55 protein-coding genes and 9 pseudogenes (2 of these 64 running past the window's edge) are annotated in these 56,831 nt (G+C 53.3%); 42 read left to right on the forward strand and 22 right to left on the reverse strand.

Annotated features, from left to right (window positions below; translation table 11 throughout):
• The 3 genes and pseudogenes from LDH74_RS21315 to LDH74_RS21330 form a co-directional block, all read left to right on the forward strand.
• Nucleotides 1-234 carry the end of a hypothetical protein gene (locus LDH74_RS21315; RefSeq protein ID WP_226042775.1) on the forward strand. It extends 399 nt beyond the left edge of the window, so only the last 234 of its 633 coding nucleotides appear in the window; its start codon lies off the left edge, out of view; the stop codon is at nt 232-234.
• A gap of 790 nt (nt 235-1,024) precedes the next feature.
• Nucleotides 1,025-1,279: a hypothetical protein gene (locus LDH74_RS21325; protein WP_226042777.1), complete on the forward strand. Its 255-nt coding sequence runs from the start codon at nt 1,025-1,027 to the stop codon at nt 1,277-1,279.
• 141 nt (nt 1,280-1,420) lie between these two features.
• Nucleotides 1,421-2,251: pseudogene (locus tag LDH74_RS21330) on the forward strand (IS5 family transposase).
• Between the two features lie 1,674 nt (nt 2,252-3,925).
• Here LDH74_RS21330 and LDH74_RS21335 read toward each other — a convergent pair.
• Both LDH74_RS21335 and LDH74_RS21340 read right to left on the reverse strand, forming a co-directional pair.
• Nucleotides 3,926-4,435: a VTT domain-containing protein gene (locus LDH74_RS21335; RefSeq protein WP_226042865.1), complete on the reverse strand. Its 510-nt coding sequence runs from the start codon at nt 4,433-4,435 to the stop codon at nt 3,926-3,928.
• A gap of 91 nt (nt 4,436-4,526) precedes the next feature.
• Entirely contained in the window at nt 4,527-5,900 is a 1,374-nt protein-coding gene (locus LDH74_RS21340; RefSeq protein ID WP_226042778.1) for a hemolysin family protein, read from the reverse strand.
• A gap of 215 nt (nt 5,901-6,115) precedes the next feature.
• Here LDH74_RS21340 and LDH74_RS21345 point away from each other — a divergent pair, with 215 nt between their 5' ends.
• The 3 genes and pseudogenes from LDH74_RS21345 (at nt 6,116) to LDH74_RS21355 (ending at nt 9,538) form a co-directional block, all read left to right on the forward strand.
• Nucleotides 6,116-6,982 carry a universal stress protein gene (locus LDH74_RS21345; protein WP_226042779.1) on the forward strand — a complete coding sequence of 289 codons (867 nt, stop codon included), beginning with the start codon at nt 6,116-6,118 and terminating at the stop codon, nt 6,980-6,982.
• Between the two features lie 254 nt (nt 6,983-7,236).
• A pseudogene (locus LDH74_RS21350) lies at nt 7,237-7,713 on the forward strand (transposase).
• 559 nt (nt 7,714-8,272) lie between these two features.
• On the forward strand, nt 8,273-9,538 hold the full coding sequence (locus tag LDH74_RS21355; RefSeq protein WP_226042780.1) for a hypothetical protein: 1,266 nt from the start codon (nt 8,273-8,275) through the stop codon (nt 9,536-9,538).
• A gap of 127 nt (nt 9,539-9,665) precedes the next feature.
• Here the strand turns inward: LDH74_RS21355 and LDH74_RS21360 are convergent.
• Nucleotides 9,666-10,251 (reverse strand): annotated as a pseudogene (locus tag LDH74_RS21360) (zinc ribbon domain-containing protein); the annotation flags it as partial.
• Nucleotides 10,252-10,543: 292 nt separating this feature from the next.
• Here LDH74_RS21360 and LDH74_RS21365 point away from each other — a divergent pair.
• The 3 genes from LDH74_RS21365 to LDH74_RS26530 all read left to right on the forward strand — a co-directional run bounded on the left by LDH74_RS21365 (nt 10,544) and on the right by LDH74_RS26530 (nt 12,374).
• Nucleotides 10,544-11,221, forward strand: coding sequence for a DUF502 domain-containing protein (locus LDH74_RS21365; protein ID WP_226042781.1), 678 nt, complete (start codon nt 10,544-10,546; stop codon nt 11,219-11,221).
• Between the two features lie 518 nt (nt 11,222-11,739).
• The gene (locus LDH74_RS21370) at nt 11,740-12,072 is read left to right on the forward strand and encodes a creatininase family protein (RefSeq protein WP_226042782.1); all 333 of its coding nucleotides are present in this window, start codon (nt 11,740-11,742) and stop codon (nt 12,070-12,072) included.
• 170 nt (nt 12,073-12,242) lie between these two features.
• Entirely contained in the window at nt 12,243-12,374 is a 132-nt protein-coding gene (locus LDH74_RS26530; protein ID WP_255681011.1) for a hypothetical protein, read from the forward strand.
• A 393-nt stretch (nt 12,375-12,767) separates the two neighbouring features.
• On the opposite strand, the pseudogene LDH74_RS21375 reads toward LDH74_RS26530, so the two are convergent.
• A pseudogene (locus LDH74_RS21375) lies at nt 12,768-13,052 on the reverse strand (sulfite exporter TauE/SafE family protein); the annotation flags it as partial.
• A 657-nt stretch (nt 13,053-13,709) separates the two neighbouring features.
• On the opposite strand from LDH74_RS21375, the gene LDH74_RS21380 reads away from it, so the two are divergent.
• Both LDH74_RS21380 and LDH74_RS21385 read left to right on the forward strand, forming a co-directional pair.
• Nucleotides 13,710-14,327 carry a phosphatase PAP2 family protein gene (locus tag LDH74_RS21380; RefSeq protein WP_226042783.1) on the forward strand — a complete coding sequence of 206 codons (618 nt, stop codon included), beginning with the start codon at nt 13,710-13,712 and terminating at the stop codon, nt 14,325-14,327.
• A gap of 48 nt (nt 14,328-14,375) precedes the next feature.
• Complete coding sequence (locus LDH74_RS21385) at nt 14,376-14,513, forward strand: hypothetical protein (protein WP_226042784.1); 138 nt, start codon at nt 14,376-14,378, stop codon at nt 14,511-14,513.
• 171 nt (nt 14,514-14,684) lie between these two features.
• On the opposite strand, the gene LDH74_RS21390 is transcribed toward LDH74_RS21385, so the two are convergent.
• Entirely contained in the window at nt 14,685-14,903 is a 219-nt protein-coding gene (locus LDH74_RS21390) for a hypothetical protein (RefSeq protein WP_226042785.1), read from the reverse strand.
• Between the two features lie 787 nt (nt 14,904-15,690).
• Between LDH74_RS21390 and LDH74_RS21395 the strand changes: the two genes are divergently transcribed.
• Entirely contained in the window at nt 15,691-16,692 is a 1,002-nt protein-coding gene (locus LDH74_RS21395) for an LLM class flavin-dependent oxidoreductase (RefSeq protein WP_226042786.1), read from the forward strand.
• A gap of 147 nt (nt 16,693-16,839) precedes the next feature.
• On the opposite strand, the gene LDH74_RS21400 is transcribed toward LDH74_RS21395, so the two are convergent.
• Both LDH74_RS21400 and LDH74_RS21405 read right to left on the reverse strand, forming a co-directional pair.
• Nucleotides 16,840-18,162, reverse strand: coding sequence for an MFS transporter (locus LDH74_RS21400; RefSeq protein ID WP_226042787.1), 1,323 nt, complete (start codon nt 18,160-18,162; stop codon nt 16,840-16,842).
• Complete coding sequence (locus LDH74_RS21405; RefSeq protein ID WP_226042788.1) at nt 18,159-18,620, reverse strand: PaaI family thioesterase; 462 nt, start codon at nt 18,618-18,620, stop codon at nt 18,159-18,161. Before LDH74_RS21405 ends, LDH74_RS21400 begins: the two co-directional genes overlap by 4 nt.
• Nucleotides 18,621-18,857: 237 nt before the next feature.
• Between LDH74_RS21405 and LDH74_RS21410 the strand changes: the two genes are divergently transcribed.
• Nucleotides 18,858-19,598, forward strand: coding sequence for a helix-turn-helix domain-containing protein (locus LDH74_RS21410; RefSeq protein ID WP_226042789.1), 741 nt, complete (start codon nt 18,858-18,860; stop codon nt 19,596-19,598).
• A gap of 161 nt (nt 19,599-19,759) precedes the next feature.
• On the opposite strand, the gene LDH74_RS21415 is transcribed toward LDH74_RS21410, so the two are convergent.
• Nucleotides 19,760-20,119, reverse strand: coding sequence for a helix-turn-helix domain-containing protein (locus LDH74_RS21415; protein ID WP_226042790.1), 360 nt, complete (start codon nt 20,117-20,119; stop codon nt 19,760-19,762).
• A 218-nt stretch (nt 20,120-20,337) separates the two neighbouring features.
• Here LDH74_RS21415 and LDH74_RS21420 point away from each other — a divergent pair, with 218 nt between their 5' ends.
• The 4 genes from LDH74_RS21420 (at nt 20,338) to LDH74_RS21435 (ending at nt 23,243) form a co-directional block, all read left to right on the forward strand.
• The gene (locus tag LDH74_RS21420; protein ID WP_226042791.1) at nt 20,338-21,126 is read left to right on the forward strand and encodes an NAD(P)-binding domain-containing protein; all 789 of its coding nucleotides are present in this window, start codon (nt 20,338-20,340) and stop codon (nt 21,124-21,126) included.
• A gap of 389 nt (nt 21,127-21,515) precedes the next feature.
• Nucleotides 21,516-22,454 (forward strand): ImmA/IrrE family metallo-endopeptidase, encoded by a 939-nt coding sequence (locus tag LDH74_RS21425; protein WP_226042792.1) that lies wholly within the window; start codon nt 21,516-21,518, stop codon nt 22,452-22,454.
• Complete coding sequence (locus LDH74_RS21430) at nt 22,447-22,659, forward strand: HalOD1 output domain-containing protein (RefSeq protein ID WP_226042793.1); 213 nt, start codon at nt 22,447-22,449, stop codon at nt 22,657-22,659. Before LDH74_RS21425 ends, LDH74_RS21430 begins: the two co-directional genes overlap by 8 nt.
• A 143-nt stretch (nt 22,660-22,802) precedes the next feature.
• Complete coding sequence (locus LDH74_RS21435; RefSeq protein WP_226042794.1) at nt 22,803-23,243, forward strand: hypothetical protein; 441 nt, start codon at nt 22,803-22,805, stop codon at nt 23,241-23,243.
• Nucleotides 23,244-23,492: 249 nt separating this feature from the next.
• Here the strand turns inward: LDH74_RS21435 and LDH74_RS26535 are convergent, their stop codons facing one another.
• On the reverse strand, nt 23,493-23,624 hold the full coding sequence (locus LDH74_RS26535) for a hypothetical protein (RefSeq protein ID WP_255681012.1): 132 nt from the start codon (nt 23,622-23,624) through the stop codon (nt 23,493-23,495).
• Nucleotides 23,625-23,883: 259 nt separating this feature from the next.
• Nucleotides 23,884-24,234 carry a hypothetical protein gene (locus LDH74_RS21440; RefSeq protein WP_226042795.1) on the reverse strand — a complete coding sequence of 117 codons (351 nt, stop codon included), beginning with the start codon at nt 24,232-24,234 and terminating at the stop codon, nt 23,884-23,886.
• A 45-nt stretch (nt 24,235-24,279) separates the two neighbouring features.
• On the opposite strand from LDH74_RS21440, the gene LDH74_RS21445 reads away from it, so the two are divergent.
• From LDH74_RS21445 to LDH74_RS21455, 3 genes are all read left to right on the forward strand, one after another.
• Entirely contained in the window at nt 24,280-24,495 is a 216-nt protein-coding gene (locus tag LDH74_RS21445) for a hypothetical protein (protein ID WP_226042796.1), read from the forward strand.
• A gap of 512 nt (nt 24,496-25,007) precedes the next feature.
• Nucleotides 25,008-25,397 (forward strand): hypothetical protein, encoded by a 390-nt coding sequence (locus LDH74_RS21450; protein WP_226042873.1) that lies wholly within the window; start codon nt 25,008-25,010, stop codon nt 25,395-25,397.
• 347 nt (nt 25,398-25,744) lie between these two features.
• A complete protein-coding gene (locus LDH74_RS21455; protein ID WP_226042797.1) occupies nt 25,745-26,308 on the forward strand; it encodes a hypothetical protein in 564 nt (187 codons plus the stop codon).
• 140 nt (nt 26,309-26,448) lie between these two features.
• Here LDH74_RS21455 and LDH74_RS21460 read toward each other — a convergent pair whose 3' ends face one another.
• Nucleotides 26,449-26,814, reverse strand: a complete 366-nt coding sequence (locus LDH74_RS21460) for a hypothetical protein (RefSeq protein WP_226042798.1) — start codon at nt 26,812-26,814, stop codon at nt 26,449-26,451.
• Nucleotides 26,815-27,052: 238 nt separating this feature from the next.
• Nucleotides 27,053-28,336, reverse strand: coding sequence for a transposase (locus LDH74_RS21465; protein WP_226042799.1), 1,284 nt, complete (start codon nt 28,334-28,336; stop codon nt 27,053-27,055).
• 56 nt (nt 28,337-28,392) lie between these two features.
• On the opposite strand from LDH74_RS21465, the gene LDH74_RS21470 reads away from it, so the two are divergent.
• Entirely contained in the window at nt 28,393-28,533 is a 141-nt protein-coding gene (locus LDH74_RS21470) for a hypothetical protein (RefSeq protein WP_226042800.1), read from the forward strand.
• A 421-nt stretch (nt 28,534-28,954) separates the two neighbouring features.
• Nucleotides 28,955-29,164 (forward strand): hypothetical protein, encoded by a 210-nt coding sequence (locus LDH74_RS21475; protein WP_226042801.1) that lies wholly within the window; start codon nt 28,955-28,957, stop codon nt 29,162-29,164.
• Here LDH74_RS21475 and LDH74_RS21480 read toward each other — a convergent pair.
• On the reverse strand, nt 29,161-29,433 hold the full coding sequence (locus tag LDH74_RS21480; RefSeq protein ID WP_226042866.1) for a helix-turn-helix transcriptional regulator: 273 nt from the start codon (nt 29,431-29,433) through the stop codon (nt 29,161-29,163). The genes LDH74_RS21475 and LDH74_RS21480 overlap by 4 nt on opposite strands.
• A gap of 453 nt (nt 29,434-29,886) precedes the next feature.
• On the opposite strand from LDH74_RS21480, the pseudogene LDH74_RS21485 reads away from it, so the two are divergent.
• The 5 genes and pseudogenes from LDH74_RS21485 to LDH74_RS21505 form a co-directional block, all read left to right on the forward strand.
• Nucleotides 29,887-30,089: pseudogene (locus LDH74_RS21485) on the forward strand (hypothetical protein).
• Nucleotides 30,090-30,651: 562 nt separating this feature from the next.
• The gene (locus LDH74_RS21490) at nt 30,652-31,272 is read left to right on the forward strand and encodes a helix-turn-helix domain-containing protein (RefSeq protein ID WP_226042802.1); all 621 of its coding nucleotides are present in this window, start codon (nt 30,652-30,654) and stop codon (nt 31,270-31,272) included.
• A gap of 84 nt (nt 31,273-31,356) precedes the next feature.
• Nucleotides 31,357-31,755, forward strand: coding sequence for a type II toxin-antitoxin system death-on-curing family toxin (locus LDH74_RS21495; RefSeq protein ID WP_226042803.1), 399 nt, complete (start codon nt 31,357-31,359; stop codon nt 31,753-31,755).
• Nucleotides 31,756-31,788: 33 nt separating this feature from the next.
• The gene (locus LDH74_RS21500; RefSeq protein ID WP_226042804.1) at nt 31,789-31,959 is read left to right on the forward strand and encodes a hypothetical protein; all 171 of its coding nucleotides are present in this window, start codon (nt 31,789-31,791) and stop codon (nt 31,957-31,959) included.
• A gap of 150 nt (nt 31,960-32,109) precedes the next feature.
• A pseudogene (locus LDH74_RS21505) lies at nt 32,110-32,324 on the forward strand (hypothetical protein); the annotation flags it as partial.
• A gap of 241 nt (nt 32,325-32,565) precedes the next feature.
• Here the strand turns inward: LDH74_RS21505 and prf1 are convergent.
• The gene (prf1, locus tag LDH74_RS21510) at nt 32,566-33,642 is read right to left on the reverse strand and encodes a peptide chain release factor aRF-1 (RefSeq protein ID WP_226042805.1); all 1,077 of its coding nucleotides are present in this window, start codon (nt 33,640-33,642) and stop codon (nt 32,566-32,568) included.
• 856 nt (nt 33,643-34,498) lie between these two features.
• Between prf1 and LDH74_RS21515 the strand changes: the two genes are divergently transcribed.
• Together LDH74_RS21515 and LDH74_RS21520 are read left to right on the forward strand one after the other, a co-directional pair.
• Entirely contained in the window at nt 34,499-35,395 is an 897-nt protein-coding gene (locus LDH74_RS21515; protein ID WP_226042806.1) for a DNA-binding protein, read from the forward strand.
• Between the two features lie 215 nt (nt 35,396-35,610).
• Nucleotides 35,611-36,591: an HNH endonuclease gene (locus tag LDH74_RS21520; RefSeq protein WP_226042807.1), complete on the forward strand. Its 981-nt coding sequence runs from the start codon at nt 35,611-35,613 to the stop codon at nt 36,589-36,591.
• 431 nt (nt 36,592-37,022) lie between these two features.
• Here the strand turns inward: LDH74_RS21520 and LDH74_RS21525 are convergent, their stop codons facing one another.
• The gene (locus LDH74_RS21525) at nt 37,023-38,513 is read right to left on the reverse strand and encodes a HEPN domain-containing protein (protein ID WP_226042808.1); all 1,491 of its coding nucleotides are present in this window, start codon (nt 38,511-38,513) and stop codon (nt 37,023-37,025) included.
• 156 nt (nt 38,514-38,669) lie between these two features.
• Between LDH74_RS21525 and LDH74_RS21530 the strand changes: the two genes are divergently transcribed.
• From LDH74_RS21530 to LDH74_RS21550, 5 genes are all read left to right on the forward strand, one after another.
• Entirely contained in the window at nt 38,670-39,962 is a 1,293-nt protein-coding gene (locus LDH74_RS21530; RefSeq protein WP_226042809.1) for an ATP-binding protein, read from the forward strand.
• Nucleotides 39,963-40,306: 344 nt separating this feature from the next.
• The gene (locus LDH74_RS21535; RefSeq protein ID WP_226042810.1) at nt 40,307-41,272 is read left to right on the forward strand and encodes a hypothetical protein; all 966 of its coding nucleotides are present in this window, start codon (nt 40,307-40,309) and stop codon (nt 41,270-41,272) included.
• Nucleotides 41,273-41,994: 722 nt separating this feature from the next.
• Nucleotides 41,995-42,474, forward strand: a complete 480-nt coding sequence (locus tag LDH74_RS21540; protein WP_226042811.1) for a hypothetical protein — start codon at nt 41,995-41,997, stop codon at nt 42,472-42,474.
• Nucleotides 42,467-42,892 carry a hypothetical protein gene (locus LDH74_RS21545; RefSeq protein ID WP_226042812.1) on the forward strand — a complete coding sequence of 142 codons (426 nt, stop codon included), beginning with the start codon at nt 42,467-42,469 and terminating at the stop codon, nt 42,890-42,892. Before LDH74_RS21540 ends, LDH74_RS21545 begins: the two co-directional genes overlap by 8 nt.
• Entirely contained in the window at nt 42,889-44,328 is a 1,440-nt protein-coding gene (locus LDH74_RS21550; protein ID WP_226042813.1) for a 7-cyano-7-deazaguanine synthase, read from the forward strand. The genes LDH74_RS21545 and LDH74_RS21550 overlap by 4 nt, the downstream gene beginning before the upstream one ends.
• Nucleotides 44,329-44,339: 11 nt before the next feature.
• On the opposite strand, the gene LDH74_RS21555 is transcribed toward LDH74_RS21550, so the two are convergent.
• Nucleotides 44,340-44,747 carry a hypothetical protein gene (locus LDH74_RS21555; RefSeq protein WP_226042814.1) on the reverse strand — a complete coding sequence of 136 codons (408 nt, stop codon included), beginning with the start codon at nt 44,745-44,747 and terminating at the stop codon, nt 44,340-44,342.
• 152 nt (nt 44,748-44,899) lie between these two features.
• Between LDH74_RS21555 and LDH74_RS21560 the strand changes: the two are divergent.
• From LDH74_RS21560 to LDH74_RS21580, 5 genes and pseudogenes are all read left to right on the forward strand, one after another.
• A pseudogene (locus tag LDH74_RS21560) lies at nt 44,900-45,562 on the forward strand (transcription initiation factor IIB family protein); the annotation flags it as partial.
• A 19-nt stretch (nt 45,563-45,581) separates the two neighbouring features.
• Nucleotides 45,582-46,214: pseudogene (locus LDH74_RS21565) on the forward strand (hypothetical protein); the annotation flags it as partial.
• A gap of 334 nt (nt 46,215-46,548) precedes the next feature.
• The gene (locus LDH74_RS21570) at nt 46,549-47,214 is read left to right on the forward strand and encodes an RNA polymerase subunit sigma-70 (RefSeq protein WP_226042815.1); all 666 of its coding nucleotides are present in this window, start codon (nt 46,549-46,551) and stop codon (nt 47,212-47,214) included.
• A 2-nt stretch (nt 47,215-47,216) separates the two neighbouring features.
• Nucleotides 47,217-47,912 carry a nucleotidyltransferase family protein gene (locus LDH74_RS21575; RefSeq protein ID WP_226042816.1) on the forward strand — a complete coding sequence of 232 codons (696 nt, stop codon included), beginning with the start codon at nt 47,217-47,219 and terminating at the stop codon, nt 47,910-47,912.
• Nucleotides 47,913-48,035: 123 nt separating this feature from the next.
• A pseudogene (locus LDH74_RS21580) lies at nt 48,036-48,257 on the forward strand (hypothetical protein).
• 485 nt (nt 48,258-48,742) lie between these two features.
• Here the strand turns inward: LDH74_RS21580 and LDH74_RS21585 are convergent.
• From LDH74_RS21585 to LDH74_RS21595, 3 genes are all read right to left on the reverse strand, one after another.
• The gene (locus tag LDH74_RS21585; RefSeq protein ID WP_226042817.1) at nt 48,743-49,069 is read right to left on the reverse strand and encodes a hypothetical protein; all 327 of its coding nucleotides are present in this window, start codon (nt 49,067-49,069) and stop codon (nt 48,743-48,745) included.
• A gap of 172 nt (nt 49,070-49,241) precedes the next feature.
• Nucleotides 49,242-49,628: a hypothetical protein gene (locus tag LDH74_RS21590; protein WP_226042818.1), complete on the reverse strand. Its 387-nt coding sequence runs from the start codon at nt 49,626-49,628 to the stop codon at nt 49,242-49,244.
• A gap of 197 nt (nt 49,629-49,825) precedes the next feature.
• The gene (locus LDH74_RS21595; RefSeq protein ID WP_226042819.1) at nt 49,826-50,896 is read right to left on the reverse strand and encodes a hypothetical protein; all 1,071 of its coding nucleotides are present in this window, start codon (nt 50,894-50,896) and stop codon (nt 49,826-49,828) included.
• A 265-nt stretch (nt 50,897-51,161) separates the two neighbouring features.
• On the opposite strand from LDH74_RS21595, the gene LDH74_RS21600 reads away from it, so the two are divergent.
• Together LDH74_RS21600 and LDH74_RS21605 are read left to right on the forward strand one after the other, a co-directional pair.
• Nucleotides 51,162-51,647 carry a hypothetical protein gene (locus tag LDH74_RS21600; protein WP_226042820.1) on the forward strand — a complete coding sequence of 162 codons (486 nt, stop codon included), beginning with the start codon at nt 51,162-51,164 and terminating at the stop codon, nt 51,645-51,647.
• A 181-nt stretch (nt 51,648-51,828) separates the two neighbouring features.
• Nucleotides 51,829-52,629, forward strand: coding sequence for an HNH endonuclease (locus tag LDH74_RS21605; protein ID WP_226042821.1), 801 nt, complete (start codon nt 51,829-51,831; stop codon nt 52,627-52,629).
• Nucleotides 52,630-53,164: 535 nt separating this feature from the next.
• Here the strand turns inward: LDH74_RS21605 and LDH74_RS21610 are convergent.
• On the reverse strand, nt 53,165-53,761 hold the full coding sequence (locus LDH74_RS21610) for a transcriptional regulator (protein WP_226042822.1): 597 nt from the start codon (nt 53,759-53,761) through the stop codon (nt 53,165-53,167).
• On the reverse strand, nt 53,761-55,128 hold the full coding sequence (locus tag LDH74_RS21615) for a GIY-YIG nuclease family protein (protein WP_226042823.1): 1,368 nt from the start codon (nt 55,126-55,128) through the stop codon (nt 53,761-53,763). Before LDH74_RS21615 ends, LDH74_RS21610 begins: the two co-directional genes overlap by 1 nt.
• 480 nt (nt 55,129-55,608) lie before the next feature.
• Between LDH74_RS21615 and LDH74_RS21620 the strand changes: the two genes are divergently transcribed.
• Nucleotides 55,609-55,728, forward strand: coding sequence for an HNH endonuclease signature motif containing protein (locus LDH74_RS21620; protein ID WP_226042824.1), 120 nt, complete (start codon nt 55,609-55,611; stop codon nt 55,726-55,728).
• Nucleotides 55,729-56,057: 329 nt separating this feature from the next.
• On the opposite strand, the gene LDH74_RS21625 is transcribed toward LDH74_RS21620, so the two are convergent.
• Nucleotides 56,058-56,831, reverse strand: the 3' portion of a protein-coding gene (locus tag LDH74_RS21625; RefSeq protein WP_226042825.1) for an orc1/cdc6 family replication initiation protein. It continues 444 nt past the right edge of the window; 774 of the gene's 1,218 nt are visible here — the last part of the coding sequence; its start codon lies off the right edge, out of view — the gene reads right to left on this strand; it ends in the stop codon at nt 56,058-56,060.

Here is a 56,831-nt window from a genome sequence, read left to right on the forward strand (position 1 = left end):
GTCATGGGAATCTCTGGTGGCATTTTCACAGTCATCATCGGCGTCGTCTACTCTCTCCTGCACAACACGAGATGGATGCTGACACCGATGGTATTGGCTGGCATCGTGATCCTCCTCGCAAGCATCGTGATTCACCAGGCAGATGTCTCTGTCACCGGAGAAGGCTTTTCCCTCGGATTTATTCAGGGAGCCGCGTATTTTGTCACCGGCTGGATCATCACGTATCGAGGATAACAATGGATCTCCCATCGGATCTCAAACTCATCCATCAACCAACTCGACTCCGAATCATGGGGGTTCTATACAAACACAGAGACGTCTCGTACACTCGCGTCCGAGATCATCTGGATCTCACGGATGGGAATCTCGCCTCACATGCAGAGAAACTTGAGCAGGCAGGATATGTCGAGGATCGACGCGCGTGGGCTCAAAATGGCTTCGAAACGCGCTACCATATCACGAAAGCCGGAGTGACTGCATTCAAAACATACCTCCAAGAACTAAGCGGATTCGTAGATGAACACGAAACAGCGTATCGACCAAACGATGACACGAAGTAACCCTTACTGATTCTCCACGGGGATTCAACATTATCCCATTGGACGGTTCGCTTATTGTTGGTGGATAGAGAGGATGAATGCAGCAGACAGCCATAGTAACCCGCGACTGGAAAGTGATTGATTCGCACTGTGTATTCAGCACGGCTTTACTGACATCCTCGCTGGCTGATAGAAGTGCCAGCGTGAGATTTGCACACGTAGTTATCGCGACGTTCAGTCAACCTCCGAGTGAATAGAAGATGGAAACCACTATTCCGATTCAATTGCCTGGGGTCGCACGTCGACAAATCCCATTCCCCGAACATGCACACGTGACGCGAACCCTCGTGTGCATATCTCGAGTCGTTCGGTCGTTTGAGACCGCGTTTGTCTCTGGATGACCGACACGTTCCACCTGTTTTGGGCCGAAATGGGCCGTCCAGTGAGCCGAAAAAACGAGGATTTCGGGGGTCGTGTGTGCGAGTATGCGAATTAGAACCGACAGCGACTATGCGTACCGACGTGACGCGATCGAACGCGCAGCCGACTTCTACGACTGTAACAAGACGAAAGCCGTGGTGAGCGCTTGCGATGACGTACCGAAGTTCGTCCAGGCGTCACGCCAGGTCCTCGAGCGCGACGACCTTTCGCTCGAGCAGCGCCGGGAGATCGCCGAAACGCTCTCGACTCGAGCAGTGGCTTTCGAGATCACTACTGAGATTGTTACTGAAACGGAATAGTAAGGATCGACTCTGGTGAAACCCTCAATCAGTGATAGATTTCAACATGAGTGCTGAATAGAGGGCGCAGGCCGTGTTTAGACGACGGTCAATTGGTATCTCGACCGGGATTATGTGGAATTGAGTGAGGAAGCGACGAGTATGACGTCACAACTCGCCCGTTTTACCGACCGATGCGTCGATTTGTCCCAGAACGCGGTCATAGGCGAGCCAGCACCGGCGATCGAGAAGGGTGACGGCGGTTACGCTGACTGGGTGATCGTCTCGATTCACTGTCTCAGAGAGTATTTGAACCAGCCCTACCGCCGGTTGCTCGATATTCTGTACGAAATGCCCGGAATCGTCGCTAAACTCGGTCTTGCGGTGGATCAGCTGCCGGATTTCACGACCGTCTGTACGCGGAAACAAGATCTCAAAATGCGGATCTGGCGGGTGTTGCTTCGGTTGTCTGTCTCACTCCACGAACTCGGCGACGTTCAGGCAATCGACGCAACTGGGTTCAAACGCCATCAAGCCAGTCGTCACTACGTCCTCCGTGTCGGATACAATTTTGACGATATCAAGACGACGGCGCTCGTCGATTGCGATACGAGCGTTATCCTCGACATTCATTGCTCGATGAAACAACCCCATGACACCCACGTTGGACGGCAGGTACTCACGAGAAATTTGGCACAGTTAACCACAATCACAGCCGACAAAAGCTACGACTGGGACGCGCTCCGGCACGAACTCAGGGATGCTGGCATCCGCCCAGTAATCAAACATCGTGAGTTCTATGGACTTGACAAAGCGCACAACGCTCGCCACGACGAGAACGTCTATCACCGCCGCTCGATCGTCGAAGCGATCTTCTTCGCATTGAAACATCGGTTTGGCGAGACGTTGCGGGCGAGAACGTGATTTGGACAGTTCAGAGAACTCGTCCTAAAGGCCGCCGTCAGAAACATCGAGCAAGCCGTGAGGTTCTAACACCACTAATCTCACGCGTCTAAACAAGCCCGATCGCCCACGTTCACCACTCGGACGTAATCAAACTGGTATCGACACCAAGTGAAGAGACAGGTCAAAGTATTAACAGCAATCGGAGCCGCACACTGCCGCATAGAGATGCTCAGCGATTACCGCCGAATCGGAATCAGCGAGACACTTCACGGGTTGGCACAGGACCCGGTTCTCGTCCGTTTTGCGCTGTTGACCCAGCTCGGCGATGTCTGGTTTCTCTTTTTGTTGGGCGGCGTACACTATGTCGTCGGCGACAAGTTCCTGCAGTGGGGGATCGACCGGCGACGTGGTCTGTTCGTTCTCGGACTCTTACTGACCTACGTTACTCTCGTCGGAGTGCTAAGCAGACTTTCATGGTCCCGCGACCGTCGGGAGCGGGTACCCCGCCGGACATTCAATGGATTCCGTCTGCCCTTCAAGGGATGTTCGCTAGCATTTCGACGGGAGGGGGGTATGGGTTTCCAAGCGGCCACGCCCTCGGGAGTACGCTGGTGTGGGGTGGATTCGCGCTCGTTATCGGAAAAATAAACTTTCGCATGCGTGGCTCGCCCTTGCGGGCGTCGTAATTGTCTCGCTTTCGAGAGTCATCTTGGGGTTCACTACCTCGTTGACGTCATAGTCGGAGCCGTCATCGGGATAGTAGTTCTGGGAGCACTCTACAAGGTCACTGATCACGGTACTGCCCCTGGCCGGGTACTCGTGTTCGCCGTGGGTATCGGAATGCTAGGATTGATTCACGGAGTTACCTTCGATAGCGTAGCTGCAGTCGGGAGCGCTGTTGGTGCGTGGCTCGCTTGGCGTGCTGTCGGTGATTTGATGCCAGCTCACCCATCGAATCGCCCAGAGGTTGTTGCAGGTCTCGCCGTTTTCGGACTCGCAGGGGCTTCTTCGCGCTCTTGTATTCCCTCAAACCGTCGTTGCTGGTCACGTTTTTCGGCGCTACTATTGCCGTCAGCGGTGTTGTTGGTGCACCGCTGGTTGGTAATCGACTCGTCGAGCAGTCGAGAGAACAGTAGACTTATTCGACGCTTCGTGATCCCGTCAGTTCACCCCGAGTAAAACGTTCGTGCTGATCTCATACTCTGTAGTGAGCGTGTGTTTCACGCAAAAACACATCTGAAAGATGTGATCCCAACAGAGCCGTCTTTTTGGCTCTGGTGGATCACTAGACAGCGTCGACTTTCAGTGCGAGATCACACGGCTCAGAGCATTTCGTTGGAAAGATTCTCGCTATAAACTCGAGCGATCCGTGGAATTAGAGCGATTGGAGGCTATAGTAGCCACTGAAAGTCAATGCGCACCTGATCGCACGACAGCTGTACCATCAGCGTGTAAATCGTTTCAGTGGCTACTATAGTTGAGGGTGCATAAAATACCGAATTCTCTCGCAGTATGGCGATTCACCAAGCCGTCTTTTTTGAAATTGAGAGGCCAGAGAACTGTTCAGAAGACCCTTCTAGCGCTGTCATTACTACTCGCAGAGGTTATCATGGTTGTCAATTTGTTCGTTGTGGGTCACCCGATGGACAGGCATCGACTCGGTCTCAACCCGTCGGCTGTCGACGGACCAGATTCTCCCTCCTGGTGTAGCCGCCAATAGCTCACGTCTTCCGGTCGTGACGATTCGCGCAAATACCCGTCTTAGAAGAGGGTAATAACCCCGCCAAAGAAGCCGATCGTGACGACGAGTCGACCAATACTACCGACGAACGTCGCGACTGCGAACTTCAGATAATCTTCTTCGAGGATCGAAAATGTGTAGATCGACAGGGTATCTGGAAAGAAGGGCACACACAGTGCGAGCGCTAAGCCACCGTATCCATACTGCCGAGCGAGCGTCATCGTCCGCCGTTCCGACCACTTGAGAATATCGAACCGAGAGCGACGTAACCACTGAACGACGGGTCCCGCTTGTTTCACCTCCTGACCGAGATGGAACGCAACGAGACTGCCAACGACCTTCCCCGTCGCGCTCACGACCATGATGACTCCCAGCTGAGTCCAGAGAGGCAGCCCGAGATCGAGCGGTGCCGCAAGCACAACCTCACTCGGGCCGGGAAGCGCGAACGCAATCAAAAACGAGTAGACAAAAATGATCCCTAATCCTGGCCAGCCCGTCGCACTATCAATGGCAGCGTGACCGTACTCCATTAGTACTGCTGTAACCTCACTCAATGAGATGTAGAGGGGGCGTGGGTTCGAAGAAAATCGGTTCACAACGGTGAGTGCCGGATACATCTGGTTACTCATCGGTCGAAAGCTCGTCGGACATCTCTTCTCGGAATTCGGTCCCGTCACGCGACTGGTTATCCGCCATTCCAGTTTGAATCCGAACCTGCGTTATGCGGGTCTCATCGACTGATTCGACCCGCAGTCGAACCACGTCACAGTCGAACGTTTCTCCCTGCTCGACTAACCGACCTGCTCGATTGAACAGGAGCCCTGCTATCGTCTCGAACTCTTCACCATCTGGCAGATCAAGTTCAAGTGTTTCGTTGACCTCCGCAATGGCGACATCTCCGCGAACGAGCGCTGTCGAGTCATCAAGTTCCGTAATCGGTGCCTGTTCCCGCCCTTCGAGGATTTCTCCGACGATTTCCTCCGTGAGGTCCTCGACCGTTACGAGTCCTTCCGTCGTCCCGAATTCGTCGATGATCACCGCCATCTGCGTTCGCGATATCTGCATCTCTTCGAGGAGTTCGTCAACGGACTTGCTCTCTGGCACATGCTGGGGCGGGTCAAGGAATTCAAGATCGCCAACGAGAGTGTCGCCGGGTGTGCCACGTTGTTGGGCACGGGCGAGTTCGTGTATATCTGCAGTTCCGACGATATTATCGAGCGTTTCTGTGTAGACGGGGAGTCGACGGTGGCCGCTTTCGAGACATCTGGTGATCGCATCGTGGAGTGTATCTGTCTTCTCGATTCCAACGATGTCCAACCGTGGGGTCATGACTTCCTTGGCGATCGTACTTCGAAACCGGAAGATGCGCTGGAACATCTCTCGTTCGTCTTCGTCGATGACACCCTCGCGTTCACCGGACCGGATCATCTCCTGAATCTCGTCGCGGGTTACGTACGAGTCCTCGATCGCTGCACGTCCGCCCGTCACGCGATTGACGAGCCGTGTGAGATGGTCGAACACGATGACTAGTGGGAATAAGACGTGTTCGGCGAGTTTGAGCGGGCGTGCAATCCGGAGCGCCCACGTCTCCGTGTTCTCGACAGCGTACGATTTCGGTGCACTTTCGCCGAATAGCAGGACGATAGCAGTGATCCCGAAGGTAGAGATGAGCACCGCTGGACCAAGGTCGAAGTAGAAGCCGACGATGGCGGTCGATATCGAGGACATCGCGATGTTGACGAGGTTATTGCCTACGAGAATCGTCACGAGTAGCCGGTGGGGGTTCGACTTGAGGGCTGCAACCGTGTCCGCACCGGGCGTTCCCTGCTCAACGAGGGCGTCGATACGATGCTTGGCGAGCGAGAACAACGCAATTTCAGACGACGAGAAGAACGCAGACAGACCGAGGAGAACAAGGAGAACCGCAGCGCCGATAAGTGTGATCGACGTTTCCGAGTAGAGTCCGTCAACGCTGATTGCAAGAAGGGAGCGCAAAGAAGTGGTCTCAAGCGGAGCGGCGGACAGAATCATTTACTACTATATGTCCTTGTTTAAGAAGCTGCTATAGGCTTTTTGATGGGTCTCGTTGGTTCCGTGTGAAGCATCCAAGTGGGCGATGATCATTCGGTGTTAGTACGAAAGGTAACTCGACAGGACTCGTCGTGGAAACACCTTAGAAAGTACTCTCTGTATAACCCCATACTGAGAGTATGTACGAGAACATCCTGGTCCCGGTCGACGACAGTGAGGACTCGAGCGAGATTCTACACCACGTCGGTGAACTTGCGAACTGGGAAAACGCAACGATTCGTCTCCTGTTTGTCGCAGATACGACGCGCGACAGCGTCACCGTCGTGGAAAACAGGGTGGTCGACGCACTCGTTGAGGAAGGTGAAGACATCGTCGAGGAGGCAAGCAAGACACTGTGCACGCTCGGTGTTGAGTACGAGACTGATGTCGTGCAGGGGAATCCAGCGCCCACGATTGTCGAGTACGCCGACCAGTACGAGCATGATTTGATCGTGATGTCCACCCATGGGCGAAAGGGGGTATCACGGTATCTCCAAGGCAGCGTCAGCGAGAAAGTCGTCCGTCTCTCCACGGTCCCCGTCCTCACCGCGAGAATGCAGCCCGACGAGCAGTTGACGTTCCCCTACGAGAATGTGCTCATCCCAACGGATGGCAGTGCTGTCGCAACCCGGGCAGCGCAACATGGATTGGCACTCGCGGAGTCGCTCGAAGCAACCGTGCACGTCCTCTCCGTCGTTGATGACGCGTCGCTCGGCCTCGATATTCGGTCTGTCTCCGGGAAGGATCACGAACAGGCAGCAACGGAAGCCGTCAAGGAAATCATCACAGATGCAGAGACACATGGTGTCACCGAAACAGTACAACATATCGAACATGGGGATCCTACAGAGGGAATTCGCGACTGTATCGACGCCAACGACATCCACGTTGTCGTGATGGGGACGACAGGAAGACGCGGCACGGATCGAATCCTCCTCGGAAGCGTCGCCGAAAAGACGGTCCGCTCTGCACCAGTGCCCGTGCTCACGATCGGTGGAACAGAGTAGGACGTCGACGCGACCCCCGAAACCAGCGGAGACGATTATCAGTGAGAGGTGCTCGAGGAACGGCGCCAGTCCAATATCAGGACAGGCACTGTTTCTTTGCCGAGCGATTTACGACGCGTATGCATTGAGAAGGGCGGTCTCAACTTCCACCCGCTCACTTCTGCTATATATGAATTGGCGGCTCCGTTGAAATTCCCAGAGGTTTACAAGTTCGCCCGATAGTCTGACCGGATGCAAGCCTCCCAAAATCGCGGTTGCTCCGGTTTGTTGAGCAGGCATTTCACTTGGCTCGGCGAGTTGTCGCTCGTTACTCCTCGAAGTTCTCGAAACGACGGTACACACTCCATCAGCACATCGTCTTGCTCTGCCTCAAGGTACGGAAAACAACCAGAAAACACGACTCGCAGATCGCGCCGTCATTCATCAAGCGGAACACCAGTGAAGTAGCGATTCTTCTCGGTGACAAAGGCTATGACGATCAGAAGGTTCGTGTGTTAGCCCGTGAAGAAGGTGTTCGTCCGCTTATCAAGCACTAAGAGTTCTCATCACTTCACAAGGCGTGGAATGCTCGAATAGATGCTGATCTCTACGGTCAGCGCAGTCAGAACGAGACAGTAAACTCCCGCCTCAAACGGAAGTACGGCGAATTCGTCCGCTCACAGTGCTGGTGGAAGCAGTTCCATGAACTCGCTATTGGCTGTCTCACTCACAACATCGACAAGACGCTCTAAATGTTAGAAATAAAATTTTTATCCATCGATTCACTCCATTGGATGGCATATGAGGGAGGCTCTATACTGCCCAAACCTCATTACACGGTGGCCTCTGCTCTGTCCTCCCGACATCTAGTAAACGAGAATCCAACGATGACTGCGAGGACAAGCGCAATCAGAGCAGGAACGGCCTCACCTGAAAGAAATGAAAGCGTGCCTCCGGTCAAAAGCAATCCTACTCCTGCCAAATGAAAGGTGCTGATTGTATCCATACATCATGGTTTCTGATCGACAATAATAAAACCCCGCAACACAGGTTCTACTCAAAAGTCATCCCCATTCGCGTACTGTCTGCTCATTCCGTAGGCACTATTCAGTTGAGGGGTGTGAAGTAAGCACACCTACCTAACAGCTTTTTCAACGGGAAAGGTGTCGAGACAATAGGGTTTCACCAGAGTCGCCTATTACTAAATGTCGAATAATTCAGGCACCGGAGTACACTGAGCGGCGAGATTCGATCAGTAGTTTCTGATTAACAGATGAATAAGGAAGGGGAAATAGTTTGTCACCACGACTGATGACAGATCGGAATCGACGATCGTTCGTGACGACTGTTGCAGCAGCTGGAACACTTAGCCTCTCTGGCTGTCTCTCACAGTTACGACAATGGCGGGGAAACGGTAACACGTCAAACCAATCACCATCGAACGAAGACTCTTCTGGACCTGGTGGCACTGACGGACTATCGAAGCTGCCCGGGGAATCAATCGAGAACTTTGAAACTCTCGACGAATGGAACGCAATGATCGACGCTGGTACTCTCAAGACTGGGACGGATGATCCGTATGGCGGCTCGCAGTCGGCACACCTCACAGCGAGCGAGGACACGGAATATGCAGCTATATATAAATTATTTGATAGCAAAGATCTGAGTGGGAAAAACCTCTCTCTCGCAGTGAAATTTACCGGACGTCAGCAACTCCGCCTCACGATCGAACTGTTCGCACCGAACTCACGTAACGTACACGTGTTACATCGGACGCTTGTCGGGCCGGCCGATCGGTGGGTACGCGTCGACTTCGGTACCCATCGGATTGAAACACAGCCCGACTTGGAAAACGTCCGGCAGATTCGGGTGACTGCTCGCCGCCGTGGTAATACGTCCGGTTCGCTCGACTGCCAAGTCGACGACCTCCGGACTGTCGACCGTCCGAAGACGGGAAAAGTTATGCTCTTGTTCAACGGGACCCTCGACGAACACTATGCGCACGCATTCAAGCAGATGGAGTCCTACGGCTATGCAGGTGTCGAGGCAGTTATGCCTGAAGCCATCGGCCGAGACGGCAGACTTACGATAAATCGACTTACGGAGATGAATGACGCAGGTTGGGATATGGCAGCTAGACCACGAACTGGCGCGCAATTTCTCCACGAGTATTCTCCTAAAGAGCAACAGGAAATGGTTCAGTGGACAAAGGAATTTCTCGAAAGTCGTGGCTTCGAAGACGGTGCACAACACTTCGTCACACCAAAAAACGTACTCAGTCCGACTGCTCGCGATCTCGTTAAGGAGCGCCATGAACAGGCGTTTCGATTTGGTGGGAGTCCAAATGGGTTACCGCTTACGGATCCACATAATATCGGGTTCTTCTCCGGCAGTGCTGGGGATGTGACGAGAACGTATATCGATTATGCCGCACAGTACGGTCAACTCGCAGTGTTACAGTTCGATTACATCGGCGGTGAAGATGGGATGAGCGAACAGGCATTCGAACGTGTTCTTAAATATATCGACGGACAGGATGTCAAGGTCGTGACTGCGACCGATCTATTAGAATCGTAACAACACTCGCCCACAGTTTAAACACGGTATCTCAATTACGGAGGTGTGATACGCTATTTACCTCGATCACTGATGAAACAGGACGAGTGTTTTCAGTTATTATCACAAGGTGGTTCAGTAGACTACCCTACTTCGCTCGTTGAGGGTAGAGCTTTGATAAGGACTCCCGGAAATCAATCGCAGCGATAGGCTGGTGACTCTTGCCATTCAACGCCCCACCATTCACACGCACGTCTACTGGTGTCGAAGGAAATCGGAGATTTCCTGACCATTGGAAAATTCCGTTTTCCAAGACACCTCCGCCCCCCGACGTGGGCGAGGAACCGAGTCTGTGGCGCCGCTTCCGGGCGTATCGTTGCACGATGTTTTTCGCCGTCGGATTTGTCGCGGTGCGCGAACCTACAGTCCGTCCGAGAACAGCGTTAGGACGTGTGGTTCGGAGCGACCTGTTCGACGGTGACGCCACGTTCTGGGGCCTTGTACTCAACGTACTCGAACAGACATCGGAACGCCTATACGTGATGCCACTTCGCCTGTGGAAGCCGCTCGCGGGTATCTGTTAGGTCTTCGGACACGATTACGTCACAGTTGTATTCGACGGTTTCATTGGCGACGGTGTGGCGCTCCTTGAGGTCGGAGACACCACCTTGTATTATGTTGAATCACGCGTGGTATTTGCGACGAACAGGACGTGAATCGTTGCGTCGACCTAGTGAGCAATGTCTGTAGCGCGGTACAGGATGGCTGCCGCGCCGTTGCTCCCGTCAAACGGGAAGAGAACAACCTCATACATAGTCCCATAACAGAGTTCGATAGCACATCGCTAATGCCTTTGCATCCTTGCAGTAAGCGGAAGTGCCTTTCTGTCCTCAACTCCGTAGTAAAGCATTCGTGCTTACCGGCCGGACGACGTCAAACGTTTCCGTCAGGCAACACTGAGTGTCACTATTGACAGAAATACGAGAAAGAGAAGGGCTCATTAGCCAGTAGTGTGAGTTTCAAGACATGGCATCGTGGAAACGGGATTTTGCAAGCGGGATCGTCGTCCTCGGTCCCATTCTCATCACACTCTACGTTATCTATTGGCTCTATGGACTGGCCGCCGGTCTGACACCGGGGCTAATTCTTAACGCCGACACACTCGAGCCGCTCATTTCGGGCTCAAGCGCGTCGACTGAGCAAATACGCGAGCAAATGGCCCAATTTCTCCGCGTAATCACCGCGCTGACTGTGTTTGCCATCCTGACGTTTTCGATCGGGTACCTTATGCGGACGACTATCGGTGGGCTGGTCGAACGACTCGTCGACAACCTGGCGAATCAAGTGCCCGTAATCCGACTCGTCTACAACGCCTCGAAGATGGCCGCTGAGACGGCCTTCGGCGAGCAGGAATCGCTCCAGAAGCCGGTCAAGATCGAGACCTGGGAAGGGCTACGGATGACGGCCTTCAAGACCGGCAAGGTGACTGACGACGGCCGCGAAGTCTTATTCTTGCCCACCTCGCCGAACATCACGACGGGCTACGTCGTCGAAGTCGAACCCAGTGAGATCACCGACCTTGATGAGAACGTCGAAGACGCGCTGACGCGCGTGCTCAGCGGTGGGTTCGGTGACGCAAACCATCGCGGTATGGATGCTGACATCTCCATCGACGAAGCGAAGCCGAGCAGGACCGACGACTAACAACGAAAGTACGGTTCTCTCGGATCAGAACGCGATGTGCGCGCCATATCGATCATCGTCCCGCTCGCTTAGCGGTCTCATGGCCGTCCCTGTATGATGTTCACGGGTGCTACATGCCTGTTGATCTGAAATTCGACACCTTCGACGTCTGAAAGCTCCCGTATACTCCAGTGAGAGAGAACCACGATAAGGGTCCCGGCAATACCGTTGATCCCGATGACCAGTTCTCGAGTAACGCCGAGGACATGCGGTGCTACCGCGATTCAAATTCCAAGTAGGGTAGTGAGCCCCGCGACGATGATGCTTGGGGACCGTCGTTCGCTGACTAGATAAGCCTGCAACGATGCAAGGAACGCAACCACTGCGCCGACAAGAACGTTCTGGGTTCCCATAAAGTTGGTAATCGTGAAAATAACCGTCGATACCATGATGAACGTGCCGAACACTGCTACCAGCCCGGCTATCCGTTCAACGAATACTAATGAATCGGGCGCGGATCGCGCCCGATTCATGTGTGAATGTATGTCCACTTCGTATTTCATAATGGCGGACAGATCTCTCTCGAGGAAGTCCCATTTTTCGAATCTACTGATAACGGATTCGGGACGTGTTCCTGGACCGGTGTCGAAGATGTGACACCGACGGTAGCACTGCTCCCCGTCAGGAGCACGGAACATCACGAACCACACGCATCCGTCGGTACGGACACAATCATCACCCGTCCGATGGCTGCAGAAGTCGACCGGCGCAGCGACTTCGATTCAATCGTCCTGCCAACGCTACCGGTTGACATTGCGACGTATCACGGTCACTTTCCAGAGACGTTATCGGTCTCTGCGGAGACGCTTTGACAGTACGTCCGCGACGTTCTCGACTCATTGTCGGACTCGAGCGTCGAGGTGGTCGTGTTCGTCAATGGCCACGGCTGGAACGGCAGAATGCTCGGGAATCTGGCCCGTAATGTTGCCGACGACTCTATAGTCGACCTCGAAGCGTTTCTCTGGGAGTGGATGCGCGCTCTGTGGACGACCACGTCGGCCACGCGAGCGAACTTGAGACATCCGTGCACCTTCACATCTGTCCCAATGGTATCGGCGAACCGGTCGAGGGCGACGCCACGGTGTGTGACGACACGGTCGCAAACGTAATCTGACTGGCAACAAAGGAGATCAGACTGAAGCATCTCCGTATGGCGCAAAAGTAGTTAGACGGAGCGCGCCCAGAGATATTCGCTTGAATCGCGAGACATTGGCCGTGAACGGCGAGTATGAGCCTACCAGAATGGCCAAAACGGGAGTTCACGTGAACACCCCACCCTCAATGAAGCAGACGGCGAAGCCGTGAGCGAGTAGGTAGTCTACTATCAAAAGTTGACCTGAAAAAGCCGAGTCCGTCTCTTGTCCTCGGACAGTAGGGGCCGGGTTGAATCCGTGACGACACAGTCGGTACAGCAGAACTGGTTCCCGTCCTCTATAATTTCGCTCCCTTCAATGGGGAGGTCACAGAGTGTGCAACCGATTTCTGACGTAGTATGATCAGACATCCTTTAGTCACTGATGACAGTCACTGTGATTTTCTGTGTGTCGATACCATCGTAGAACGGTAGTTTCGGGTGTGGGATATGGATACCCAGTCCCATCAATCCGTGCGCTAGCAGGACGTACCCGAGCGCGACGAACGCGACCCCAAGCAGTCGGTGTATGCGCCGGCGATGACTGACATCGATGGAATCGATCACGGTCCCGTACACGAAAACGGTGAGAAGTGTGCCAACGCTGAGGGCTGCAAGTGCAACTGCGGCCCCGGCAGAAGTGGAACCTGATTCATAGCTGTCGGTTCGAACTTCGATATCGGTTAAGCTAGCCGTTCAAGGTAGTAATATATTTTGTCACGCCACCCTCAGCTTAGAGCGCATCAGCAACCGATTATTCATCCCTGCCATAGATAGTATCTTCGTCGAGATACCAAGAGTGATACCCATCTGTAGTTGCTGTTCAGTCTGTATACGTAGTTATCGTTTAGTACAGATGAACTACTTAGTGGTCATTGGTCAACTTTAACTGCATGAGTAACCAGAATCTATGTAGAAATGGACTGGCTTGATATATCGGTATCAGTACTAGTCTTAGTCCTAATAGCAGTCTTTCTGCTGGGGACTATCATGGCCAGTGCGACCGCTGGGTTCTGGTGAGTATCTACCGAACACTCCACGCAATGCTGGTTAAATGATCAGTAACAAGTTCCTGTTCAGCGATACGGTAATCACCGGTTCGTTCACCAAGTTCAATCAGTGTGGCCAGTGCAAGGTAGTGCTACACTAGACAGCGCCCGCACAATACGGGAGATATTCATATGGTATATAATACTACTTCATAGCCAATAAGTATTTAAAAAATGATTTTCAATACCCAGATTGATGCGCCCTCCACTTGACCTCCGTGACGCCTGTTACATTGCGGTGGTCCTTGTCGTTTCGAGTATCGTCGGTATGGCATCCGAACAGTCACCGTACCCGGTCCGCACAGACCTCATGTACACTCTTGAGGGAAATGCCGTCGCAGTACTCCAGCCCGACCCAAACCTTATCTTAACCACGGTATTTGTCGTCGTCTATCTTCTTGTGTACCCCACACTGCTTCTCGCTACGTATATTAGTTTGAAATATCACCACGGTCGCAACCGGGCACTTGATTACGTCACCACGTACACGACTGTCCTCATTGTGTCCATGCCATTCTTCTACTTCGTGCCCGTCGGCGTCACCGGATACTACTTGCAAGGCGTTGATCCAGTACTCTATGAATCCACCGGCCCGATTCAGACATTCATGAAGAATGTCGACACCCTTCAAAAGGCATTCCCGAGCTTGCACGCTGGCCTCGCCGGAACTGCAGCCCTCTACGCACCTAGTGGCTACAAACGGCTCAGTTGGGCGATCACCGGTACCATCCTCGCCTCCACGCTATATCTCGGCATCCACTGGCTCACGGACCTTGTCGTCGGCCTCGCCTTAGCATATGGCTGCTACCTTGCCACGCCGACAATCCGTGCCCACCTCAAACACGGTGGTCCGCAGCCGGAACCGGTTACCGTCACCGACGACTGACCGCTTTGAGTGCCGCCTTCCTGCAAGAAACTGGTGCGTCTAGAAACTATGGACGAGGACAGAAGTATGCTGAAGTTCGGCGTCAGTAATGTGCTCGAAGAAAAATACTACTTTGAGTACCAAGAACGCGTCACGCTCAACGTTCGTGATACCCCCCACTGGGAGGGAGTGCCTTTCTTACTTTGATCACAGAAAGCTAGCCGGTAAATAGGCAGCTGTAGTGACCAGTAGTTCCACTATATTAATTATATAAAGAAGTGGCTTTTAACAAAGCCAATTATCCTGGGGGCACTGATTCGAAGGTTGAGAATGTAGAGCTTCGATTTGATTCTGCGAAACCGCTGGAGGAAATTCGATCTATTCCGTTTTGGAGTTCTGAGCGCTCCCAACAGACCAATTCATCTTCGAAGAAAGTGTCTCGCCAAGCCACATCACCGACCCGAGGACAACCGTAACGCAGAGTGCCGTGAACGCAGCACCCTGTGTTGCGTAATAGCTCGCAGATACCAGGGTTACCACGTATGTCCCTGCAGCGATTACGCTGAGTACAATCCACTTTCTGTCGATGGCTGTCATACTGGAATCTCGTTACGACACCCTAAGATCACCAAGGTTTCAAACGAAAGTCCAGGAAATGTGATTCCGTCCGATTGGTCTCAATCACCTCACTCAAGATCAGATGACTATCGCTCGGCGTTTAATCTCCTCAAGAAACCTCAAAATGCCGCCCGGATAGGCACAGGGAGATGGCCGCCTGGCGGCATGGAAACTGGATCAGTGGGGTTGGGTGCTGATTGGATCGTGTCGCGCGGTGGGAAACGCGACAGTGAATCTGTTCGTCCTGCTCCATATCAACCCCGCTCCGATTCTAAGTGTCTTGGAACCGTCCTCCTGACCCGTTCAACTCCCGCCGATATCGGGTAGCTACTCTTCTGCGAGTTCGATACGCCAGCAATCGTCTTGGGAGCCGGCGAACGACAGCCGCCAGTTCTGGATGAGATAACGTCCCCGATTCGAGGCCGGGCGCTTCCAGCGCGTCGATTGTCACCGTCTGGGAGCCCCCACCTGAGTCCCCAACGAAGGACTTGCCGTCTGGACCCGATCGCTCGAGGAAAGAATCTGAAGGAACGGAGACCGCTCGTTCCAGTCAGAAACTACTCTCCTCCACCGACAACCCGCTCTCGAAGCCGTTTTTCGCGCCTGACGGGTGAGGCGCGCTCACGTGTGCCTCGAGAACACCCATGAGCACAGATCGACCAATCCATCGCGAGCAACACCAAGACCACCACTATGACTGCAACGACAATAGTATTGACTAATAGGGCTTCAACAGAGTCAATGCTCCCGAAGATGATGGTAGAGTATGCGCATTGGAACTGGATTGTTTAGCGGTCAACGACGACCGGACGATGATCGTTCGATGACCGAAATCTACGATGAGATGATTGAGCTCGGTAAACACGCTGAGGAAGTCGGCCTGGACAGTCTTTGGGCTTCTGAGCACCACTTCGCAGAAGACGCCTATCTACCAGGGGTGTCCACGACGCTTGGTGGCCTCGCAACCGCCACTGATGATATCCAAATCGGTACGTCGATGATCCTCGCCCCACTACACAATCCGGTCCGATTGGCAGAGAATGCAGCGACCCTTAGCCTGCTGTCTAACGGACGCTTCACGCTCGGTGTCGCAAACGGCTATCGGGACGTTGAGTTCAAAAACTTCGGCATCCCAAAACGGGAACGTGCGAACCGGACAGAGGAAGCTATCAAGATTGCGCGCCGCGCGTGGAGCGATGGTCCGCTTGACTACCAGCCGCTGTTTGCAGATGTCTCCGAGGACGCAATGATTACACCGAAGCCCGATATCGCCCCCGAGATCACGATAGGAGGTCTATCGAAAAATGCGGTTCGCCGTTCCGCGCAGATGGCCGACGGTTGGACGGCCCCCGAAATGACTTCGCTTGACGATATCGCAAAACGGAAGCGATACATCGAGCGGCTCCGCGAGGTGGAGAAGAAGTCTGGCGACTTCACTGTATACATCCAACGGTACTGCTACGTTGACGAGTCCGAGGAAGCGGCGTGGGAAACGATTCAGGACAGTCTATTCTACGTACAGCGCAAGTACGACGAGTGGTTCGGTCTCGGTGACGATGGTCTATCAGAGGAGCGGAAACAAGAAATCCGCGACTATACGATGGTCGGCTCCCCCGAGGAAATCGCTGAAGAACTCGATGAGTACGAGGACGTCTTGGGTGATGATATTCACATGATTCTCCGCACGTATCATCCCGGCATCGGGACTGAGAATCTGCGTCGCACGAACGAGATGATCGGGGACGAGATCGCCCCGCAGTTCCAGTAGCACTCCAATTCAGCGGCGGTCCAATCTTTCGCCTCGTTTATCCGCATCCCGCGGTCGTCTGTAGAGTTGGCAATGTCGTTTTGTTGTGCGGCGCTCCGACTCGTCTACTGTTCGATACTCGGGTCAAGATATCGTGAGGATTGTCGATTAGCTATCGAGTCGCCGTATGGCCCAGAATGCACACACCACCATGAGAACTGCAGCACCAGCCGCAAGTGCAAATCCGATTCTGTATCCAGTCTCCGTGTAGACACGCGCTCCGTTGATCGTTTCCCCTGTCCAGAATGTATCGAGCATGGTCCCAAACAGTACCGGAAAGACTGCCGCACCGAACCAGCCTATCGAGTTTATCGCTCCAATGGCGGTCCCAGCGGCGGCCGGATCGAACCGCTCTTTGATAACGGTGAATGTAAGCGCCCCACTACCGCCCATAAACCGCACGGTGAAAAACAGCGCCCCGACTATGAGGAGGTTTACTGTCCCGAAAACAGCAAACGTCACCCAAACGAGAGTGACGACTAGGACTGAACCGAGAACCAACGGCATACGCGTTTCCAACCGATCCGAGACAACTCCAAAGACTATCGGTCCGAACACCCAGCCGATCCCGGCAACGAGAACATATGATGATGCAGAGGTGACAGTCAAACCATACGACTGGACGAGGTACGGGATTCCCCAGAGGCCGAAAATCGTGAAATCCACACCGATTCCACAGAATAGAAACAGTCCAAGGAGCCAGGTCACGGGCGTCTGGAGGACGTGAAAGAGATTCGATTTGATGTCGGCAATACTCTGGGTGGGGGCAGGCGGGACGCCATCGATTTGGGAAAGTCCGGCATCCATCGGGGTATTACGAACCGCGGTATACACAAGTATCGCGGTGAGAATCCCAGTAACCCCGATTCCAAATATTGATTCGCGCCATCCGATTTGACTCACGGCGATCGCCAACGGAGTCGTTGCGAGTATTCCACCCAGAGCACCGACGGTGAGCGTCAGCCCGGACAACGTCGCAAATTCGTTCGCTCGAAACCAGTTCGCACAGAATCGGAGTACCGCCAGATACAGCACGCTCGCACCAAGTCCGATGAGCGCCCTCGCAGCGAGTGCAACGGTATAAGTGGGACTGACAGCGAACACCATTGCCCCGACACTCATAACAAGTGTGCCATACACTGCCGTCTTTCGTGATCCGGCGTAATCAGTGATGATTCCCGCGGGAAGTTGGAGCGCAGCATAGAGATAGAAGAACGACGAGTGCAGGAGCCCCAACTCAGTACCGGTCGTCTCGAACGTCCTTACGAGGACTTCCGCGAGCACGCCCATCGAGGTACGGTGGAGCCCAACGGAGAGAAATGCGAGAGACAGGGCGGCCCACCCCAACCACCGACGGTAGGATGGATCTGTCCACATCGCAGAGAGGTTCGATTGCACCTCCGAATGGTCAGAATCTGAATCCTCGCTCATCGGCCCCCAGCGGCTTCGCCTCGTAACGTCAGACAGACACTCTGGAGGTGGGCGACAAGTTCCCCGTCCGGTCCGGTGACATCACACGTGACCAGCCCCACGGTTCGTCCTGCATCCATGACTTGCCCCGTCGCAGTGAGCGGCTTCTCCCAGACGGGCCGCCGGAACTTGACGTCCAATTCGAGCGTCGTGAACGACTCATCGTCGCCGAGAGTGCTCCCATAGGCAGCACCCATCGCTAAATCCCCGATATCACAGAGAACGCCACCGTGGAGCGTCCCCATCGGATTGGCGTGTTCCGGTCCAGGTTCGATAGTAACGACTGCTTCGCCGTCGCCAAACGACTCCAACTGAAATCCGAGTAACTCTGCGATCGGTGGATTGGTCTCCAGCGGGTCCGAATCGGGTCCTGCCCCCTCATCGTTTCGGTCCGTATAGGCTTTGATGGATTCTTGCATCTGTACATGATCCCTAGCGAGAGCCGCGAGCGTTTCCGCGACTGTCCCGTCTTTTTCTTCCAATTGCTCGGCCACGTCAATGGGTAGTTCTACTTCCAGGTTTCGGGTCGCCGGATCGTTCATGCTACGCTGTCGGGCGGAGAAACACGTAATTCTATGTTTGCGTATACGTAACTATCCGGCAAAATCCTCCACAAAGGCCCGAATAGATTTGTAGAGCCGAGACAGATACTGTATATGCGCGAATTTGTTTTCACAGCCAGATACGAACGAGGCGCTGATTCGCTCATGGACGTGTTCATCTCGTATCCAGAACTCGTCGGCCGTGCGCTCCGGATTGCCGGATCGAGTTCGGGACTCTGGCGCGTTGACCGGTTCGTCGGGCCGGAGGACGCGCTCAACGAAGTAGAGCGGGTGATGACGGATCACTCGGTATGCAACGAATGCCTCGGTGAGCATCCCGGTTGCACTATCGAGGGAGAGTACGAAGTGGTCGCAGAGGAAAATGGAAGTCGGCTCATCTACGCGTATACGTCCGGCGGGAGATACTGCCACTCGATACCCTTCTTCACAACCCAAACCGTCGGGAACGGGGCGCTGTTCGATGCACGACGGCGCGAGAACGTGTACGAATGGCGAGTCCTACTCCCGGGTGAAACGAAGGGCGGTGAGATTTTCGACCAGCTACAGGACGGGCTCCCGAAGGGCGTTAATATCTCGCTGAGCCAGGTCGGGTCTCCGTCGGCCTGGCCGAGGCCAGATCTCTCACAGATGAACCTCCCGTACGACCAGCGCCAGGCCATCGAGGCAGCTGTTGAGTGCGGGTACTATGGAACGCCGCGAGAAGCATCGCTGGGTGACGTGGCTGCTGCACTAGATCTTCCGAAATCGACACTTCGGTACCGGCTCCGCAAAGCGGAAGAGTGGCTGACGAACACGGTATTTAGTGGAGCCACGCACGATACGGAGGAGGTATAATCCTGGGGGTCAGAGTCGATCTGTGTTGTAATTGTACGAATCGGTAGATGAAATATTCATACCTATCGATTCCTCTATCCCCTGTATTGACCATAACATCTCACTCTATTATATTGAGTTCCGAACAGGCTTCAGCTAACGGCTTTATGAACTACTGATTCTCAGGAACACTCAAGTTGATCTGATCCGTGCCGTTCCATCCATATCTCTAGTCCTCGAAAAACTGGCGTGAGATCGTTTACCATTTCTGTTTCTTCGTATTCTACTCGTGGAGGAATTTCGTCGTACTGTGTGCGTTCAAGAAATCCAACTTCGACAAGTTCATCGAGTCGTCGAGAGAGTGTATTCGGCGAAAGTTCGAGCGAATCTTGGAGTTCGCCAAAACGGATCGACTGCTTGTCTGTAGTGACAATTTCATTGAGAATTTCTAAGGTATGTGCCTTCCCAAGAAGTGAGAAGAGCGTACTCTCATCAACCCCTTCACCCCGTTTTGACCCTTGACTTCCTTTGCCCTCGCTCATAGCACCACTACGAAATTCGTAGTAATAGATGTTCCGGAGAGGAGTATCCTCAGTTGAGGATACTACAAGAGGAGCGAGCCACGTACTTCAGGTTTCAATTGAGACGGGTATGGATTGATAGGTTGATCCCTTCACTTCCACTCTCGGTAGTAGCAACCAGACTCCTAACTTGGTAGCTTTTCACGTCCCTACTCATAGGCTGGAACGGGAGACAATTGATGAAAATCGGAATGATTGGCGCAGGGAATGTCGGGAGTACAGCCGCTCAGAACTTCGTTAAAGCAGGCCACGAGGTTATGATTAGCAATTCTCGAGGGCCAGAAACACTCATCGATCTCGTTGACGATTTGGGAAGCAACGCTCATGCGGGGACCGTCTCTGAAGCAGCCGATTTCGGCGAAGTCGTCATGGAGGCGATTCCGTTCAATGCATACAAATCCCTCCCTGCGGACACTCTCAGTGATAAGATCGTTATCAGTGCCTCAAATTATTATCCGGGACGTGATGGACTAACCGACGTAGGGAAGACACATACGGACCTCATTGCGGATCATCTCGAAGACTCAAGAGTCATCAAGGCATTCAATTCTATTTATTGGGAAAACCTCCGAGACGGACAACGGCTTGAGGCCGATCCGGATGATCGTTTTGCGATATTTATCGCTGGGGATGATGATGAGGCGAAAAGTGTAGTTTCGAGTCTTATCGAAGATATTGGATTCACTCCTGTGGATACAGGTCCACTTACTGAGGGAGGCCGTCACATAGAACCGGGTTCGCCGATCTATACTGGCTCACTGACCGCGAGTGAGGCACGGACACGGTTAGCGGCACTCAAAGCGACTGTGGCTGCATATGAAAACGGCTATTACAGCCCTTCGCAGGAAGTCACAATCCAAGAACTAGCTAATGAATTAGACATGAGTGAAGAGTTTCTCTCAGAACATCTTCGTCGGGGGACAGAACAACTCATCAGTCAATATCTTAAGTCATTCCCCTTTAGTTAAGACTCACAAGCTCTAGGGTTGAAGTCTATGCCGTCATGGGACTCACCAGAGCCGAACTAGCCAATGAACTGAATATGAGTGAATAGTCAATACCATAATATCTTTGTCAAGAAACGGAGCAACTCATCAATCGATATCTTGATTGAGGATCCATTTCTAGTTACTAATAAGTAATTACTATCAAAATTTAATAATTGTCAGACAGGTGAATGGCTACTCCGGTAACGCTTTCACCTGTACGTAACGTGATTTTCGCGCGACTTTCTGAATAAAAAAAACTGTACAACTATCTACTGTAACGGAGCCGCTCGAGCGCTCCCTCGAGTGTATTTACCTTCCCCTAAAGTGGTGAGGGGCGTTCCAGAAAGGAGCGTCCGTCGTCAAGAACGATGACTACGAGCGACTGTAGACAGGTGTCCTTCGATGATTCAGACACCAGACGTGACGAGATGCACAGTACAATGGAAGCCTGGGTCGACAATCTCGTCGACGAGGTTGATGAAGCAGTCTCGAGTGAGCAGTTCGAAGAGTGGCTCGATGTCCAGAGTCACTTCCACGACTACTTCTACCGGAATACGTTGCTAATCACTCGTCAGTGTCTGGACGCGACTCGCGTCGCCGGTTATCGGACGTGGCAAAACGAATTCGACCGGCATGTGAAAGAGGGCGAGAGCGCGATCTGGATCTGGGCGCCGATCATCGCAAAGCAGTGCCCCGAGTGTGAAAACTCACCGTCGTATCACGATCGAAGTGACTGTGAATATGACGAGACGTCACCAAAAGAGTGGTCGAAAGGACTTGTCGGCTTTCGGCCAGCGCCAGTCTTCGATATTTCACAAACCGAAGGGGAGCCACTGCCCGAACTCGAGACCGAGGCGACCGGGGAGGCCGGCAAACTGGTGCCAGCGCTTCTCGAGGGGGCTTCAATACTTGAAGTGGAAGTCGAGATTGTTTCTCCAGTAGAATGGCCTCACGGAGATGCCAGAGGAGTGTGTCAGTACCGCTCTCCTGCGGAGCGACCACTAATCGAGGTCCGCGATCGTGAGAACAGCGCCGACCTTGCCGTAACGACCGTCCACGAATACGCCCACGCACTCTTGCACAGTGATATCGACGACAAGACCGAACGCTCGAAACGCGAGCTCGAGGCCGAAGCCGTCGGGTACATTGTCGGTCGGTATTTCGGGCTGGACACGAGTGGGTCGGCGTTCTACCTCGCTGCATGGGAGAGCGAAGAGTCGGCGGCCATCCTCGATCGACTCGAGCGGATCAGTTCGACCGCTGCGGAGATTATCGATGTCGTCGACGAGGTGATTACAGATGAGTGATCGGGACCTCCTCTTCGAGATCGTCGACGCGCTCGAAACAGAGGGACTCGGTCGTGACGAGTACCAACTCTACCGGGTGATCGATGTCGAAGCCCTCGATCAACTCGTGGACTCAGCGAACGATGATCTTGAGGTTAGCTTCTCGGTCGGAGAGTTTCGTGTCCTCGTCACGCAGTCCGATGTACGGATCCTCACCAGTCCGTAGATTAGCTCTGTTTACATTCTTATTCTTTGATGGTTTACACACTACCAATCGTTCAGTACAGGTGAAGCACACAGCAGTCCGTACAGGCTACAGAGATACTATATGGGACAAAGTTTATTCCCCATGAAGAAGAAGTCAACTATATGAACTATTCACCAATATCTCGCCGACATATGGTTGCTGCACTTGGTCTTTCATTACTTGCAGGCTGTACAGATGCTGTTTCACTCAAGTCAGACAGTGAAACAGGCATCCCGTTAGGAAGCCTTTTCGTACATAACCCAAGTGAAGAATCACAATCAGTACAACTGCAACTCAAACGTGCGAACGAAATTGTCTACGAAGGGACCGTAGAAGCAGCGGAGGGATACGAAATCATTGACCCATCGTGGTCAACGGAACCAGCCGAGTATACCCTACTGTATGCTACTGACGAATCAATTGGAAGTGCTTCAATTCCCGCAGATTTTGAAGGCAAAGTGGATTCAGCAGACTGCTACCACGCACTGTTCAACTTCCACGGCCCGCTGGAACCACAAGTTGAATTATGGGATTCTGATGAGTTTGATGAGGGGGCCTGTTAATCAATGCACGGTTCGATATGTGATTTGTAGAGCTTGAATATTTCTTTCAGATAATATCTAACTGAACGACACGGTCAGTACGCACACGTAGTTGCCGTTCAGTACAGGAGAGAGCGTTACTAGCAGGCCTATCTATCTATATGCTAACGGCTAAGGATTGCGTGCAGCATACAGAGAATGAGTCTAGCACGGTGAGAGCTATCTGTTCAAAAGTGTATAGATGAGTAATCCTCAGAACCATCGGTTTCATCAGAATGCCATGATATAAAACATAGCTATTAAAGCAAGAAAGAAGAGAAGTATTATGACTATTACCCAAGGGCTATCCGAACCCTTACTCGACCCGTCGAGAGGAATAACTGGCCCGCCACCTCCGTCCATACGAAAATGATATCTGGGTTTCACTAATATGTTTCGGTTATTTCATCCTGTTACGTCCGGGGGAAATACTATAGAGGGGGTACTCTTTACGGAAGATATGCATGGTGTATCTTGTACAATGCTACGACCATAATTTGAAACTAGTAGGATTTTTATCGTTCAGTTGGTAGCTGTAGTGTACAGTTGTTCCGAAGGTGGGAAGATTCAAACAATATGATTTAACCGAACAGATCAATCCAGTTCTGTAGTCTCTCGCGGATCAAACGGGACAGCCGCTTCTAATTCTTTGTCGGTCGCTTCGTACTGTTTTGCGTTCCCCTGGCATCCTGATCAAATCGTAGTCGGCCATCTTGTCGAGATAGTTCCAGGCCTGCCGCCACGAGACCGGGTCATGCTCTCGCCCCTCGAAGATCGCACCCTTGTGCTTCCAGTAAGCTTGTTTCATCTCGGTTCCGGAAACCGGCCCGATCGTGCGGACGATCTCGTATAGCCGTTGATGGGGCAGCGATAGCGATCGCAGGTTGTCCTTTCGGATCGTCTGCATCGCGTGCTCGAACGCGTCCGCGACGTCCTCGTCGAAAAAGTGGTCATAACCTCGATCGACGGCCAACTCCGCAGCAGAGAGTCAAGAGGGCCCAGGACAAACTACTCGAAGATGACTGACTCAGACGGCGACTCCAGCGTTCGGATCTACGAGTGTGCATCGCCTGACGACTGCGACTTCACAGCCGGCGGTACAGCCGAACTCCTCGAGCACGTCAACACCGAACACGCCGGAGAGTATCAACAGGAGGACTGGCCGGCGACCGACATCGCCCAGGAAAAACGGGATCTGGACGAGGACGACAGCGACGAATCGGCCGACGAGTAAACGAGTCTTCTCTTCCGTTCATCTGCCGGTAACATCGTTGTTACCAACATATACAGCCAGTAGAGTTATTCAAAAACAGACTCGAGATGATGATGACGAGGGGAAGGATTTAGTCGTTGCCCGACAGAATCCGCCCGACCCGAGACATACGATCCCTCGTCTTCCGAGATCGAATCACGTTCCGACGCGAAGCCAATAGCCATATTGTCAAGCACATCGGTCTCGGACCCACCCAAGTCGATAGCCATTGATATTGGATGGGGGCTCAACGCTGGCCTCTGGCTGGCGTTTTCTCGAGAAGGTGACCACTGTAGACCATCGTTCTCTATTGATCCACAATAGTCGAGCTACGTTCAAGAGTACTCACCCAGAAGCTATGGATATGAGTTCACAACTCGGTGGCTGGATATGGATCACAGGCACAGCTGTACTCCTGTTCTTCGTTGTAATCCCGCACTTCCCAGTATAGTAGGTCCTGATCTTTATCATGGAAGCCGCGGCCAACGCCGGCGATGTCTCTCACCGATCGACAGGAGGGTCTCCTGATCGCCATCGCACTGACCGAGTTCTCAGTCCACTACGAGCAAGCCGATCCCGAGCTCGCCGAGCACGCCTGGCAACTCGCAGCGAGCCGCCTCGTCGATCACGATGTCGGGCCCGCCGAGGCGTCGACGCACTCGAGATCGGATAGCTACCGCTCGGCGTTTGATCGCCTCAAGAAACCTCAAAAGGCCGCCCGGATGGGCGCAGGGGGATGGCCGCCGGGCGGAATAGGGACAAGGTCCAGTGGGTTGGGTGCTGATTGGATCGTGTCGCGCGGTGGGAACGCGACAATGAATATGTTCGTCCTATCCTATATCAACCCCGCTCTGATTCCAAGTGTGTTGGAATCGCCCTACTGACCCATTCATGTCCCGCTGAGATTGGGTGGCTACTCTTCTGCGAGTTCGAGTTCGATACACCAGCGATCGTCCTGGTAGCCGGCGAACGACAGCCACCAGTTCTGGATGAGATACGTCCCCACTCGAAGCCGGCCGCTTCCAGCGCATCGATACCGTCTGGGTGCCCCCCGCTCGAGTCCTCGACCAAGGACTTACCATCTGGACCTGATTGGTCGAGGAGGAATCTGAAGGAAGGGAGACCGCTCGTTCCAGTCAGAAACTGCTCTCCTCCACCGACAACCCGCTCTCGAAGCCGTTTTTTCGCTCCTGACGGGTGAGGCGCGACGATATATGCCTCGAGAATATCCATGAGTACAGATCGACCGATCCATCGCGAGCAACACCAGGATCACCACCATGATTGCAACGACACCAGTGACCGAGAGCGACGCTATTCCGGCGACGGTGCTCGACTGAACGGGCACGAACTCGTCGCCATCGACGAGTGGCTGCCAGGCACGGAGCCAACACCGTACGAGATCGACCTCACCGATGGTTGTGAGTACCGCACGCGGTACTGGCGCTGCCGGAACTGTGGCCAAGAACGAAATCATCGTGACGAGTTCATCGAGCACTGTGAGACACCAGATTCACCGACCCCGCTCGAGGCCGGTAGCTACTCGATCGAGGATCCGCGAACCCGGCGTGCATTGAACGAGGAGATAGACATCCGATTCGTCAGGGTGGGCTCGATCTACGAGGTCATTAGCGAGAGCGGGAACACCTACACGGTCGATGTTGAGGCAGGGACGTGTACCTGCCCAGATTATGAACAACGCCAGCCCACTGATGGTTGCAAGCATCTCAGACGTGTTGATCTTGAGATCCGAACTGGGATCACCCCCGCTCCGAATGGGACGTTCAATCGATGACGGTAGTTGGCGGCATTATTTCTCTATCCAATACTGACAATGAAAGCATCATTCAGTACAGGTCAAGAGGTAACGGAGCAATGAGCGATCTATCCAAGAGATAATAGAATTACATGCTGAATACGGAGGTCAAGATACCATCATGCTATTGAGGAATATCCTTCTTCGAATCCCCAAATGCTTGCCCAGATCATACCAATGCCCAGAAGGGTGAGGAGATTGATAAAGCCTAATCCCCATTCTGTCAATATCCCGCTCCCTAAGGCACCTAAACCCAGTGAAATCAATCCTAGGATAATTGTGAGGACACCTGTTCCTAGTTGCATACTGGAATCGGTTTGTTGACCGAGGAAGGCCTGCGGCCCACCGAATCCTACAATGAGGTAGATCGCGATTCCAGCGGGGGTCACTGCCAATAATGTTGCTGTATTTGTGACGGCGCTAATCGCACCGTTGATTGTGAGACTTGCTATAACACAAACGAGAGAAACATATGAGAACTTCATATTGTTCGACATCATGCATCAGATATTAGTCTTGTGTGGCCTGTAGCCCCTGTGGTCAGAGAGAGATCCAGTGACGAGACCCGGTCTGGTGATCTTCTCGTCCCTGAATTCACGTGGTTAGGCACGGCCCAGAGATTATATTCATCAGCGCGATCACTCACGAACGAACCGTTAGGTAGGCACACATGACATCCTCCCCGGCGTTTACGCCGGGGTTTCCTCGCGCTGGGAGTCTCGGCTATGCCGAGTCCACGGAGGCAACTTGCGGGTTCGTGTGCTCCTCGTTGGAACGGGGAGAGCGTGGTGACTCCAGCCATTCGTGACTGTCCCACTTGAGGCACACAGGCCGTGCCATCGGCCGTGCTACGTCTGTTTCGTGCCGCCTCAGGAACGTCTCGCTTGCCGAAAGGTCTGCGTGGCCCTCGAAGCCGCAGGTGCAGGTCAACGTGTCCTGGTGTCGCGTCGTGTCCTCGGTCGAACCGCAGTTCGGACACGTCTGTGAGGTCCATGCTTCCGTTCGAATCTCGACGGTGATACCGTACTCCTCGCCGGTGCAACTGAGCCGCTTGATGAACCGCCGGAACGCCCAGAAGTTGTGCAACTTGGCGTTCGTCCGAACCGACCAGTGCGTCTCAAGTACGTCGGTAAGATCGCCGACATACACTGTCGAAACGCCCTCGTCGTACAGCCGTTCGATCAAGTCGCGAGCGATCTCGTCCATTGCGTGGTTGCGCCGTCGCGTCCGGCGTCGATACAGTGAGTTGATTTGCTTCGAACTGTACCGGCCTTCGCGGAGCTTCGATTGCAGTTCTGCGATCCGTTGCGTATTCTCGCGGAACCGCTTGAACAGGTCGCGACCTTCGTACAGGTACTGTTCGCCAGTCGAAACCGTACAGGCGACGATATTGTTTGCGCCGATGTCCAGAGCGGCGGTTTCGTCCGCCAGTGGGTGTGCCAGTCGAGAATTGTCGATAGTGACTGGCTGAAAAGCCCTGAATGTCTCGCTCACATCGTCGTAATACAGTTCCAACCGGCCCTGTTTGTCGTACTCTTTCCAATTGGGTTCGCCGCGAACCTTGAGCCGGAGACGCTCGCGGTATCCAAGACCGTACTCCTCTTTCAGGTCTTGGCCGACAAGAAGTTCGAGACGGGAGTGTTCGCCCCATTCGACCGAGTACGAGGTGTTTCGGATGTACGTTCGCAGGTCGCGTCCCTCGTCTTGGTTGCCCCAGAAGCCGGGCTTGCCGTTGGCTTCGTCCTTTTCTCTGAGTGCGAAGAACGAGCGCCACGCTTCGCGGTTCTTTCGTTCGATCTGCTGAACAGTCGACGCGCCGAGCGTACCGCCGTACCGACCGCGGTACTCGTCGATCTCCCAAACGTCGCCATCCGGGTCGTCGAAATTGGTACGGCGCTGATAATTGATCTCGTTCCAGAGAGCGGCTGAAGCGTCCAACAGTCGATGAAGCAACTCCTCGTCCTCGTCGGACTGGGGAACTACTTCGAACTCGTTGGTGCGCTTCATCGCTACTTCTGTGTACGAGCGTAACTAACATAAACCTACGGATTCTCGTAGACACTGTGTCGAACCACGTTAACATCGAAGTCCCTGACGACGAACAGTACGAGCGCATCAAACGCGTGAAAAACGAACACGGTCTGACGTGGCGAGGGATGTTGATCCACGCCGCTGACGACTTGGAGACTCCATCTGGGGAGTAACCGGTGGTTCGCGTAGTCGAGTGGCGCGATTCACTCCCGTCCTCAGAACGCGAAGCGTTCTGATGTGCGAACGAGACGCTTCGCGTCTCGTCAACGCCGTAAACGGCGGGACTCTCTCGCTGTTTTAGGTAGTTGTCGTTCAGCACAGGGGCTGTACTTATCGCGGGTTTTACGATTCATTCTAAAAATAGAGAGAGCATGCTACTATCTCCTGATAACTACTCGATCAGAATAGTGAATTCGTCGTCAAGTTCAACCGTAACAGTGTATCCAGCATACGGAAACTCGATCGTCTAGGTTCTATCATCAATTGAGAGGTGAACAATTGGAGGGTTATACGATCCAAATGCCCCATCTAAATAGACGTTCATTGATTATCATCGTAGAAATATTGAAGACGTTCCAATTGATACTGTGTAGTATGAGTCCAAGACTCACGCTCGAACCGGTTGACACTGTCCCCTCAGACTCCCAAGTATGCCACTACGACGAACTGAGTGAAGACGCGAAAGAAGAACTCCCTCTCCTCACAGTCTCTGATGATGTCTGTGTCGATGGATCAATTGCAAACGGGTTCCAGAACTGTGATCTCGTGAAGTATACCGACTACTACGAGGTCTCTGTTATCTAATCGATAAACTGTTCCTTCCACTTCTGTCTGTCCTCAATCGTCTCCTCCCCCTTATCTGCAATTGCGTAGTAGTTCGTTCGCCTGTCGAGTTGTCCTTTCTCAACCAACTCCTTGTTGACGAGCGTATCGAGATTGGGATAGAGCCGTCCATGATTGATATCGGCGTTGTAGTACTGTTCAACTTCTTCTTTGACGTCCTGGCCTGATGGTTGGTCTGCGCCTGCGATGACATACAACAAGTCGCGTTGGAATCCTGTGAGGTCGTCCATTTTGTCGGGTTCCATTGAGGATAGTGTTTGCTATCCATCCGATATCATATTGTAAGCCCCACTGTAGTTACCGAATCGCCCGATTCGGTTTCAGGAATTTTCTGAATAAAGAGACCGAACTACTATCTACTGATAAACTGCGGGTTGAACTGGTCGTTCGCTCGAGATGGTTTATCGCCCCAGGAGGGGTGCGGGGGTTCGACTGAAGCCCACCGCAGCAATCCATGCGAACAACTGATGTAGCAACAGCGTCGCCAGACGCGGAAACGACCCGATACCTGGAGCGAGGTATCGGCAGATGACCGAGCGCAACGCGTGTCGAATGTCGAGTTGTTCGGCACTCATTCGTGATTGGGCAGGATCCGCTGGCCAGTTCTGCTCGGACAATTGTGAAGTCCGGTACAAACACCTGCAGGCGGACGCTCGAGACGCGGCTCAGGAGGCTGTAGCCTGATGCTCGAGCAGATCGACCACCGTGGCAAGCGTTTCACGATCGATGACGACGATATCGTCGACGACGAGAGAATTGACCGCTGTCGTCGGACAGACGCTCTCGAACGGCAGGCCCAGAGAGAGAGTGCCGTGAACTCGAGCGGGCGAAAACGGTCGCTGGTCCAACTGGTGCAAATCCTGACGTCGAGGTGATCGACCGATGACGCCAGACGAGCCGATCCACAGGACGTCCCTGAGTTCGACCAAGCTCCCGGTGTCGACGATCTGGTTCCCGACTCGGCGTACGGTGATCAGAGATGTCACCCAAAACGTGGCGCCGTGGATGGTGGTCAGATTCCCGTCGACGATCTGCATGAGGTACTCCTCGAGGCCGAACAGACTCTGAGAGAGATCGACGTACAACTTCCTGAGCCACTGATGCTCGACAGGTCACTCACCAAACTGAGCGCTACTGCAGACGCGTATGCTCGGCTCGATTCTGAGCACCGCAACGGTGGAGACTAGGTCGCCGTACGTAGCGTATCCGCTCGTCGAAGGTAGATCCCTGTCTCTCCCCCGGGGCTTGGTCCTCTTCGACAGTTCTGCAGAAGAGCGACTGAATTAACCAACACTCCGGACTGTTTCCTACACAGTGTTGGTTAACGCTGTGCTAACTGAATTCCTTCACTCGACCCCTACTCGCCGCCTAGTACCTCGTCACAACGCCGGCGGAGTGACCCCAACACCCTTTACTGGTTCGCTGTAAACTGTAATCAAGAACGACCCGTGTCACGTACTCCTAATCGCACCGACGGCGACATCGTCCGGAACTTCCTCTCGGTCGCCGATCTCCTCGAAGAGCCACAGCTCGCCCAGCTGTACGCGTATCTCACCCGGGAGGGCGAGGCGACCGTCCAAGACGTGATGGACGACCTCGAGCTCGCCCAGGGGACCGCCTACAGCTACGTCAACCGGCTCGTCGACGCCGGCGTCATCGACGTCACCGACGACGAACAGCCCCGGCGATACGTCGCCCGGGAGATTGACCTGACCGTGACGACGGCTGCCGGCGACCGCGAGTACACGATCACGCCGGCGTTCATCGATGCAGTTGGCCGCCGCGAGACGAGCGCCGACATCGACACCTACATCGACCGCCACGGCGTCGCCGGCCTCGCAACGGCGCTCACCTACGCGGTTGCTCGGGAGCGCGGCGAGGTAACCCACCGGCTGATGGCGGAGGAGCTGGACATCTCGGCGCTGGCTGCGGAGATTATTCTGCAGGCGCTCCGGCCCGTCGTCCACGAGCACTACGACATCGAGGCAGAAGGGGCGTCGCTCGATGAGTTGGACATCGACGACGGTGACTCGATGACTGTCAACACCACTGACGGAGATAACCGATAACTAGGCCATCCCACACAATCGACGATGAGACCTGATCTCGACGGTTGAGAAACGGTTAACGGGCGGCGTGAGAAAGTCGGATACGTGACTGACGATCTCGCGTATCCCTCTGTCGAACTTATTCTGGATCTCCACGACCAGATCGTGGCAGAAGGCGACACCACGGAACCAGGAGTTCGGTCAGAAGACGTGATTTCCTCAGCGTTGCAGTATATCTCGGAGGGGTTTTTCGGGGAGGTGCCCGAGACGATCCATGACAAAGCTGTCCATCTGATGCGACTGCTCGTTGCGGAGCATCCATTCGTCGATGGGAACAAACGAACAGCGCTCCGAACGGTGGTCGTTTTCTATATGACGAACGGGTACAGGTTCGAGTACAGTGATGAAATCAGGGCCCTTTTGCACCGCTTCGCAACTGACGAAGCCGCGGTCGACATAGAGACTGCAGTCATCTACTTCCGGGCCTGTGCTCGTCGCAACTGATAAAGGGACACACAGAGTATACTCAACAGAACAATGGCGTCCAGCACCGATTCCTCGACGGCGGTTGACGACGAGGTCCGCCAGCTTTACGAGCGGTATCAGGCGGCCGAGAGCGATGCCGAACGTCGCGAGATCGCCCTCGAGATGGGGCAGCTTGACGGACGCCGCCACGCGGAGATCTATGCAGCACTCGAAGACGAGTAATTCGTCACGATTACTCAGTGCTTCCGTGGCTATCGACGGAGCAACCAGTATACGTCAATAAGCTTGGAGAGGAGAACTACTATGCTGAACTCACATGAATTCGAAGACGATCAGCGCCAGAATATAAACGAGATGGCTGCGGCTAGCGACACCGATCCAGTTCAGTTCACGGCCGCTCGCAAGTGGGTGCGTGGTCGATGACCGACGAGGACGCGGACACCCAAGAGATCGCGGCCACTTACTACGATGACGAAATTACCATCGACCAGCTCACACAGCTCGTCGGCGCCGAAGCGGCGGCGAACCTGTGGGTGTTGAAACAGCAGTTGGACGAGGACTTCGTTAACGAAGTGGCTGACGCGTGACCGCTCACAGCGTCGCACCCATTGGTTCCCCTTGTTGACCCACCTCACAAACTTCCCAGCGTTATGGAAGGCTGGCCCGCCACCCGCTAGCTTCAATCTCCGCTCCAGTCGACAAACGGCATAGCTGCTACTGGCGCCATCGAACCCACCTGGTTTATGGCCGCTCGAGCTTGTCTGCGCGATCGATGACTGCCTTCAGATCCGTACACTGGGACGCTAGAACAGTCCAATACTACTCGGCTTAGTTGATACGGAACCGGAGGAGCGCTCCAAGGCCCCCGAATGCAGTATCGAACTGAGCACCTCGATCTGTGTCAGTCGACACAACGAGACACTCACCGCCTTGGTCGGTCGTCGCTGCCTCCATCTCACGAATCTCCGCTGGTGGCCGTGCGTCTGAAACGAGAAGGACGTCGACTGCTCCATAGTCGAGGGCGGTTTGCGTTTCATCAGCTCCGTAGGCGACATCTCCACCCTGTCCCAGCGCCACGAAGAATCGATCGAGAGCTTCCCGTTCCCGTCGGCGCTCAGCATCAGACAGTACGTCCTCGGCACGCTCAACGAGCTGCGAGAGACCCTGCTTGGTCGCGTACTCAATCGGATAGACGCCTAGTATGTGGTCCCGCAACTCGTGGTGGAGATAGTCATCCTGCTGGAACTCGTCGACGGTGATCGTCGTCCCGCCGAGGATGACGCCATCGACAGTGGGCTCATCGAGGAACGTCTGCTCGGCAGCGTCGGCGACCTGCTCGAAGAACTCGTGTTTCTGGCGGTCGCGCTCACGTTCGAATCGCTGCGCACTCTGACCGCCAGCACGGGATTTTCCCATCACTTGACTCTCGAAGGTCCGACTGGAAACGATGCGCTCGCCAGCGAGGCGACCAAGGGCGGCACGGCCCCGTTCGAGAACGACCAGACCGTACACCTCTGACGGGGTGAGCGCCTGCTCGACGGGGGCGGTCTCGAATTCAGCCGCACAGCGGTACAGCGAGACGTCGACGGGGACGTCGAGATCGTCGAAGACGGCGTCCTGCAGCTCACCGTCGACGACACCAGCGTAGATGACGAGGCCGCTTGGTGGGGTCTCTTCGTACGCTTGGAGGAGGCGTCGGATGCGTCCGAGAGCGTCCTGGACGTGAGTTCGTGTCTGATCGGATTTGATGTTCGCAGCCTGTGCATATTCGCGGTCGATGCGCTCACGGACCGCATGGAGTGATTTGTCTGGCGGGACGGCCACGGTGATGAGCTCGGTGCCCTCGCCACGGTAGTTTGTGAGCTGGTCGATTCGATCGCGGAGTTCGTACTCGGTGGTCTGCATTTGTCTCGGTGAAAGTGGCGTCGCTGCACGATGAGAAGGCGATACACCCGCCGGCGCCGCTACCAACTACGAAAGAACAGAGCAAGCGCTCATCGTCCGTACGTTCACCTGTTGCACCGGCGGTGTGTGGTGCATACTATGTCGTTCGTGACGGTGCAGGATAATGCTTCCGTCGAGACGGTTAGCGGTGGCCGAGAACGGATAGAAAGCCCTCGGCCGCTCGGCATCCCGCGACCCACGCTGCGCTCCTCGTGCCTGTGGTGCTTGCGGGGTCGGGGGACGACCGAAACGGCCTCGCCCTTTCTGAGTCAACCAGGATATCGGCTGTGTGACTGAGCGTCAAGCCCGGTTGAACAGGTTCTTTGTTACGGCCCGCCCCGCTCGCCGCTGCCGCCCTCCGCGTCGCTCGCGACCGACCATTCCGGGCGTGCGGGCGCTCTCCGCACCGCCCGCGCCCGTTCCGGGCTGAAATGCATGTGCCCTCGGCGCCAGCGGGTATCCCCGTCGGTTGCGCCCCTTGCGGGCTTTCGCGTTCCAGCGCTTTGTGCCGCCTGCGCTGTCGCGCGCCACACGGCGGCGCGCGTTCTCGACGACAGTTGCCCTGGACACGGTCCCGCGCATCGGACCGGACACGAGCGGGCATATCCCGCTGGACGCTTACTCCGGGCGGATCGGCGCGCGGTTCTGGTTGGGTGACCTTCCTTTGGCGCGCTCTCGCTCGCGCCCCAGGGGCGCTCACGAAGGCGCGAGCGAGAGCGCATAGATGGTTCTGTCGGGCGTTGTCGTCGAAGAACCGCGATGTAGGAGCATCGCGGTGTCGGGCGCGTGAGCGCCTTCGGAACTAGGTTGAGTTCCAATGTCAAGTAAGAACGTTACCAGTCAAGTAGTTTCGGTCGATGAACAGGCATTCGAAAAAGCGGGCGAAGCGGCGGTCGATGAAGAGGGCTTCGAGGTCGTCGATGAGACGCCGGAGTTCCAAGCGACGGTGCAGATGGAGGTGCAAGCAAAAGTCGATGCGAACCACCCGGACGGGATGGTCGACACGAGTGAAGAGCGGATCTATGGTGCGACCCTCGAACAGGAAGAGCGCATTCGGGCGCGGGAAGCTGAACTGGAGCGCATCAGTGCCCAAGCGGAGATGGGGACGCAAGAAGGTCGGGAAAAGCGTACGCGAGACATCGCAGCGAAGCGGAGTGCTGAGCGGCGTGCAGAGTTTCAGAAGCGGGCGGCGAGCGTGGACCCGTGGGAGGACCCAGAGCGGGACGACCCTCGTGCAGAACTGACGCAGGAGCAGTTGGCGGCGGTGAACAAGCAGTCGATGCGGCTGGCGGAGAAGCTGGATGGCTGGTCGCGAGCGGCGATTGGCCGGCGACTGGGTGAAGCCGTAATCAGTGGGAAAGACTTGATGAGTGCGGTCGTCAGGGTGTTCGAGGAGTTGCAAACGGCGCCGGGGCAGGTGGTTCCCATCGGGAAGCTCGAGGACGTCAATCGCAAGGAGGTGAGTATCGAAGGTACCGTGACGCAGCTGTGGGAGAGCAACTCGCCAGCAATTCAGCAAGTCGGACTCATCGAGGACGACAGTGGGAAAACGAAGCTGACGTCGTGGGTCGCAAGTGACCAACCCTGGATCGAAGAAGGCGAACGAGTTCGCATTCACGGGGCTGCGAAGAACTGGTACAACGGGCGCGTTTCCATAGCGCTCACCGGGTGGAGCACCGTACATTTCCCTGAGCGCAGTCGGTGGTGGGAATAGCCAGTCGTCGTACCCTCTTTTTTGCTACGTGCCGGACCGACCCAGACCCCACCGCCCCACCCTCCGCTCCGTGCTCGCTTCGCTGCGCGCGCAGCCACGACCTTGTTCCGCAGTCAAGGATCTGCTAAGACCCTTATCGAAAGAAAGACGAGAGGAATTTTTTTCTGCGCCGAGAGCGGTGAGGCGCTAATCTACTGTCGGCGTCCTGATCTTCGATGGAATCAGAGAAGCGAGTGTATACGTGTGAGATTTGTGGAGCCGAGTTCGAAACACCAGGAGCAAAGGGCGGTCACAAACGAGCGCATCAGCTCAAGATCAGCCGCGAAGAATTACTAGCGGAACTTCGGCGGCTGGCGAACGTCTCGGAGCGGGCACCGACAATGAAGATGATGGACGAACAGGGTGCGTATTCTGCGGCTTGTATAAGGCAACGGTTCGGTACTTGGGGAGATGCACTACGAGAAATCGGATTATCACCGAACATCAGATACGACATTCCGCCAGCGGAAGTCAAAGAGGACATCCGAACGATCGCAACAAAACTTGGACGTCCACCGACGTCACCAGAGTACCGTGCACGAGGGGATTTCTCCGTTAGCCTTGCACAAAATTTGTTTGGGAGTTGGAATGAGGCACTAGCAGCTGCTGGGTTTGAGCCACAGTTCGAACACCGAATCCCCGAGGATATTCTCCTCGATGAAATCCGGACGCTTGTCGAGGCACTGGGGAAGGTCCCAACAGCGACCGATATGGACGAGTACGGTCGGTTTTCTTGTCGGTGCTATTTTGATCGATGGGACGGCTGGCAGGCCGCAGTTCGATCTGCTGGCCACGAGCCAGTTGGTCGTCCATCAGGCCCTGCCAACGGCAACTGGAAAGCGGACTCAAAGGATGAGCGACGATACTACGGGCCGAACTGGAAGGCTCAGCGGGCGAAGGCGCTTGAGCGAGACAGCTACGTTTGTCAAACACCAGGTTGTGACTGGTCACAGACTGCCCATCGTGAGGCGTTCGGGAAGGGGCTGCACGCCCATCATATCCAGCCGCTCCGCTCATTCGAAGACAGACACGACAATGTGGACTTCAAGCAGGCCAACCGGCTTGAGAATCTCGTGACGGTTTGCGTTCAGCATCATCGCCTATGGGAACGAGTCTCGCCGCTTAGGCTGGATATGAACCGGTCACCTCGAGACTAAAATGTGTAACTCAGATCCGGTGTTCTCGAAGGCTCAACTAGTGAACGTCGATGGTCCCGTAATCACCGTGGAGAGTAGGTTTTTCTGCCCTCCAAGGGGGCGGAGGGCACAGCGATAGCGTGTCCTCAACGAAGTATGTCCAAGGAAACCACTCTTACAACCCGTAAGCGACTTCGAATTCATCTTCAAGAGGCGAAACGAGCGACCACCTCTCCGGCCGTCGAGGCACAGTTGGCGGCCGCGTTGGATGTCTGGGGCGACCTGCCGCCAACGCCGTTACAGGAGTGTCCAATCTGTGGGAAAGTGGGATTGCCAGAACGAATACAGCAACACAGGTGTGGAACCCAAGATCCGAATGGTGAGAATATCCGGTTCTAATACGACGTGGTGACTCATTTCGTGACTCAAAACCCTCTAAGTAAATCCAAGAGTTAGCCGAATAACTCAGACGAGTCCACACCAAGGGCTGCTTCATCCATCAGCTCGCCGATCTCGTCAATACTCAGTCCTGTCTCCTCAGTCAAGTCCATATAAGCGACGACAGAAGCGCCCATGAAACGGCGCGCTTCAGCTACCACGTCTTTCGGATGGTCGAACTTCTCGTCTAGCACCTTTAAACGACTATTCCGCTCCAAAACATCCGCAAGATACTGATTCTCGTGCACAATATCCCCCCTGAGTGAGTAGATATCCTGTAGAAACTTTTGGATGTACTCTCGTTCGTAGGGTAGCCTATCGTGCAATATCTGGCCTCCACGTAGTTTGAGTCGGAGGGTAATCGAGCCCCCCGATCCAACCCCTTGGAGAAGAAGTCCCTCAAGCCCAATTAGACAGTCAAGGAGCTGATCTTCGTAGAACCGCTTCGACCAGATCTCATTGAAGCGCTGAATTGAACGCGTGAACTGACCGTCCCTATCAAGACGAATCCGTTGACAGTGACGTCCCCAAAACTCGGTGAATTCATCAACAGAGTCTGGATACAGTAGGAATGCTTCTTGCCGTTGTGTTCGGTCTTTATGCGCGTCTCCGATTACTGTGAAGTCGGGAACCCCCTCTCTGAATTCAAGCCAACTGGGTTCTTGTCGGAAGGATGTGCCAACTATCAGGTCTCCTGTTTCTGGGTCGGGGTCAAAAAGCCGCAGTGCAGTCGCTAACCGCTCTCCAATTTCTTCCCCCGGGTCATAGAGAGTGCCTTCAGGTTCTCGTGCCGCTATCTCTGCATAGATTTTGTACTTACAGGCGTCAACAGGGTTGAGATTGAACCGCTCCCCTCCACCTGCGGAGGATGTATGGACACCCCGTCTTTCTGGATCAGTAATAGGGCAGATCTTAAGCGATTCAACTCGATAGTAATTGTGACGTCTTCGACGGAGTTCAAATTCTGGCGATAATTCGATAACTGCCTCGTCGTCTCGTGGAATATTGAATAGGTGAAGTGGAATGATGATCTCAAAGGTTTCCAGCCCGGTCTCGTACTTCGTAAGCCAGTGTTCCTCGAATGCCCGATCGAACCCTCCATCCGTGACCACGTAGCCGCCCGAATAATCCATCACTGTGCCAGCGAAGTTGAAAAGCGCGTTAACGTAGGAGAATAGATTAGGTTCCTCAGGGGGTTCATAGTCCTCCGGTGCGCCGAGAAATACAACGTCTTCATCATCAGGGTCCGCAGGCTCGTTAAGACCAAATCCGTTTCCGGTCTCGTGCATCCACTCTGCAGTCTCTTCGAAGAACTCCTGCTGGCGTGAGGAATAGAACGTAATGATCCGGGAAGGCTCATCGATGATCTTCTCTTTCCTGTCCATCCGATCTCCTGCAGCAATTCGGAGTTTAGGGACGAAATCCTGCTCCTCACGAACGGTTTCAACGAAATCATCCACACACTCTCTGACCCGCTCTTTCAATCCGCCTCCCGAACTGCCCATAGTAGGGAAAGTGACCAATTTGTCTTCAAGACTATGCTACCACCGACACGGCGGTGGCTACGAAGGGTTGCTTCTATCGAGTCTACTGATCGACAATAGGAATCTGTGAGCATTCATTAAGTAGATTCAAGAAAGTATGAGTCACCAGGTTATAACATGAGTGACGGGAAGCTGGCCCTCGTTAATGAAATAGCCGACAGTGGCGACCTTATTGTAGGTTATATAGACGGTTCCGGGTCAGCCACCGTATCTAATCATACGGACGATGCCGAAGTCGGTGATATTGTCGAAGTTGAAGAGACCGTCCTTGACAGGGACAAAGCCGTAGAAGTCGTCAAGAAAGGAGGCTACGACCGAGGCAGAACTGTCGGGGTTGTAGAAGCCGTCTTCAACCAGACCATTGCAGTAAGAACCGAAAACGGACTCGTCGAAATCAATCGTCCCGATGAAACCATAGAGAAAGGATACACTATCGCAATAACACCTTCTCAAACATTCTCTCAGGTCTTAAGCGAGGAACCCATCGAGATCACGCCCAAGCCAGATCTCGAAGTAGACGCAATCAACCTGAACCTGGGATCTGACAACGAAGATGAGCAAGAAGAAACCGAGCAAAGGAGCTTATACCAACCTGAAAATATCGAAGATGTCATATTTGACGATGTGATCGGGTTACAGGACGCAAAAGACCGGCTTACAGAGGCAGTGAGCCTTCCAATGGAAAAGCCCGACAAGATGGCTGAATTCGATCTTGAAGGTCGGTTCGGAATCCTGTTCTACGGGCCTCCAGGCACCGGGAAAACCATGATGGCAAAGGCAGCTGCCAACGAATGGGGATCTTCCGACTCATTCTTCCATATCGGTGGACCAGAAATTGTGAGCAAATATTACGGAGAGAGCGAACGCCAGATCCGAGATGTCTTCGAAGCTGCCAAACAGAAGGCAGAGGAAGAAGACGAACCCGCAGTAGTATTCATCGACGAGATCGACAGCGTCGTACCACGCCGGGATCGTGCCGATGAGACGGAACGCCGGATCGTTGCACAGTTTCTGAGTGAGCTAGACGGGTTAGAGGATCGAGGAGACATCGTAGTGATCGGTGCAACCAACTTGGTCGAGATAATTGATCCAGCGGTGCGACGACCAGGACGATTTGACGAGGAGATTGAATTCAGCCTGCCTGACGCCGGAGAACGAAGAGATATTCTAAAAGTCCACTCACAGAATATGCCTATTTCCTCATCCGTGGATTTCCAGGATATCGCGGAGCGGACTCGTGGATGGTCGGGTGCCGACCTTGAATCCATAGTAAAGAAATCCGGACTCATAGCGGTCAAAGAAGACCGGCCAGAAGTTCATCACGAGGACTTCATGATCGCTTTCGAAAGGTTTGATGAGCAAAGGGAGGTTAAACGCCAGCAGATAAAGGAGGTGAGGCAGCGGGAATGACCCGTCTAAAAATCCGTCAAAGAATGTATTCAGTGGTGTCACGGCTACAGCGATGGCTTGCTAATAGCCAATTTGACGATCTCCGAGAATTCGTTTATCTGGACGAAATCAGTGTAAGGAGTCTCTTAGCGTCTACTGGTGAGGGCGGTATTGTTTCTGAGACGGTCGATGAGGAGATGCGAAGGCGACGTTCTGGGTCTAGTGTAGGCGGTTCGATATCTGCTGGCTCGGCCTCTGTCAATGCGAAGGTTTCAGAGGAAAGTGAGCATCAAAGGACGACAGTTGAGACTCGGAACTACGACTTGATTCAGTCAAAGTTTACTAGGTTGTACAGGAGCGATGTAGTGGAGAAGAAGCTGTCACTAGATCAGATACCGAAAGAAGATGAATCTGTAGACGACCCATTTTCAGGACTTGCAACCTCTGAGTTGACTCGTGGTGATGTAGTCGAACTTCGGGTGAATATTTCCGCAAATCTCTTGTTCAGGTTATATCGGGCAATTGATTACTTCGCTGACGCGTTCGAAGACCAAATTGATTCTGATATCGAAGAAATGCTGGAGCTGATCGGCAGCAGTCTTGGCAATCGTATTCCGGTTGTCGGCAAGGCTGTTGATTACAAAGTTGTCGACGAAGAAGACGGGAAGACGATCAAACGCAGCGCTGAACTTGATAGCGACGAGAAGGTGGACGCAGAAGATCTTGAGATTGTTACACTGCTTAATTTGGATAGTCTGTGGGTTGATCCGATACAGACCTTATTCAACAATGACCGGTTCGTGGTCTACTGTAGAGTGGAAGATGTGGATATTGATCGTTGGTATCCGTTGAAGGTGACTCGTGCGATTAATAGTCTCTCAGAGCCGGCGGCGGAGAATTTGAACCGGGAATTCGAACGAGGACTCCAAGATATAAGGAACCAATTATCTGAAATTCAGAATTTTACCGACTGGTCCACTGATTCAGCTGCGCAGTGGAGCCGAGATATTCAGCAGTACACCGAATCTTTGGAAGACGAGTACGATCAAGATGTTTCTGAGGACGAACAGGAGCAGTTGATTGTAGAGGCTTTGGGAACTGTTGATGTTGGCGATGAGGTTAGTCAAACAGCACAACGAAAGAAGGTGCTTAACGCCTATACAGATTCGTTCATCGAGATGCTTGACCTAGATCCTATTGGTGATGAGAAACGTCAGCAACTACGCTCAGACGCTTCAGAAACTGTTGGGGCTGGCAACCAGATCGATGAATTAGACGGAAGTAGCAACGTATTCCGAATTGAAGCGAAAGCCGTAGCGATGTACTGGTGAGGGAAACATCGAGATATACTGCATCTAATAACCGCGCAATTGAAAACTCACACCATCCATAGCCCTCATTCTGCGCTTCGTTTTATGTTTAGAAAGCGAACCTCGGCACTCATATAATCTAAGTGGAATATAGGATATACAGAATCCAATTCGTTATCAACTATATCTGAATAATCTATATCTGACTCAATCAATCGAAGAATCCGGCGTATCTCCATCTTCAAATGATAATCCTTCTCCGGATTGAGCGTAGCCTGTTCCAGCTTATCCGAGATCATTTACACAGGATATAGTGACAGGAACTAATATACATCCGGGATCTCCCAATGGATTTGTTTCCATCCCCATAGTCTGTATAGGAACATGATGGCAACAATAGGAGTAGAGACGGAAGACAAATCGGAGAAGATTATAAGATCGGTGACCGGGTCCAGCTTGTTCTTGACAAAGAACTAAGTCCAGACAACTAGTAGCACGGCAAGAAGGTCATCTCACCGGTATAGAATTCGATGACGTCGGCTCGGTAACTGGAAATCCTAAAGACAACTTTGTGTACAAGATTGAACTGGATGGCGGAGAGTCACCGGACCTCCATCTTAGAAGGTGCGATCTCAAAAAGCCGGAGTAGTTACCGAATCTTTAGTACTAACACGAAGAACCCAAGGCGCTGGTGTCACTGGCCAATAACTATTTATGGTTAGTGTTTCAAACTTTCTATATAAATGGGAAGTGCATCTGCTAGTTCCTCAGCTGCATCTAATATAGGATATGAGGATGCGAAAAAGGGGATGAACAAAGCCTTAGAATCAGACAGAACTCAGATCGCAGTTGATATCGCTGTGACAGGAGCTTTAGCAGTACAGCCCAACGGTCCGGCAAAAGTCACGACCTACTCCTACCTCAAACACACAAACACCTTTATCCAGACAACGAACCAGGACGGTATCCAAGCAGGTATCGAGGCCACCGGAAAAAGCGCTATCCAAGGAGAGATCGTAAACCAGATCTCTGGAGGAGTAGTTCACAGCTCACAGCAAGCGGTTTCAGCGGCTTCTGAAAACGAGACAGTAGGAAGAGGGGTTGATGAAGTAAACAACAACTTTGGCACGCCTTCAGAGGAAGCCGCGAAAGCTACTCTTGGAAGCGTTATCTCAAACGGTGCTGATGCGATGAAGACAAAAGGTTCGAACGACGATGAGTGAAGATCCGTTCGTAGACGATGAGGAGGCGGAACAGAACATCCAGGAGTTCATCGAAGAACATGGGAACGAAGGCCTGTTTGTGGTCTACTTCCGCCAGTTCATCTTTAGCTTCATAATACAGGAACTGAAGTCTAGCGACGACGAAATCAACGATATTGGAACACAGCTTCATCTCAGTGCGGACGGCGATCAGCTTCTCAAAGATCAACGCGAACAGATGTTGGAACGGTGTGAGCACTGGGCTCAAGACCTCGTCGACCATCTGAAAGAAGATGACGTCGTATCCGAGGTCATTGAATCCGGAGACATCTCTCGGCTTGAAGACGACGACATTGAAGAGCGCGTTCATCAAGCGATACACGAGAAGTTCGGCGAATGGGAAACCCTTCTCGAAACATTTCTGGAGGACCTGGAATGACGACGGAGAAATACTTCGCTCTGCGGCATCCTGAGTTTCGGAAACGGGCTGACTCGAAGATCCGGGAAAAGGATGAGACGGACTACGAAGAGGTTATAGCGGTTGTTCCGTACAAGGAGGACAAGTTTCCTCATGAGGAGGATTATAACAGAAGGGTACCTGCGGAGGCAGATGAGTCTATCAAATACGATCACTCTATCACACATCACCTATTCGGAGAACGGGTACCAGATATTGTTTTAGATATTGTTGAGATCTCGGTGATCACGTTTGCTGCTGATAAGGCGGCAGACCGCGGAATCCAGATTGACAACGAGGATCTTGATGAGAGCCGGCTTAACACCCGGAACATCAAACTACAGATCCCGGTCCTCTCACCAAAGATGGCGACCGAAGAGATGGAACAGCTCTACTCGGAGATGGTGTCTCATATGACTCGAGATATCATCGAGTACGACTTCCAGCTCGTCGATAAGCAAGAATCCGTAGAGGTATCTACTAATCAGAGTGAGTTTGATGCGGTTTGTCTTCTTTCAGACGGATTGGACAGCACAGCCGGGATCTACCATAATCTGAGGCGAGAAACAGACTCGGAGCACGTTACAGTCAACTATGGAAGCGGAGCCGGATCGAAGGCCAAAGAGATAGCGGACCAAGCAGATGTTAGTTCACGGATCTTCAGAACACAGTACAACGACAAGGGTGAATCGACACAGTTCTCTCGAGGACTGCTTCATCTTAGCTTTGCAGCTGTAGCGGCGTCAGCCCATGGAACCGAAGAAATACGGTGTTTCGAAAACGGGATTATGGCCCAGTTCCTCATACTATCAGAGGGCTGGATGACCACTAGAACAGTTTCACCGCTGTTCTTGACCTACTTCAACAAGATACTGGACAACGCTCTTCCACAACCCATCGAAGTCAAGAACCCGTTCGTCAACCTCACCAAAACAGAAATCATAAACAAAATTCCCAGCACAGAGTTAGTCCAGAAAACCCTTTCCTGTCCTCACAAATCCTGGTTCGGACATAACAACTGCGGGCTTTGTATGCCCTGCCTCATACGGAATATCGGTATCATCAGAAGCGACCATGAAATCCCATTAGAAGTTCTATCCAGATACGATCCACTGCTTTCAGCGGACTTCGAATACCAATCCTTCGAGGTAGATGGCAACGAAAATCTGAACAATTCTGCAAACACTCCAAGTATATTCTTCAAAGGAATAACGGAGATCGCATACTTCTGTCGCCGTATCTTAGAGGATGACCCTCGCGATCTCGCAACTGAGCATCCGGAGCTATTGAACAAGCCGATATACGAACAACACCGTCAATTCGCTGAAAACTTCACAGAAGCTTTAGAACTAATTTCCGAGCAGAACTCTACCATCCAGACCCTACTAACCGGTCAACAGCACAAACTACCCCAGTAGCCCTGTAGGATCTATCGATTTTCACGGATCTGTTCCTGCAAATCTCTAAACGACTGTTGGAGCCGAGCCATCTGCGTTTCAAGCTCAAGGACACGGTCAACTAACTCCTCGTACTCCATCTCCTGATATTTCTCCGTTTTTCGATCGCTGTCTCGGAATACTAGCTCTGCATCTTCAGTGAGGTTTACCCTTTTCGGTGCTTTGAAGACCCGTTTCTGACGGTCGACAACTCGCTCAGTGTAACCTTCCGGTTTGTGGATAGTGATCAGTCCGAGATTCTTGAGCTTTGTGAAACAGTAGTTGACCTCGTGGTTCTCCAACGTGGTTTCGGAAGTGATCTTCTGGACATCATCATAGCCTTCCCGAATCTTCTTGAGGACCGCTAAATCCTTCTCTCGGAGCGGGTATTCGTCACTCATAGGGCCCTTCGTTACGTTGTTGAGGGCTACAACGCCGTAATTCAATCACGCCAAATCCCTCAGTAGGTGCGCCAGTCCTGCACAGAGTCTTTCGTCCCCTCAATGGGTGAGGGGCTCGCCGTACTGGCGGGTTCCCGAATACGGTGAGAACGATGGCAACCAGAGACATCTACGAGACTGGCTTCGACGAAGACATCCGTACGGAGTCGAGTACGAACCAATGTCCCGAGTGCAACGGGCAGATCACGACGAACGCTGTCGAAACAGTCTGCGAGGACTGTGGCCTGGTCATCGACGAACAACGCATCGATCACGGGCTGGAGTGGCGGGCATACGACGAGAAGTGTGAGCGAATGGGCGCCCCGCTAACTGCTGCTCGCCACGATCGGGGCTTGTCGACGGAAATCGGTCATGGCACCGACGGCAAGCGAAACGAAGTCTCCGGGGAGAAGCGATGGCGGCTCGCTCGGATGCGACGTGAGTAGACCCGTGGACATTAGCGACCGAAAGCGGAACGGAATCTCGCACACGGTTTGGGCGAGGTTCGCCGGCTGGCGAGTGCCCTCGAGCTCTACGACTCGGGGCGCGATCAGGCGTGTCAGCTCTTCCGAAGTGCCCAGAACGAGGATCTGCTTCGTGGCAGATCCATCGAGGCCATCGCTGCGGCCAGCGTGTACGGGGCCTGCCGGTGTAACGACCTCTCACGGTTGGTGGACGACGTCAGCGAGATGGCCCGCATCGCGGAGTCACGAGTCACGAACGCGTACAAAACGCTGAACGAAGAGCTGAGGCTCCCTGCCGAGCCCGTCTCCCCCATATGTTCGTAAAGCCGCCAGTACGGACGACACGGCGGACGCGACGCTCCTCGGGATCGTCCACATGGTCGTCGAGTCTACCACGTTCTACGGGGCCGTCGCGAAGGGCGGGGCCGCTGCGAATCTCCTCACCACCAACGAGGCGGAGCCGGCCGTCGACGACTACACGCTCATCTACGACCTTGACGAGACGCCTGCGCCTCAGCTGGCCGACCGATGGTCTCCGGTCCCCGCCGCGGTACAAACTGCCTCAGCAGCGGGTGGGCAGCTTCTCGCAGCCGCCCGCGACCGAACAGGGTGGAGTGGGTACGGACCGTCGGAGCGCGACCAACAGGCCCCGACGCGGCTCTACGACCAGTGTGGAAACGGTATCCGCGACGAGTCACGCCTCAGTGAGGTCCTCAACGACGCCGACGACCAGGCGTGGTTGGTTCCAGCAATTGCGCTGACCGAGACTGCTGGTGAGGACGAGTCTGATAGCCAGCGTCCATCGGGACCGACGACGGAGCACCTCGACTGTCAGAACTGCGGGAAGGCGACCGACCATCAGTTCGAGACCCACGAATCGATCCCTGATGAGACGTGGATGGGACAACCAATCTGGGAGTGCCAGGTGTGTGGGACAGCTCGCTACGGGCCCGCTCTCGAGTAGCGCAGAGATTAGCTCACTGATTAACCAACACAGACGAATGAGGTCGAGCTTCGTTGGTTAACGAGGTGGTCACCCCGTATCGCTCCTCGAACTCTCAGTGCTGACGTGTCTCACTTGGCGTAAGGAGAGATATTCGTTGGCCAGTTTTTCACCCCCTGATGGGTGCCGGGGATTGAACGAGCACCCTGCGAATAGAACGATGAGCTGGATAAGTGATCCACAGTCATCTGGAGAGTCACACAATTCCTCGCTAAAGATGCTCGCCAGATCCAGCCAGCAGATCTACACGAAGAGTAATTCTTTTGTCTGCTGCACAAAATTGTGTAACCATAGGATGTACGAAGTGTGTGGTGAGAAGGAACTCAAGGTCATCCTCGCGCTCGATTCAGGAGATTCCATCTCCGGCGTCGCACGGAAGATCGACGAGAACCGGGAGACGATTCGGCGCGTCGTGAACCGTATCGAAGAGGCGGGATACGTCGCGTACGATGATGGCCTCCACCTCGTCGACCAGACAATCCGAGACGCCGGTCTCAAGTTTCTGATGTCGTCAGCAGACATCTCGCCACCGTCAATTTCAGAAGCGTATGTCCTCCCCCAGTTCGCGGGGATGGATTATGCATACACTGCCATCGATGCGGTCTACGTCTGGACCCGCGGTGGCTATCAGGTCGCTCGCGATCCAGAGGACTATCCGCTATTCATCGCCGTCCGCGAGTCCGATCTTGACGCCTGGACGGCGTTCTTCGATCGGTTCGGAATCCCGACTGTGGAGGAACGCCAGCCCGCCGACGACCTCGATGGCACCATCCAGGTCGTTCTGGAGCCACGGTCACCGATCGATGCCGAGATGGTCGACGGACGGCCCGTTATCCCGCTCCAGGAAACCGTGGCGTTCGCAAACGAGTACTACGCGACCTTCGAGTCCGCACTCGACATGCTCGGACGGATGTACGACGACGTCGACACTGACGCGAGCTACCGCATGGAGCCAGCCTAATTATGAGCCAAGAAGACCGCAGTGTAGCACTCATCGAGGTCCTCGAAGAACTGGAGCAGTCCGATATCGGGTTCGTCCTCGTTGGTGGGTATGCGATCAGTCAGTTCGAGACGCGATTCTCGACCGATCTCGACCTCGTCATCGCCCCGGACGACTACGACGAAGTCATTGCTTTCCTCGAAGCGCGCGGGTTCGAACGTCAGGCTGACCTCGAAGTCCCACCGGAAGAGACCATCTACAATCGTGAAATTGAACTCTTCGAGCGCGCCAAAGGGCTTCCTCACCCGGTCGGTGTGGACATCCTCGTGAACGGTCTCGGCTGCCGACAGACCGGTGCAGAGTGGTCATTTGACTATCTGCGCAAACACAGTTCCCCGACGACGATTTCAGGCGGAACTCGGTCGACGATCGCCCGAGCAGCTGATGGAGAAGTGCTCGTCGCAGCCAAGCTCCATAGTGGCCGGAAAACGGATCTCGCTGATGTCCTCGCTGCAATTCCGTCGATCGACCTCAACATGGTTGAGACGCATCTGCATCGTGGAGATACTGATGCCCTCCGGGAACAGCTCAGTGATGCACAAGCGTTCATCAAAGAGGGTGGACTCGATCACCGGTTCAAGAGCATGTTCGGCCAATCTTTGGCCTCGGCCGAGGATATCGATACGCTCCTCGAGTTCCTCAAGCGGCAACAGAAGTGAAACAGTGTTCGCTGTGACAGCAGCAGCGACGGTGTCTGTGAGTAGCCGTCGCTGAAGTCGAGCCGGACAGGGAACGAACTGGCCGCTGTTTGTCGTCGCCTTGAGAAGGCTGAGGCGACAGAAGTGAGTGACTCTTCAGATTAATCTGTCGGATCAGATGGTCACACACCAGAACAGCGTCTTGAACCACCAAACACCCGACTTATCAACGCTGGTATCGCGACAATTCACGACATGGAGACGCTGCGAGCCTATATCGCCTACGAGAACGCGAACCAGGGGCGTGTCCAGATTCTCCGTCGGCTCGAAAATCGGGCCAGCGAAATCCGCGCAAAGGATGGCTGAACCTGTGGTCTTGGGCTGTTTGTCGGCACCGTCATGGGTAGAGGCTCGAATGGAATGAGCAACCGACCCGTGATCGAGACCCAGCAACAGACCGCGTTCGGAGATAAAGGCTAACTCGAAGTTATAGGACGAGCGTCGAAATCTCACTCGAAGGCTTCGTGCGAGCGGTGTCCACACTGCGTCCCGAGTACGAACGCGATCCGCTGCTAGGTATCGTTGGCCACCTTGAGCAACTGTTCTACTTCGTTCTGGCTGAACCAGACCTTCATATCGTCGCGGTTCCCGTGCTGTTGCAGATTCATCCGTCCGGGTTACCTGCATTCCAGACAAAAATCACCAGCAATCTAGTTATTTCAGTGATCCTCGAGGGAGTGATTGGGGAGATTCTGTCCGACACTACCGTCGTTTTCAGACACAGCGCTCGCAGTAACTACAGATACAAACTACACACATACAATACTAATCTGTATTTCTTCTCTTGGTGCCTAAGAAGAGATAGTAAGTAGAATTACAACCCCCACGGCGATTGAGGAGTACGTGTACCAGATAATGTTGTAATATCCTTCTGGGAGTTTAGTCTCCGTCGCGTATGACAGAATTGCGATTCCGCTCACGACGATCCCGATGTCGGCGTATAAGAGCAACCATTCTGGCGGCATTAGAAACTCGTATACATAGACGTTCAACGCAATTCCGTTGGCAAACATTGCTGGCCGGCTAACGTAGTGCTTCTCGACGAGAAATCCTGTAATGATTAGACCGAATACCCCCAAATTCACGATGAAAAACTCAGGAAGCGACTCTACTAACATATCGTATATTACTGTAAAATACAACAACATGAGTATTTCGACGCGATGACCGCAACTCACTTAGTATACTGAGCGATGTATCCTTCACCTGCACTTATTATTGAGCCGAGTTTGGTCGTCCGACCCTGTTCGTATTCTCAGACACAGTGCTTCCAGTAACGACGGATACGAATCAGTCAAGCCCAAGTCGCTGTTTGATCCAATGTTCCCACTCGAATTCCAGACTATAAATTTTGAGTAGCGAAAGGCGCTCCTCATACCCGTCAGATTGTCTGATTACTTTTGGACGCCCGGGCGGATTGGAGTCGAGAATATACTTCCCACCACGTTTTCCTTCGACCTTGATGTTCGGTGCGCCACCAGTACCAAATCCTATTTCAGTGATATAGTAAGCACTTTTGTGCTTCATGTGGTTCGAACCGGACCACTCAATAAGATACTTTTCCGGCTTGTTCCGATCCAGTTTGTTGATAGCGGTAGATACCCCGTTGGAACTAGGTGAGGAGAGGCCGTAGAGTTCGAATTCATCGACTCCATCAGGTTCGCTATTTGAACTCATACGGCCCGTGTTAGGACTGATGTGTGATAATTGTACTTGCTGTACTTAGCGGACCATGGTGTCCCCGATCTACGTATTATCCCTGCAGAACGCGAAGAATCGCACTATCAGCACGAAAACCAGCCTGAATCTCGACTCAAATGACCACGAGGAGTGGGTTCGCGGACACGGTGTTTACGGTAAAATGTAAATAGCATTCAAAGAGAGAAGGATTTAGGTTTGTATATTGCATGCTCCGAATTCAGTAGTTTCGATCCATAAATATAACTAGCCATGTGTATGAGGTTCTCTTCGGAGATAGTCACATCAACGTCGAACCATGGTAGGACTTCTACGAAGATCGGTTCACTAAGTCTTCGCTCACCATCTTCAAACAACGCGTGACTCCATTTCTGATACTTTTCTTTTGCATTCTGATCAGGGTCGGCGAAACATGCCTGACTTAGTGCTCCTAGATGTTGGTTTTCGCCGTATCCCCATCGTGCCATTCTAGATTTATTTGTGATCTTCGCGAGATCATGATTCAATTTTCCAGTCCCATTTTTGTCTCGACGACATATCCCGATATATCTCGGCACGTCCTCCTTCAGATCCTTAGAGGTCTGTGTGAGATTTTCTCGAGAGTACATGAGATAGAGGACACCATCAAGCGGATTCCGACGAGAAATCGGCATCCAACTAAGAGATCGCTCACTCTTTGTGTGTACTCTGGCTCCCTTAGTGACGGTATTAATTACCTGTTGTTGGATTGTCTCTGAGACGAGATCCGTCCCTCTGCCGCAGATTTCTCCCTCTGTCAATGCGTGTTGTAGAACGAGTGTCTTTCCTGTGTGGTTAAGTATAGCTTCAAACTGGTCGCTATACTGGAGCACTGGTCTGTTGTCCTCACCGAACGTGTCAGTAGTCACCATCTCAGTACCAGGCTCTGTTTCGAACAGCGGTGTCGGAGTATAAGGATTCAGCTGTAGAACTGGAATCTGAGCGTTTAACGCCGCACAGGTGTACGGAGTGAAACCATTCCTATGTTTCAACAAGAATTGCCAGTATGTTTTCCAGAAATCTTTGATGCGTTCGTCATTTGCCTTTTCATCACCAAATTTTCCCACCCAAATATCTCGTAGATCGTCGTTTCCAATAGTACGGTTTTCAATAAGCTGACGAAACACTGACGGATCGAACACACCTTGGATCGTCTCGTCGTACTTGTCACTTTGTGAATCCACCATTTCTTCAATCTCGATTTCAGTATCTTCATAAATGACAGCCATTCACTAATATAGGATTAGGGTTGATGTATAAGAGTGTTTCTACAGGAATATTAGAGCCGTGATGGAGACGATTCCTGTATTTAGCACACCTTTCTAGTAGCTGTCAGATTAAATACATTATCTCCGGTAATGTCTTTGTCTGTACTTATCGCTGTCCGTGAAGTCAGGGTTCGAGGTTCCCTGCTAATAATTTCTAAGCTCTCTATCACCTATGAAATTGTGAAAAGTTGGATTTTTCAACTAGTTATGTGACTAGTGAGGCTGTATGCTTGTTGACCCCCGGGACGACAAATCCTCATTCGAAGAAGTGGTCGCTGCAATGGACAAGAATATCCTCTCCGACGAAGGAAAAGTCCAGATGTATAAGGATCGTCGGTTTGGCATTGATTGGGGAGTGGGAGCCCATATTTCCGATGCTGCAATCAATAAAGAAGACTGGGGAGTTTCAATGGACAAGATGTGGGAGCTCTGCCGCGACGGCGGCCTCGTATTCCTCCCCGCGAAAAACACACCTGATATTAAAGGCGGTTTGATCGGTCAAGTTCCTGCTGGCGCCGACGTAGAACTTGAAGACTACCCTTCAGACAATAGTGAAGTGACGATGAAGACTCTGAAACTCCATCGCGTTCGTGAAGTCTATCCTGGTGACGATACTGGAGTTTTCGACGAAGTCAACTACGGTCACCATACCGTGCATTCACTCAACGAGCACGGCGATAAGGTCGTCACTGCCTACGAAGAACTGTATTAGAAGTTCAAACGCTAAACGTCTATTTCTTCCCGATAGGTTGAACGAAGATGATTTATTACTGAATAGTACGAGCATCTCCTATACTCACCCTAACTGATGGATTCGCGGACATAGCCGAGGTTCTACCACAGAAGGGAATTTCACAAGGAAGTATGAAGTTTAGTGAACCGAAAGGTGGTCTATGAGAGAACTTCCGTTTGAAATCGGGCGAACATACCATCGGGTCGAGGATATTCACGAAGAGTTCGGCGGGAACAGGTATAGTGGAATCGCACCCTGTGCAGACTACCCGTACGTCTTCATCTTCTTCGGCGAATCTGGGGAATGGCATGGTTATGACGACGAACTCCTCGAGGATGGGAGGCTTCTCTATACCGGGGAAGGACGGGACGGAGACATGACAATGGACGCCGGAAACGCAGCGATTCGAGATCACGCAAAAAATAACGACGAGATTCACGTCTTCGAAAGCGGCGAAGGTGCGTGGGAGGTGTCCTACGTCGGTCAGTTCGAATATGAGGACCACAACTGGCTGCGTCTACCAGATCGGAACGATAATATGCGTGATGCAGTTCGATTCGAGCTCGTCCCTGCTGGTGGTGTAGAGATCGATACTGGAATCACGAACCTTGATGATATCTCCATAGACGAACTGTACGATCAAGCTGAGGCAAGTGTGAACGGCGAAAGCCGAACGACAAGCGAATCGCGATCTCGAACCACGTATCCGCGATCGGAGGTCGTTAGAAAATACGCACTCCGAGTCGCTGACGGTGTATGTCAAGGCTGTGGTGACGATGCCCCGTTTCTCACTGATGATGGAGAACCTTTCCTCGAGGTACACCATCTTCGTCGGCGCAGCGACGGTGGAGCCGATCACCCAAAGAATGTGATCGCACTCTGCCCGAATTGCCACCGACGGGTCCACCATGGGCGTGATGGAGACGAATTCAATCAAAAGATCATCAACAGAACAGAATAATTATACTCGAAGTAGCCGATCGAGCACCGCCGGCTGGGGTCTCGGTTGTCATACGCCCACCGCAGTGGGGACAGTACCGGCTCACGCATCCCACCTCTCTGCTATGGAATCCGCCAGAGGGCGCAGAACCCCCAACAAGAACCTTGTTCCACTCAGAATTTGCGGCCGTCTCGAGAGGGATAAAATCGAAAGACTGCGGGCTATTCGGGATCTGCCATACTTCGACGGGAAAGAGAGTCCGTCCTCCCCGAAGTGAGTGAATTCGGTGTCGACGACTGGCCTAAAGTAGAGCAAGTATCCGTAGAAGATCAGTCGATGCTCTTCACTGATACGGATGAAGATCAGCAGACGTTCATCGGTGACGACGCGGCAATGTGCTACCTATTTTGGGCTTAATCAACGAGAGCGAAGAATGGGTCTCGTGTTGGTTAATCCGCATCAGCATACTATCTCAGAAGTCTATGCCTGAAAGACAGATCATCGAAGAGTAATTGATCATGGCTATGGAGATCTCAACGCTGAATTCTTTATGAGATCACTCTGTGAGTTCCCAAGTAATGACCGCACCCTGTTGATGTACTGGATGGCGTAAGTCCGTGAACTCAGCGATCGTCTGTGTCGTGAGCGTCAGATCGTACCAGTAATCAACGTCTCTAGTGACCTTCTCTGCCAGCTTCGGAGCATCCATAGAGGATGGAACCTCGTCAGCTGGTTCGTAGTAAAGTCCGAGTAGCCCTCTGCTGGTCTCGAATTCGCTAGCCGCGAGTTTCTGCGCATCGGCAACAAGCGAGTTAGAAAACAGACTGTAGACCGTCGAATAAGCGGCCGGTTCAAGATCACCGTTGTCACGATAAAATCGAAGGAGTTTCGCCTCGATCGGGATCTGAACCCCGTCTCGGTCGAGTATGATATCACACCGCTGATCGCTGTTCGGATACCGAACTTCGGTTCTCGTATCCGCATAGTGGGTAGACTGCTGTTCGAGGTGCTCGAGGATCCGTTCTATCTGTACTTTCTCGTCGAACGCACCAATTCCAGGCTGCCAGCGTCGGTGCTCAGCGGTTGTATCAATCTGAGGGATGACGGAGGCAATATCTCGTGCAAACTGGTCAAGGACAGTGACCGTAGTCATCAAGCACCCTCGAACGTAAACTCAGATGACTTAATTGGTGCATCATCAGGGACGTCACTCTTGTTCAATAACCGATTGGGGTATGCAACATGAGCAACGCTGATTAGCTGTGGTTCAACTTCGGCAAGGTACGCATGGTAGCCATAGGGGCTCGTGTGTTGGTCCTGGTTCCAGGCTCTCGTCCAGAGATATACCTGGTCTTTGAGCCGATGAGTTCCCTGCTCAAACAGTTCACTCGCCCATGCCACCTTCCGCGAATCGTCCTCGAAGAGTGCCATAGATAACTCGCCAACATGCCAGTAATCGCCATCTCCCCAGCGGGCAAAACTCCGTGTTGCTTGGCTACCGATTGCGATTCCCTTAAAATTCGCACTCAGCTCGTTCTTTTTCCCGTACGCTTCTGCCTTCCCGATATACCGAGGAATAATCTGTGGGTGATCACTGCTGTCGAGGTCGGCTAGCTGGTACATGAGGTAGATCAATCCCTCATAACCGTTATCTTTGACACCATCAGAGTGGATACATTTCCGTCCCTCGGCACGGATCCGTTTGTCGATCATGGCTGTCCGCTTGAGTCGGCCAGCGTCGGTGAGCTCAACCTGTAGCCGATTGTCCGTAGCGAACAACGGGATCGGATCAGCCGTCGATTCGTCCATGAGATCCGGATAAACGTGTGTCTTGAGCCACTGGTCCCACAGGTCAGCTTTCGAGTACTGTGCCGTATTGATCTCGTCTTGAGGGGGAGAATCTGCCGTGCTAGCCATCGTGGGGTCAGTTGTGAGCCACTCGCGTCCGGCCTTTCCGATTTCGTGAAGGACTCGGTTTGGGACGAACTCGCGATTCGTCATGGTCGGCCGAAACTCAGGGTGTGCGTAGATCAGGCCGATCAGTTTCGCCTCGAGTTCCTGCCGGTAGGTTGCAGCACCGTATGGGCAGGTATCGAGGCTCTCAACGTCGAAAATCCAGACGTACAGCTGTGAGTCGGCTGCTTCACGAACCGCCGCGATATGGTCGTACTTCGAGAAGCTACCCCACGAGCCATCATCCTCCCAGTCCTCGATTGGAAGGGCCTCGTCAATTTTCTTGTAGTGCTGGTAGATTCGAGAGCCGATATTTCTGGATTCGCCGACGTACACGGGAGTGATGTCGGAGGTATTGGTGATCGGGTCGTCTGCCAAATAGATGAGATACAGGTATTCACCGTCGTTCTTCCCATACCGATAGCGGTCAAGTGCGTCGGTGGTGGTGAGTTTACCCTCAACTGTCGTCAGGAACGGGACTGGATCCGGCTGATCAGGCGTGTGGATATCTTCAAGAAGAGTTTCCTCAATCCAGGTAGCCCAGAGAGCAGCCTTCGAGGAGGTCATCTAATATGTATTTCATCGGTATATTGACTTACCAATTTCGCCACTACTGAGTGAAGAATTAGATATCGTATTCCCAGTCTCCTTTCTTCCATTCAGAAGGGAGCCACCAATTTACAGAGTATTCTCTCGTCCGCCGATGTGACGAAGTAAGCTGTTTTTTACGCCCAGAAAGAGCGAGGGCCCGATCCAGAGAAACCTCCAAGATGGTGATTTTACGTGAGTAAGCATTAAAGTTCGACCGACGTCTCGATCGATGCGATTCCAGTCCGTGATATCGACCACACGTGTTCCATCGAGCTCTCGTCGAATGTCGTATGCTCTCAATCAGACAACCTAGTCGTTCAACGATTCGGAAACCCGTCACGACGAGATGCACAGCACGATCGAGGGTGGGCCGAGGACCCCGTCAACGAACGGAACGGCGATGGAGAGAATTGGACCGACCTCTGGGAGCAGTATGGCAATCTCGATCACTGAGTGATGTACGTTGATCACATCGAACGGATCGCGGACGGCGGTCACCCGCTTGAGGAGTCGAACCTCCAGACGCTCTGTGCGGACTGTCACAGAGAGAAGACGGTCGACGAGAACAACGATTGAGATCCAGCGCTGAACGTGACGCTTACCGACTATCTGAATCACGAGTCCTAATCCAGTACCCACACCCCATCGTGTCCAGTGTCTTCTCGCAATCTGCGAACCGAACTGGACCCCTCCCCACTACGTCCAGTGTCTCGGATAGCTCGAGAATAGCAGGACACCCCATCGTGTCCAATGTCTTCGCGGCCATTTCGGTACTCGAACGACTACCCCATCGTGTCCAGTGTCTCAGACTCCTCGAGAGTAGCAGGACACCCCACTCTGTCCAGTGTCCAAATCACTAGCAGGGCGACAGAATACACCCCATTGTGTCCAGTGTCTTCCGGGTGTCAGAGGTCCTGATCGAGACGCTGCTGAACGGCGTCGGTTACCCCCACCATGTCCACTGTCTCGTCGAGAGCTTCGAGTAGGAGATCGGGATTTGTGTCGAGAGCATACTCGTAGTACCGACCACCCGATTCACCTCTGTTCCGCTCTGTACGACTCGCAATTCCTAACATCGAAAGCTCGCCGAGATGGTCACGCATCCGTCGGGGAACGAGCGGGTCAACTGCAGCTCGACCACAAATAATTTCGTATCGATCCTGCACGTCACGTGCCCGAATCGGTGTATCACCCTCTTCGTGTAACATCAGGAGGGCGTACAGCACGAGATGTCCCTGCTGGGTGAGACCAGCAACGCCGTCGACGATCCGACTCCGCACGAGGGACTCTCGAGCCTGGTCGACGTGGTCGACGGTTACCTGCGTGGCGTCCTGTTCAACAGCCACGTCCCCTGCTTCCATAAGCAAATCCAAACTCTGTCGGGCGTCTCCGGCGTCTTTAGCACCAAACGCCGCACACTTCGCGATGACTTCATGCGGCACGACATCGTCGAAAAACGCGATGTCAGCGCGTTGACGAAGGATATCACGAAGCTCATTCGCATTGTAGGCAGGGAACTGGAGTTCCTTTTCACACAGGCTCGACTGGACTTTCGAACTCAGCGACTCGCGGAACTTGAAGTCGTTTGAGATACCGATAATTCCGACCTTCGATTCCTCCAGATTGCCGTTAGCCCGAGCGCGGGGGATCTGGTACAAAATCGAATCATCGTCGATGTG

The organism is Natrinema sp. DC36 (assembly GCF_020405225.1).
GTDB lineage: Archaea > Halobacteriota > Halobacteria > Halobacteriales > Natrialbaceae > Natrinema.

Bases quoted from the DNA above. Each gene is read 5' to 3' on its own strand.
- LDH74_RS21325 (WP_226042777.1), top strand. From the start codon at position 1,025: ATGCGAATTAGAACCGACAGCGACTATGCGTACCGACGTGACGCGATC.
- LDH74_RS21335 (WP_226042865.1), bottom strand. From the start codon at position 4,435: ATGGAGTACGGTCACGCTGCCATTGATAGTGCGACGGGCTGGCCAGGA.
- LDH74_RS21345 (WP_226042779.1), top strand. From the start codon at position 6,116: ATGTACGAGAACATCCTGGTCCCGGTCGACGACAGTGAGGACTCGAGC.
- LDH74_RS21355 (WP_226042780.1), top strand. From the start codon at position 8,273: ATGACAGATCGGAATCGACGATCGTTCGTGACGACTGTTGCAGCAGCT.
- LDH74_RS21365 (WP_226042781.1), top strand. From the start codon at position 10,544: ATGGCATCGTGGAAACGGGATTTTGCAAGCGGGATCGTCGTCCTCGGT.
- LDH74_RS21370 (WP_226042782.1), top strand. From the start codon at position 11,740: ATGTATGTCCACTTCGTATTTCATAATGGCGGACAGATCTCTCTCGAG.
- LDH74_RS21380 (WP_226042783.1), top strand. From the start codon at position 13,710: ATGGCATCCGAACAGTCACCGTACCCGGTCCGCACAGACCTCATGTAC.
- LDH74_RS21385 (WP_226042784.1), top strand. From the start codon at position 14,376: ATGGACGAGGACAGAAGTATGCTGAAGTTCGGCGTCAGTAATGTGCTC.
- LDH74_RS21390 (WP_226042785.1), bottom strand. From the start codon at position 14,903: ATGACAGCCATCGACAGAAAGTGGATTGTACTCAGCGTAATCGCTGCA.
- LDH74_RS21395 (WP_226042786.1), top strand. From the start codon at position 15,691: ATGCGCATTGGAACTGGATTGTTTAGCGGTCAACGACGACCGGACGAT.
- LDH74_RS21400 (WP_226042787.1), bottom strand. From the start codon at position 18,162: ATGAGCGAGGATTCAGATTCTGACCATTCGGAGGTGCAATCGAACCTC.
- LDH74_RS21405 (WP_226042788.1), bottom strand. From the start codon at position 18,620: ATGCAAGAATCCATCAAAGCCTATACGGACCGAAACGATGAGGGGGCA.
- LDH74_RS21410 (WP_226042789.1), top strand. From the start codon at position 18,858: ATGCGCGAATTTGTTTTCACAGCCAGATACGAACGAGGCGCTGATTCG.
- LDH74_RS21415 (WP_226042790.1), bottom strand. From the start codon at position 20,119: ATGAGCGAGGGCAAAGGAAGTCAAGGGTCAAAACGGGGTGAAGGGGTT.
- LDH74_RS21420 (WP_226042791.1), top strand. From the start codon at position 20,338: ATGAAAATCGGAATGATTGGCGCAGGGAATGTCGGGAGTACAGCCGCT.
- LDH74_RS21425 (WP_226042792.1), top strand. From the start codon at position 21,516: ATGACTACGAGCGACTGTAGACAGGTGTCCTTCGATGATTCAGACACC.
- LDH74_RS21430 (WP_226042793.1), top strand. From the start codon at position 22,447: ATGAGTGATCGGGACCTCCTCTTCGAGATCGTCGACGCGCTCGAAACA.
- LDH74_RS21435 (WP_226042794.1), top strand. From the start codon at position 22,803: ATGAACTATTCACCAATATCTCGCCGACATATGGTTGCTGCACTTGGT.
- LDH74_RS26535 (WP_255681012.1), bottom strand. From the start codon at position 23,624: ATGGACGGAGGTGGCGGGCCAGTTATTCCTCTCGACGGGTCGAGTAAG.
- LDH74_RS21445 (WP_226042796.1), top strand. From the start codon at position 24,280: ATGACTGACTCAGACGGCGACTCCAGCGTTCGGATCTACGAGTGTGCA.
- LDH74_RS21450 (WP_226042873.1), top strand. From the start codon at position 25,008: ATGTCTCTCACCGATCGACAGGAGGGTCTCCTGATCGCCATCGCACTG.
- LDH74_RS21455 (WP_226042797.1), top strand. From the start codon at position 25,745: ATGAGTACAGATCGACCGATCCATCGCGAGCAACACCAGGATCACCAC.
- LDH74_RS21460 (WP_226042798.1), bottom strand. From the start codon at position 26,814: ATGAAGTTCTCATATGTTTCTCTCGTTTGTGTTATAGCAAGTCTCACA.
- LDH74_RS21465 (WP_226042799.1), bottom strand. From the start codon at position 28,336: ATGAAGCGCACCAACGAGTTCGAAGTAGTTCCCCAGTCCGACGAGGAC.
- LDH74_RS21475 (WP_226042801.1), top strand. From the start codon at position 28,955: ATGAGTCCAAGACTCACGCTCGAACCGGTTGACACTGTCCCCTCAGAC.
- LDH74_RS21480 (WP_226042866.1), bottom strand. From the start codon at position 29,433: ATGGACGACCTCACAGGATTCCAACGCGACTTGTTGTATGTCATCGCA.
- LDH74_RS21500 (WP_226042804.1), top strand. From the start codon at position 31,789: ATGGCGTCCAGCACCGATTCCTCGACGGCGGTTGACGACGAGGTCCGC.
- prf1 (WP_226042805.1), bottom strand. From the start codon at position 33,642: ATGCAGACCACCGAGTACGAACTCCGCGATCGAATCGACCAGCTCACA.
- LDH74_RS21515 (WP_226042806.1), top strand. From the start codon at position 34,499: ATGTCAAGTAAGAACGTTACCAGTCAAGTAGTTTCGGTCGATGAACAG.
- LDH74_RS21520 (WP_226042807.1), top strand. From the start codon at position 35,611: ATGGAATCAGAGAAGCGAGTGTATACGTGTGAGATTTGTGGAGCCGAG.
- LDH74_RS21525 (WP_226042808.1), bottom strand. From the start codon at position 38,513: ATGGGCAGTTCGGGAGGCGGATTGAAAGAGCGGGTCAGAGAGTGTGTG.
- LDH74_RS21530 (WP_226042809.1), top strand. From the start codon at position 38,670: ATGAGTGACGGGAAGCTGGCCCTCGTTAATGAAATAGCCGACAGTGGC.
- LDH74_RS21540 (WP_226042811.1), top strand. From the start codon at position 41,995: ATGGGAAGTGCATCTGCTAGTTCCTCAGCTGCATCTAATATAGGATAT.
- LDH74_RS21545 (WP_226042812.1), top strand. From the start codon at position 42,467: ATGAGTGAAGATCCGTTCGTAGACGATGAGGAGGCGGAACAGAACATC.
- LDH74_RS21550 (WP_226042813.1), top strand. From the start codon at position 42,889: ATGACGACGGAGAAATACTTCGCTCTGCGGCATCCTGAGTTTCGGAAA.
- LDH74_RS21555 (WP_226042814.1), bottom strand. From the start codon at position 44,747: ATGAGTGACGAATACCCGCTCCGAGAGAAGGATTTAGCGGTCCTCAAG.
- LDH74_RS21570 (WP_226042815.1), top strand. From the start codon at position 46,549: ATGTACGAAGTGTGTGGTGAGAAGGAACTCAAGGTCATCCTCGCGCTC.
- LDH74_RS21575 (WP_226042816.1), top strand. From the start codon at position 47,217: ATGAGCCAAGAAGACCGCAGTGTAGCACTCATCGAGGTCCTCGAAGAA.
- LDH74_RS21585 (WP_226042817.1), bottom strand. From the start codon at position 49,069: ATGTTAGTAGAGTCGCTTCCTGAGTTTTTCATCGTGAATTTGGGGGTA.
- LDH74_RS21590 (WP_226042818.1), bottom strand. From the start codon at position 49,628: ATGAGTTCAAATAGCGAACCTGATGGAGTCGATGAATTCGAACTCTAC.
- LDH74_RS21595 (WP_226042819.1), bottom strand. From the start codon at position 50,896: ATGGCTGTCATTTATGAAGATACTGAAATCGAGATTGAAGAAATGGTG.
- LDH74_RS21600 (WP_226042820.1), top strand. From the start codon at position 51,162: ATGCTTGTTGACCCCCGGGACGACAAATCCTCATTCGAAGAAGTGGTC.
- LDH74_RS21605 (WP_226042821.1), top strand. From the start codon at position 51,829: ATGAGAGAACTTCCGTTTGAAATCGGGCGAACATACCATCGGGTCGAG.
- LDH74_RS21610 (WP_226042822.1), bottom strand. From the start codon at position 53,761: ATGACTACGGTCACTGTCCTTGACCAGTTTGCACGAGATATTGCCTCC.
- LDH74_RS21615 (WP_226042823.1), bottom strand. From the start codon at position 55,128: ATGACCTCCTCGAAGGCTGCTCTCTGGGCTACCTGGATTGAGGAAACT.
- LDH74_RS21620 (WP_226042824.1), top strand. From the start codon at position 55,609: ATGTACGTTGATCACATCGAACGGATCGCGGACGGCGGTCACCCGCTT.